Origin of the sequence: Marinoscillum sp. 108 (genome assembly GCF_902506655.1) — a bacterium.
Lineage (GTDB): Bacteria > Bacteroidota > Bacteroidia > Cytophagales > Cyclobacteriaceae > Marinoscillum > Marinoscillum luteum.
Genome location: NZ_LR734819.1, coordinates 115,344 through 173,014, shown reverse-complemented (window position 1 = coordinate 173,014; position 57,671 = coordinate 115,344). Strand labels below are relative to the sequence as shown.

Annotated in this window: 47 protein-coding genes and 1 tRNA gene (2 of these 48 cut by a window edge); 15 read left to right on the top strand and 33 right to left on the bottom strand. The window is 46.1% G+C overall.

Going from position 1 to position 57,671, the window contains the following annotated elements; all coding sequences use genetic code 11:
• From GV030_RS21350 to GV030_RS21320, 7 genes are all read right to left on the bottom strand, one after another.
• On the bottom strand, positions 1 to 533 hold the 5' portion of the coding sequence (locus GV030_RS21350; RefSeq protein ID WP_159585521.1) for a rhomboid family intramembrane serine protease. The gene continues 91 nt to the left of window position 1, outside the view; the window shows 533 of its 624 coding nt (coding positions 1-533); its start codon is at positions 531 to 533; its stop codon lies beyond the left edge, outside the window.
• On the bottom strand, positions 534 to 1,508 hold the full coding sequence (locus GV030_RS21345; RefSeq protein WP_159585519.1) for a polyprenyl synthetase family protein: 975 nt from the start codon (positions 1,506 to 1,508) through the stop codon (positions 534 to 536). It lies immediately after the preceding gene.
• Between the two features lie 126 nt (positions 1,509 to 1,634).
• The gene (gene rnr, locus GV030_RS21340; protein ID WP_159585517.1) at positions 1,635 to 3,797 is read right to left on the bottom strand and encodes a ribonuclease R; all 2,163 of its coding nucleotides are present in this window, start codon (positions 3,795 to 3,797) and stop codon (positions 1,635 to 1,637) included.
• A gap of 7 nt (positions 3,798 to 3,804) precedes the next feature.
• Positions 3,805 to 4,527: a 3'-5' exonuclease gene (locus GV030_RS21335; RefSeq protein ID WP_159585515.1), complete on the bottom strand. Its 723-nt coding sequence runs from the start codon at positions 4,525 to 4,527 to the stop codon at positions 3,805 to 3,807.
• 62 nt (positions 4,528 to 4,589) lie between these two features.
• Complete coding sequence (locus tag GV030_RS21330; RefSeq protein ID WP_159585513.1) at positions 4,590 to 4,985, bottom strand: hypothetical protein; 396 nt, start codon at positions 4,983 to 4,985, stop codon at positions 4,590 to 4,592.
• Positions 4,982 to 5,698, bottom strand: a complete 717-nt coding sequence (gene lipB / locus GV030_RS21325) for a lipoyl(octanoyl) transferase LipB (RefSeq protein ID WP_159585511.1) — start codon at positions 5,696 to 5,698, stop codon at positions 4,982 to 4,984. The genes GV030_RS21330 and lipB overlap by 4 nt, the downstream gene beginning before the upstream one ends.
• Complete coding sequence (locus GV030_RS21320; RefSeq protein WP_159585509.1) at positions 5,699 to 6,679, bottom strand: type I phosphomannose isomerase catalytic subunit; 981 nt, start codon at positions 6,677 to 6,679, stop codon at positions 5,699 to 5,701.
• A 14-nt stretch (positions 6,680 to 6,693) separates the two neighbouring features.
• Here GV030_RS21320 and GV030_RS21315 point away from each other — a divergent pair, with 14 nt between their 5' ends.
• The 3 genes from GV030_RS21315 (at position 6,694) to GV030_RS21305 (ending at position 7,703) form a co-directional block, all read left to right on the top strand.
• Positions 6,694 to 7,035, top strand: a complete 342-nt coding sequence (locus GV030_RS21315) for a YraN family protein (RefSeq protein WP_159585507.1) — start codon at positions 6,694 to 6,696, stop codon at positions 7,033 to 7,035.
• 61 nt (positions 7,036 to 7,096) lie between these two features.
• Positions 7,097 to 7,321: an AbrB/MazE/SpoVT family DNA-binding domain-containing protein gene (locus GV030_RS21310; protein ID WP_159585505.1), complete on the top strand. Its 225-nt coding sequence runs from the start codon at positions 7,097 to 7,099 to the stop codon at positions 7,319 to 7,321.
• The gene (locus tag GV030_RS21305; RefSeq protein ID WP_159585503.1) at positions 7,305 to 7,703 is read left to right on the top strand and encodes a type II toxin-antitoxin system death-on-curing family toxin; all 399 of its coding nucleotides are present in this window, start codon (positions 7,305 to 7,307) and stop codon (positions 7,701 to 7,703) included. The genes GV030_RS21310 and GV030_RS21305 overlap by 17 nt, the downstream gene beginning before the upstream one ends.
• Positions 7,704 to 7,705: 2 nt before the next feature.
• On the opposite strand, the gene GV030_RS21300 is transcribed toward GV030_RS21305, so the two are convergent.
• From GV030_RS21300 to GV030_RS21265, 8 genes are all read right to left on the bottom strand, one after another.
• A complete protein-coding gene (locus GV030_RS21300) occupies positions 7,706 to 8,137 on the bottom strand; it encodes a hypothetical protein (RefSeq protein WP_159585501.1) in 432 nt (143 codons plus the stop codon).
• Positions 8,134 to 8,721 (bottom strand): GNAT family N-acetyltransferase, encoded by a 588-nt coding sequence (locus tag GV030_RS21295; protein ID WP_159585499.1) that lies wholly within the window; start codon positions 8,719 to 8,721, stop codon positions 8,134 to 8,136. The genes GV030_RS21300 and GV030_RS21295 overlap by 4 nt, the downstream gene beginning before the upstream one ends.
• A gap of 11 nt (positions 8,722 to 8,732) precedes the next feature.
• Positions 8,733 to 9,899, bottom strand: a complete 1,167-nt coding sequence (locus GV030_RS21290; RefSeq protein ID WP_159585497.1) for an AIR synthase related protein — start codon at positions 9,897 to 9,899, stop codon at positions 8,733 to 8,735.
• Between the two features lie 28 nt (positions 9,900 to 9,927).
• Complete coding sequence (locus GV030_RS21285; RefSeq protein WP_159585495.1) at positions 9,928 to 11,079, bottom strand: MFS transporter; 1,152 nt, start codon at positions 11,077 to 11,079, stop codon at positions 9,928 to 9,930.
• Positions 11,080 to 11,110: 31 nt separating this feature from the next.
• Complete coding sequence (locus GV030_RS21280; RefSeq protein WP_255465626.1) at positions 11,111 to 13,099, bottom strand: OmpA family protein; 1,989 nt, start codon at positions 13,097 to 13,099, stop codon at positions 11,111 to 11,113.
• An 89-nt stretch (positions 13,100 to 13,188) separates the two neighbouring features.
• On the bottom strand, positions 13,189 to 13,671 hold the full coding sequence (locus GV030_RS21275) for a hypothetical protein (RefSeq protein WP_159585493.1): 483 nt from the start codon (positions 13,669 to 13,671) through the stop codon (positions 13,189 to 13,191).
• A 12-nt stretch (positions 13,672 to 13,683) separates the two neighbouring features.
• Positions 13,684 to 14,484, bottom strand: coding sequence for a (Fe-S)-binding protein (locus GV030_RS21270; protein ID WP_159585491.1), 801 nt, complete (start codon positions 14,482 to 14,484; stop codon positions 13,684 to 13,686).
• A 30-nt stretch (positions 14,485 to 14,514) separates the two neighbouring features.
• On the bottom strand, positions 14,515 to 15,840 hold the full coding sequence (locus GV030_RS21265; protein ID WP_159585489.1) for a (Fe-S)-binding protein: 1,326 nt from the start codon (positions 15,838 to 15,840) through the stop codon (positions 14,515 to 14,517).
• Between the two features lie 81 nt (positions 15,841 to 15,921).
• Here GV030_RS21265 and GV030_RS21260 point away from each other — a divergent pair.
• The 4 genes from GV030_RS21260 (at position 15,922) to GV030_RS21245 (ending at position 24,663) form a co-directional block, all read left to right on the top strand.
• A tRNA-Phe gene (locus GV030_RS21260) sits at positions 15,922 to 15,994 on the top strand.
• A 254-nt stretch (positions 15,995 to 16,248) separates the two neighbouring features.
• Complete coding sequence (locus tag GV030_RS21255) at positions 16,249 to 20,283, top strand: CHAT domain-containing protein (protein ID WP_159585487.1); 4,035 nt, start codon at positions 16,249 to 16,251, stop codon at positions 20,281 to 20,283.
• Positions 20,284 to 20,305: 22 nt separating this feature from the next.
• Positions 20,306 to 22,420 carry an OmpA family protein gene (locus GV030_RS21250; protein WP_159585485.1) on the top strand — a complete coding sequence of 705 codons (2,115 nt, stop codon included), beginning with the start codon at positions 20,306 to 20,308 and terminating at the stop codon, positions 22,418 to 22,420.
• Positions 22,421 to 22,431: 11 nt separating this feature from the next.
• On the top strand, positions 22,432 to 24,663 hold the full coding sequence (locus GV030_RS21245) for a hypothetical protein (RefSeq protein WP_159585483.1): 2,232 nt from the start codon (positions 22,432 to 22,434) through the stop codon (positions 24,661 to 24,663).
• Positions 24,664 to 24,676: 13 nt separating this feature from the next.
• Here the strand turns inward: GV030_RS21245 and GV030_RS21240 are convergent, their stop codons facing one another.
• The 3 genes from GV030_RS21240 to GV030_RS21230 are packed head-to-tail and all read right to left on the bottom strand — an operon-like array spanning position 24,677 to position 26,405.
• Entirely contained in the window at positions 24,677 to 25,465 is a 789-nt protein-coding gene (locus GV030_RS21240) for a pseudouridine synthase (RefSeq protein WP_159585481.1), read from the bottom strand.
• Entirely contained in the window at positions 25,462 to 26,025 is a 564-nt protein-coding gene (gene scpB / locus GV030_RS21235; RefSeq protein WP_159585479.1) for an SMC-Scp complex subunit ScpB, read from the bottom strand. Before scpB ends, GV030_RS21240 begins: the two co-directional genes overlap by 4 nt.
• On the bottom strand, positions 26,025 to 26,405 hold the full coding sequence (locus tag GV030_RS21230) for a TraR/DksA C4-type zinc finger protein (RefSeq protein WP_159585477.1): 381 nt from the start codon (positions 26,403 to 26,405) through the stop codon (positions 26,025 to 26,027). Before GV030_RS21230 ends, scpB begins: the two co-directional genes overlap by 1 nt.
• A 69-nt stretch (positions 26,406 to 26,474) precedes the next feature.
• On the opposite strand from GV030_RS21230, the gene GV030_RS21225 reads away from it, so the two are divergent.
• From GV030_RS21225 to GV030_RS21215, 3 genes are all read left to right on the top strand, one after another.
• Positions 26,475 to 27,485 carry an isoaspartyl peptidase/L-asparaginase family protein gene (locus GV030_RS21225; protein WP_159585475.1) on the top strand — a complete coding sequence of 337 codons (1,011 nt, stop codon included), beginning with the start codon at positions 26,475 to 26,477 and terminating at the stop codon, positions 27,483 to 27,485.
• A gap of 48 nt (positions 27,486 to 27,533) precedes the next feature.
• Positions 27,534 to 29,162: a hypothetical protein gene (locus GV030_RS21220; RefSeq protein ID WP_159585473.1), complete on the top strand. Its 1,629-nt coding sequence runs from the start codon at positions 27,534 to 27,536 to the stop codon at positions 29,160 to 29,162.
• 90 nt (positions 29,163 to 29,252) lie between these two features.
• Positions 29,253 to 30,728 carry a M28 family peptidase gene (locus GV030_RS21215; protein WP_159585471.1) on the top strand — a complete coding sequence of 492 codons (1,476 nt, stop codon included), beginning with the start codon at positions 29,253 to 29,255 and terminating at the stop codon, positions 30,726 to 30,728.
• A 361-nt stretch (positions 30,729 to 31,089) separates the two neighbouring features.
• On the opposite strand, the gene GV030_RS21210 is transcribed toward GV030_RS21215, so the two are convergent.
• Together GV030_RS21210 and GV030_RS21205 are read right to left on the bottom strand one after the other, a co-directional pair.
• A complete protein-coding gene (locus GV030_RS21210) occupies positions 31,090 to 31,386 on the bottom strand; it encodes a GNAT family N-acetyltransferase (protein WP_159585469.1) in 297 nt (98 codons plus the stop codon).
• 82 nt (positions 31,387 to 31,468) lie between these two features.
• Positions 31,469 to 39,928 (bottom strand): lamin tail domain-containing protein, encoded by an 8,460-nt coding sequence (locus GV030_RS21205; protein ID WP_159585467.1) that lies wholly within the window; start codon positions 39,926 to 39,928, stop codon positions 31,469 to 31,471.
• 75 nt (positions 39,929 to 40,003) lie between these two features.
• Between GV030_RS21205 and GV030_RS21200 the strand changes: the two genes are divergently transcribed.
• Together GV030_RS21200 and GV030_RS21195 are read left to right on the top strand one after the other, a co-directional pair.
• On the top strand, positions 40,004 to 40,996 hold the full coding sequence (locus tag GV030_RS21200; RefSeq protein WP_159585465.1) for an aspartate-semialdehyde dehydrogenase: 993 nt from the start codon (positions 40,004 to 40,006) through the stop codon (positions 40,994 to 40,996).
• An 80-nt stretch (positions 40,997 to 41,076) separates the two neighbouring features.
• The gene (locus tag GV030_RS21195; protein WP_159585463.1) at positions 41,077 to 42,261 is read left to right on the top strand and encodes a hypothetical protein; all 1,185 of its coding nucleotides are present in this window, start codon (positions 41,077 to 41,079) and stop codon (positions 42,259 to 42,261) included.
• On the opposite strand, the gene GV030_RS21190 is transcribed toward GV030_RS21195, so the two are convergent.
• From GV030_RS21190 to GV030_RS21135, 12 genes are read right to left on the bottom strand one after another with little or no spacing between them, the layout of a single operon-like run.
• Positions 42,254 to 42,859 carry a class I SAM-dependent methyltransferase gene (locus GV030_RS21190; RefSeq protein WP_159585461.1) on the bottom strand — a complete coding sequence of 202 codons (606 nt, stop codon included), beginning with the start codon at positions 42,857 to 42,859 and terminating at the stop codon, positions 42,254 to 42,256. The genes GV030_RS21195 and GV030_RS21190 overlap by 8 nt on opposite strands.
• The gene (locus GV030_RS21185; RefSeq protein ID WP_159585459.1) at positions 42,856 to 43,659 is read right to left on the bottom strand and encodes a hypothetical protein; all 804 of its coding nucleotides are present in this window, start codon (positions 43,657 to 43,659) and stop codon (positions 42,856 to 42,858) included. The genes GV030_RS21190 and GV030_RS21185 overlap by 4 nt, the downstream gene beginning before the upstream one ends.
• Positions 43,660 to 43,682: 23 nt before the next feature.
• Positions 43,683 to 44,576 carry an ATP synthase F1 subunit gamma gene (gene atpG, locus GV030_RS21180; RefSeq protein ID WP_159585457.1) on the bottom strand — a complete coding sequence of 298 codons (894 nt, stop codon included), beginning with the start codon at positions 44,574 to 44,576 and terminating at the stop codon, positions 43,683 to 43,685.
• A gap of 13 nt (positions 44,577 to 44,589) precedes the next feature.
• On the bottom strand, positions 44,590 to 46,167 hold the full coding sequence (gene atpA, locus GV030_RS21175) for a F0F1 ATP synthase subunit alpha (protein WP_159585455.1): 1,578 nt from the start codon (positions 46,165 to 46,167) through the stop codon (positions 44,590 to 44,592).
• A gap of 37 nt (positions 46,168 to 46,204) precedes the next feature.
• Entirely contained in the window at positions 46,205 to 46,750 is a 546-nt protein-coding gene (atpH, locus tag GV030_RS21170) for an ATP synthase F1 subunit delta (RefSeq protein ID WP_159585453.1), read from the bottom strand.
• A gap of 1 nt (position 46,751) precedes the next feature.
• A complete protein-coding gene (gene atpF / locus GV030_RS21165) occupies positions 46,752 to 47,303 on the bottom strand; it encodes a F0F1 ATP synthase subunit B (RefSeq protein ID WP_370519089.1) in 552 nt (183 codons plus the stop codon).
• A gap of 21 nt (positions 47,304 to 47,324) precedes the next feature.
• Entirely contained in the window at positions 47,325 to 47,525 is a 201-nt protein-coding gene (atpE, locus tag GV030_RS21160) for an ATP synthase F0 subunit C (protein WP_159585451.1), read from the bottom strand.
• Positions 47,526 to 47,558: 33 nt separating this feature from the next.
• Positions 47,559 to 48,599 (bottom strand): F0F1 ATP synthase subunit A, encoded by a 1,041-nt coding sequence (atpB, locus tag GV030_RS21155; RefSeq protein WP_159585449.1) that lies wholly within the window; start codon positions 48,597 to 48,599, stop codon positions 47,559 to 47,561.
• A gap of 19 nt (positions 48,600 to 48,618) precedes the next feature.
• The gene (locus tag GV030_RS21150) at positions 48,619 to 48,987 is read right to left on the bottom strand and encodes a hypothetical protein (RefSeq protein ID WP_159585447.1); all 369 of its coding nucleotides are present in this window, start codon (positions 48,985 to 48,987) and stop codon (positions 48,619 to 48,621) included.
• Positions 48,984 to 49,217, bottom strand: coding sequence for an AtpZ/AtpI family protein (locus GV030_RS21145; RefSeq protein ID WP_159585445.1), 234 nt, complete (start codon positions 49,215 to 49,217; stop codon positions 48,984 to 48,986). Before GV030_RS21145 ends, GV030_RS21150 begins: the two co-directional genes overlap by 4 nt.
• Positions 49,174 to 49,590: a polymer-forming cytoskeletal protein gene (locus GV030_RS21140; protein WP_159585443.1), complete on the bottom strand. Its 417-nt coding sequence runs from the start codon at positions 49,588 to 49,590 to the stop codon at positions 49,174 to 49,176. Before GV030_RS21140 ends, GV030_RS21145 begins: the two co-directional genes overlap by 44 nt.
• Before the next feature lie 19 nt (positions 49,591 to 49,609).
• Entirely contained in the window at positions 49,610 to 50,476 is an 867-nt protein-coding gene (locus GV030_RS21135) for a M23 family metallopeptidase (RefSeq protein WP_255465623.1), read from the bottom strand.
• A 97-nt stretch (positions 50,477 to 50,573) separates the two neighbouring features.
• On the opposite strand from GV030_RS21135, the gene GV030_RS21130 reads away from it, so the two are divergent.
• The 3 genes from GV030_RS21130 to uvrC are packed head-to-tail and all read left to right on the top strand — an operon-like array spanning position 50,574 to position 57,216.
• Entirely contained in the window at positions 50,574 to 53,132 is a 2,559-nt protein-coding gene (locus GV030_RS21130) for a tetratricopeptide repeat protein (RefSeq protein ID WP_159585441.1), read from the top strand.
• Positions 53,129 to 55,408: a transglycosylase domain-containing protein gene (locus tag GV030_RS21125; RefSeq protein WP_159585439.1), complete on the top strand. Its 2,280-nt coding sequence runs from the start codon at positions 53,129 to 53,131 to the stop codon at positions 55,406 to 55,408. Before GV030_RS21130 ends, GV030_RS21125 begins: the two co-directional genes overlap by 4 nt.
• 5 nt (positions 55,409 to 55,413) lie before the next feature.
• Positions 55,414 to 57,216, top strand: coding sequence for an excinuclease ABC subunit UvrC (gene uvrC, locus GV030_RS21120; protein ID WP_159585437.1), 1,803 nt, complete (start codon positions 55,414 to 55,416; stop codon positions 57,214 to 57,216).
• 35 nt (positions 57,217 to 57,251) lie between these two features.
• On the opposite strand, the gene gldN is transcribed toward uvrC, so the two are convergent.
• Positions 57,252 to 57,671, bottom strand: partial view of a gliding motility protein GldN gene (gene gldN / locus GV030_RS21115; RefSeq protein ID WP_159585435.1) — the 3' portion only. 417 nt of this gene lie beyond the right edge of the window; the window shows 420 of its 837 coding nt (coding positions 418-837); its start codon lies beyond the right edge, outside the window — the gene reads right to left on this strand; it ends in the stop codon at positions 57,252 to 57,254.

The window sequence follows — 57,671 nt, the reverse complement described above, 5'->3', positions numbered from 1 at the left end:
CCATACAGGTGCGCCTCGTGGTTGATATTATCACTCATATTGCGCCCCTGGTAGTAAGAATAAACGACATATATAATCCCCAGAATAAATCCGGGAAGGCAAAAAATACCATAAAGGCAGATGTCATTCAGCGGATAGTAAAGAATACTGGCAAAAACCATGGCCGAAACTGCCCCGGAAGCTCCCAGGCTGTTGTAATGAATGTCGTTCTTTCTTTTGAAAGCCACGGGTAGGTCGGAAACCACTATAGCGGAGAGATAAAACAGCACAAAAACAATGGTACTGCTACCTCCGAGCACCTGGCCAAAAACCTGCTCTACAACTCTTCCAAAAAAATAAAAAGTGAACATGTTGAATCCGAGGTGAATGTAGCTTCCATGGATAAAGCCGGAAGCGATCAGTCTCCAGTATTCCTTTTTATGAAACACTAAATAAGGGTTCATGAGCGACTTTTGGAATACCTCTGCTTTGTTGAAAGCTGCCAGACTAACCAGCACCGTCACTATGATAATAAGGGTAGTAAGTGAAATCATTTATTTTTCTCTTTTCATCAGCTGCCCGGCAAAGCCTCGCAAAAGCGATTTTCCCTCGGCATCAGCGGCTAAACTATCCAATAATGTGAAAGATTCATCAAAATACTGATTCATAAGCTGAGTGGTCAATGCCTTTATCCCCAACTCATCATAGATTTTGGTCACAGCAGTCACCTTCTCTGCGGGATCAAACTCCCTCATGGACAGCCAGTTGCTTAGCCGCGCTTTCTGATCACCCACCGCCAATTCCTGAGCCTTGATCAGAAGAAACGTTTTCTTATTAGAAATAATGTCTCCCCCCACCTGCTTGCCAAATTTGGCCTGGTCGGCATATACATCCAGCAGATCGTCCATCAGCTGAAAGCCTATACCCATCTTCACGCCCACATCATATAGTTGCTTGCGTACCTCCACGGGCATACCAGCCATAAGGGCGCCGTACTCCAGACTAAAACCCAGTAACACGGCCGTTTTCAATCGGATCATGCCAATGTATTCTTCCACACTCACACGCTCCTCAGACTCAAAGTTCATATCTATCTGCTGCCCCTCACACACCTCCACAGCGCATTGATTGAACAAGCGCAAGGCCTCCGGCAAAAGCGCCGGATCCAGCTCCAGCAGCAAGTCATAGGCTTTCACCAGCATGGTGTCACCGCTGAGGATCGCCACTGTATTGTTCCATTTTTCGTGCACCGTGGGTTCACCCCTCCGAAGGGGAGCTTCATCCATGATGTCATCATGCATCAGTGTGAAGTTGTGAAAAACCTCTACAGCCAATGCTGGTCTGACGATTCGCTCACAGTCCCCTTTCCCCAGCTGGTAACCCAGCAAAGTCAAAAGCGGACGCATACGCTTCCCCCCCAGAGACATGATGTATGAAATGGGTTCGTAAAGGTTTCTTGGCTCATGGCCAAAGTCTAACCCGGCAATGCCTTTGTCTAGAAGTTCCTGAAGTTCAGGGATTGATTTCATGAGGTGATATTTCTGTAGCAAATAAAAGCAAAACTCCCACAAACAGACGATTGTTGACCAAAGTCAGGCATGGCAAGCTTCGGTTCTCTGAGTGTTCCTCTGTTTGACCAGCGCAATGCGCCTGGATCAGTCCTCCTGAACCAGGTCCAGATCGATGGTCCTTCGATCGATATCAGTTTTCACGACCTTCACCATCAACTTATCACCGAGTGTGATGATCCGTTTGTTTCGCTTACCAATGATGCGGTAATTTTTCTCGTCAAATTCATAGAAATCATCATCCAGATCGGCCAACCTCACCATGCCCTCGCACTTGGTCTCTACTATTTCCACGAAGATTCCCCATTCGGTTACTCCGGAAACAATGCCTTCAAAATCCTCGCCCAGCATGCTCTGCATAAATTCCACCTGCTTGTATTTGATAGAGGCGCGTTCAGCATCCGCAGCATTCTTCTCGCGTTCGGAAGAGTGAACACATTTTTTCTCTTCAGGTTCTACCTCCACGGATTTTCCTCCTTGCAGATAGTGCCACAACAAGCGGTGCACCATCACATCAGGATACCGGCGGATGGGAGAAGTAAAGTGTGTATAATGATCAAAGGCCAGGCCGAAATGACCTTTAGGCTCTGTGGTATACTTGGCTTTGGCCATGGAGCGTATGGCCAACTGCTCCAGCACATTCTGCTCCGGTTTGCCAGTGATCTCATCCATGAGCTTATTAAGGCTTTGGGAGATGTCTCCGGATACATTCATTTTGTGACCAAACTTGGCCGCAAACTTGGAAAAGTTTTCAAGCTTTTCCGGGTCCGGGTTGTCGTGGGTTCTATACACAAAGGTGTACTTCCCATTTTCCCCTTTGCCCCACTTATAGATATAGGTAGCCACCTCTCTGTTGGCCAGGAGCATGAATTCCTCGATCATTTTGTGCGCATCCTTACGCACTTTTGGCACTACTGCCAGGGGCTTTCCTTTTTCGTCCAGCTGGAATTTTACCTCTGTGGTTTCGAAGTTGACAGCACCATTCTTGAATCGCTTGTCTCTTAGTTTGTGAGCAATGCTGTTGAGCAGTTGCAGCTCGGTGGCATAGTCTCCTTCTCCGGTCTCTATCCCTATCTGGGCATCCTCATAGGTAAACCTTCTGTTGGAATGGATAATGGTACGTCCAAACCATTTTTTCTTCACTTTACCCTCTGTATCCATCACGAATGAGGCTGAAAATGTCAGCTTATCCTCATTAGGTCGGAGTGAACAGAGTCCATTGGAAAGCTTTTCTGGAAGCATAGGGATGGTTCGGTCCACCAAATAGACCGACGTAGCCCGCTGTACTGCTTCTTTCTCCAATGCCGATTTGGGTGTGACATAGTGAGACACATCGGCAATGTGAATGCCTATCTCATAGTCACCATTGTCCAGTTTTTCAATCGACAATGCATCATCAAAATCTTTGGCATCCTCCGGGTCCACAGTAAAGGTGGTGATGTTTCTAAAGTCGCGGCGATCCTTGAGATCTTCAGCAGAAATCTCCGTAGGGATTTTAGCTGCTGCATCTTCTATGCTCTCGGGAAATTTGAATGGCAACCCAAACTCCGCCATGATGGAGTGAATTTCGGCTTCATTTTCACCGGCAGCACCCAATACGGCCGTCACCTCACCCATCGGGCTCCGATTTTTGGCGTCATGCCATCGGGTGATTTTCACCATCACCTTATCGTTGTGTTTGGCCTTCATGATTTTCTCAGGGTACACAAACACGTCAAAATGGATGTTTCTACTATCTGGCACCACAAAGGCAAACTTTGGTGATAGCTCAATACGTCCCACAAATTCTTCTTTGGCCCGTGAAACGAGCTCTACCACCTTACCCTCTGGCCTGAATCCATCATTACCGGGTTTGGTTATCTGGACTTTTACAATGTCCTTGTCAATGGCAAACTTGAGATCGTCGGTTTTGACCCAAATGTCATCCTCTGACTGGTCACTAATGATATAGGCAAAGCGGGCATTCACATGATCCACGCGACCTTCTATGGTTTCGGGCTCATACGCACTGATGAAGCGCCCGTCGGGTGCTTTGGCCAGTTGGCCTTTGGATTCCATCCCGAAAAGGATGTCTTTGAGTGATTCTTTGGACTTCTTATCACGCAGACCCAGCTCTTTGATTAGCTGTCTGTAGCTGAAACGCTCACCTATGTGATGAGCAAATACACCTCTTACCTGGTCTTTTATGCGCTTTACATTAGATGATTTCTGCTGGGGTTTTTCTGTTTTGTTCTTTCTTTTCTTACTCATATAGAGCTTATGTAACTATTGTAATGTTTTTGGGATCCACTATGGGAAGTGCATGCATTTTTAAAAATAATTGTGCGGTAGCTATCACATCTCCCTGGCAGTATTTTTCTATTCGTTCCAGGCCTTTTTCTTTAGTGTAATATACTTCATTCACCATGGATCCGTCTATGTCTGTTTTACTTGAGGGGATGTCAAAAATGGTGGTGAGCAGATCCAGAGAGGTGAAATTTTTCCGATCACCAAACTTCCACATTTCCAGGGTGTCCAAAAAATTGACCTCCCATGGCTTCTTACCGGCATTGTCCAGTACGTAGGGCAGCTTGATCCCATTGATCAGCATGCGGCGGCTAAGATACGGAAAATCGAACTCCTTTCCATTATGTGCACATAGACGTAAGTACTCTGGGTCAAATTTTGTTTCCAAAAAGTTTTTTACTTCCGTAAGAAGCTGCCGCTCGTCGTGACCAGATATGGACTTAATCCTGATATTCAGCTCACCCTGGTCTTCATGGAAAATACCAAATGCCACAGTGATCACTTTACCAAACTCGGCATAAATTCCCGCCCGTTTTTCATAAAGTTCTTCGGCGGTAAGCTCTTCCTCATTCCTGAGAAAGTTAGCTTTTTTCTCCCAGAGCCTCTGGAGATCCGTATTAAGCTTGTGATATTCTTTTGAGTTGGCTACTGTTTCGATATCGAGTATCAACAGATTCTTCAGGCGCTGATCCATAGAACGACAAATTGGTGAACTTAAATTACAAAATACGGAGCTATGAATCCAAATATCGGCGCTTACTGATGCAACACGCCCTCTGTCTGTAGTTCGTCTATATAGCTGAGGTTCTCTTTGATGATGGTTTCGGGCACAAAGATGTACTTCTTATCATAGAGCTGGCCATCGATAAAAAAACTCACCCAATACTCGTTGTTCAGGTGAAAGACCTGCTCATCTATAGGCTCTATCAGGGCATATTCGCCAGACTCTATCCTGGGAATCATGTGGCGAAGAACAGAGGTTTTTTGCTCCTCGCCCCCTTTGATGCCATAGCCCTTGCTGGTCACCATCACGGTATCCAGGTGTTTATCGCTTCTGTTGAGCAGATACACTCGCCATTGCTCTGCATCTTTTTCTCTGACCACAGAAACGAATACCTTTTCAATCTGTGGAAATTGGATGTCTTTTTTCATTCTTCCAGTTCCATTTCAAATAAATCAACCAAATGTCCCTTGAGTCTGTGCTCCACTTCGGCCATCTCAGGTTTGTAGCCAAGCTCTTTGTCAAGGGAGGTTACCGCCTTATCGTCAATACCACACGGCACGATGTAGCCAAAATAGTTCAAGTCCGCATGCACATTGAAGGCAAATCCGTGCATAGTCACCCAACGGCTGGACTTTACACCAAGAGCACAAATTTTTCGGGTGTTTGCTTCGTCTTCATGATCTATCCACACACCGGTGAGTCCGGGGATTCTTCCTCCCACCACTCCATAATCCTTCAGGGTGAGAATGATGGCCTCCTCCAGGTATCGCAGATATTTATGAATGTCGGTAAAAAAGTTATCTAAATCCAATATGGGGTAACCCACAATCTGACCCGGGCCGTGATAGGTAATATCCCCACCCCGGTTAATCTTGTAATAGGAGGCTTCTTTCTCGTCCAAACCGTGTTCATCCAGTAACAAATGCTCCGGTTTGCCACTTTTACCGAGGGTAAATACATGCGGATGCTGACAAAAAATAAGGTAATTATCCACCGATCTCTGCTCCGATTCCGGGAGTTGTCGGTTGGCGATTTTCTGATCTACTGATCTCTTAAAAACAGCCTCCTGGTAGTCCCAGGCCTCTTGATAGTCCATGAGCCCCAGGTGAATAAACTTGGTTTTTTTGTTTTGAATAGCCAACTATTTGCGGATATATGACTCCAACATGGTAACGCCCCCAGAAGTTTCAAACTTATATTTTTCCAAAGCAGCAGGCACCAGTATCACTTCCCCCATCTGCAAGTTCTCAACTCCTCCAGGATAGATCAGCTTTGCGTTTCCTTCAAGACATATGTAGATTTTGAAACAATCCAGGCCAGAATGATCCAGCTCAAAATCACCTGTCAGGGTCAACTTGTTAGTAGTAAAATACTCGCAAGACACTATGTCTACGCGAGTGTCCGCCTGATCCTTATACGGCGTTTTGTACTGGTCGTACTTTTTGTAGTCAATGGCATCCAGTGACTCCTCTATGTGCAACTCGCGCAAATTGCCCTCGGCATCCCGGCGGTCAAAATCATAAATGCGATACGTCACATCAGAAGTCTGCTGAATCTCCGCCAGCAACAGTCCCTTACCGATGGTATGCACCCTGCCCGCGGGTAAAAAAAACACATCTCCGGCTTGTGCCTCTTCACGGTTCAAAATTTCGTTGAGTCTGCCTTCATCAAATGCCTTCTGATAAGATGCACGGTCCAGGTCCTGACTAAATCCGCTAATCAGGGTAGCTCCCGGGTCAGCCTGCATGATGTACCACATCTCCGTTTTTCCTTTGGAGTTATGACGCTTTTGAGCCAACTCATTGTCCGGATGCACCTGTATGGACAAGTCATCATTGGCATCTATAAACTTGATCAATAAGGGGAATTCTTCTCCATACTCCCTGCGTATGCGCCTACCGAGCAACGCATCACCTGCCGCAGCTATCACCTCCGTGAGTAACTGGCCTGTGAGTGCCCCGTTGGCCACCTCTGAGATATTTCCCTGTACACCTGAGAGCTCCCAGGTCTCCCCGCAGTTGGGTAGCGGAGAGAAGTCTTTACCCAGTATTGTTTTGATCTTTTGTCCTCCCCAGATCTTATCTTTAAATATGGTCTTGAATTTCAGCGGATATAATTCCAATGTTGTAGCTTTTGATGGATACTAAAAATAAGGGCAAATATGGGGAAGATTTGGCGGTTTCTTACCTCCGCAAGAAGGGATTTGAAATCGTGGAAAGGAACTACCGCTTCCGCAAAGGAGAAATTGACCTGATCACCCTCCTGAATAATGAGGTGCTTGTTTTCGTTGAGGTAAAGCTCAGGAAAGGGGATACCTATGGGGATCCGGAAACCTTTGTGAGTCGCAAGCAAGAGCGACTCATCATTCAGGCCGCAGAGGATTACATTTTTGCCATCAACTGGCAAAAGGATATCCGCTTTGATATCATTTCGATCACTGGAAGCAAAGTGGAACACATAGAGGACGCTTTTTATTAAATCACATTTTAAAAGAACCTCACCTTTCTTATCTTCGTATTATAATCTATATTATAAACATATGGAAAAATCTAAAGTAACTACCGTCGGCTCATCCGTTGGAATAGTTCTCCCAAAGTCTATCCAGGCCAAGCTACATGTGAAAAAAGGCGACACGGTTTCCTTTATTGAAACGGCGCATGGAGTAGAAATAACTGCCTACGATCCTGAGTTTGAAGATCAAATGAACGCGGCAAGGAAAGTAATGGACGACTTCAGAAACTCATTAAATGAGCTCGCCAAGTGAATTTAGATGGGTAAGTGAGCCTGTGGTTCACGCCATCCACAATGAGCAAATTTCAAGACATGGGGGTCTTCCAGGCATCAGAGATAATGCCCTGTTGGAATCTGCTTTGGCGCGTCCGAAAAATGTGTTTGCATATGAAAATGGAAGCATCACTCAATGTGCCGCCAGCTACATGTATGGTATTGTTCGTAATCATCCATTTCTGGACGGAAACAAAAGAACAGGCTTTGTGGTAGGTGTGACCTTCCTGATTTTAAATCAACATTATGTGGAAGTCTCCGAGGCAGATGTAGTCATGGAAATTTTGAACCTGGCAAATGGAAATACCTCAGAGGAAGCCCTTGAGTTATGGTTGAGGAGAATCATAGTCCCCCTCAAGTAACCTCACTTCTTCACCTTTTTCTTCAGGTACTTCACTACTGCATCATATTCTGTATTCTCCCTATTGGAAAGCTTCAGGATCTTCTTTTTTGTATACAGGATTTTTACTTCTCTGAATTCCCCGTTTTTGGTCTTAATCACCTCCTCGCGCCAACCCAAAATGTCCGGCACCTTGATGTCCACTTTCATTCGGGTAATTGGATAAAAAACTACGATCCGATTGTCTCCAATCTTCACAATTTTTATCGCCGCGAGTAACTTTCCCAGCACCAGTAAACCTATGACCAAGGTCAATGGGGCGAGAATCAGCTTGAAAATAAAATAGGAGTCTCCAGACAGCAGGCTATTTAAAAGCATAAAAAATGATCCGAAAATCAGGATCAGGAAAATACTCAGTGCCGTTAACGTTTTGGTAATTGGCTTTGAAACGATCATCGATAAGTAGCTATTCTCTTTTCCAAATTTGCTTTAACCTGCGGCCACTCATCCTTCAAAATGCTGTAATAAATTGTATCTCTTCTTCTCCCTTTGGCCACGATTCTGTTGCTCCGGAGTATTCCGTCCTCCTTTGCTCCCAATTTCTCTATCGCTCTTCGGGAGCGCACGTTGAGCACATCTGTCTTGTATTCCACCCGATAAAAGCCCAAGGTTTCGAAAGCATGTGTCATCATTAGAAGCTTGCAGTTGGGGTTTACCTCAGTAGCATGAAATTCCGATCCATACCAGGTACCTCCCACTTCGATGACCTTGTTGGGTTCATCTATGCTAAGATAACAAGTCAGTCCTGCATATTTTCCGCTTGGCTTGTGATAGACCACATGCGGTAGCCACTTGCCCTCATTCATAAGGGTAATCCTGCTTTCCATCCAGCTTTCAAAGACAGATTCCTCAGCCAGATCATACGGAAAATAGGTCCAAAGTGAAGAGTCAGAAACCAGATGGGTTAATTTCTTCCAGTCTCCACTTTCAAGCGGGCTCAATCGGATTACATCATTTTCAAGGGTCGAAAGGGGTAACATCGATGACAAGTTTAGTGATATGTATAACTTCCTTCCGGGGTTTGGATTAATACTTCTTTCTGCTCAGCAGCCTCTACTCTTCCCACTATTTGTGCGTCCACATGGAAAGACTTAGAGATGTCAATCACTTCCTGAGCATACTCCTGGGGTAGATATACCTCATATCTGTGGCCCATGTTGAAAACCTGGTACATTTCTTTCCAGTCGGTGCCGCTTTCCTCCTGTATCAGTCTGAATAGTGGCGGGATTTCAAAGAGGTTGTCTTTGATGATTTTCAGCCCTTTCACAAAATGAAGCACCTTGGTCTGGGCTCCTCCGCTACAGTGTACCATGCCGTGTACTTTACCCGGTAGTTCGGTCAATATTTTCTTCACGATAGGGGCGTAGGTTCTGGTAGGGCTAAGCACCAGTTTCCCGGCATTCAATGGACTGCCCTCCACAGAATCAGTGAGTTTCTTACTTCCTGAAAATACAAGCGCCTGATCCACAGCGGGATCATATGCCTCACGGTACTTATCTCTGTAAACCTTATCAAAAACATCATGCCTGGCGGAAGTCAGGCCATTACTGCCCATCCCGCCATTGTATTCAGACTCATAGCTCGCCTGACCATAGGACGACAAGCCTACGATCACGTCACCCGGTCGGATACCGTCATTGCTGATGACTGCACTGCGTTTCATCCGGGCCGTAACTGTGCTGTCCACGATGATGGTGCGCACCAAATCTCCTACATCTGCGGTTTCTCCACCGGTAGAAATAATATCGATCCCCTGGTCGCGGAGCATCTGGAGCACCTCCTCGGTACCATTGATGATCGCTGAAATGACCTCTCCGGGAATCAGGTTTTTATTACGCCCGATCGTGGATGAAAGCAGGATATTTTCCACACACCCGATGCAGAGCAGGTCATCGGTATTCATGATCACAGCATCCTGAGCAATCCCCTTCCAAACCGAAAGGTCGCCAGTTTCCTTCCAGTACATATAGGCCAATGAAGATTTAGTACCTGCTCCGTCGGCATGCATGATGGCGCAGTAGTCTTCGTCTTTGGTGAGGAGATCCGGTACTATTTTGCAGAAAGCCTGAGGGAAAAGCCCCTTGTCTACATTTTTGATGGCCGCATGTACATCATCTTTGGTGGCAGAAACTCCCCTTTTAGCGTATCGATCAGACATGAAAATTTTTTTGGCAAAGAAAAACAAATCATCTGAACTTAATGGTAAGTGAAAGCAACGTTACCATCAAAGTACAAAAAAGCACGAACGACATCCCTACAGTAAGACTGTACGCTTCGGCCAGAAGGCCTATCAGCGGGGGGCCTACCAGGAACCCGGCATAACCCAGGGTGGTCACCGCTGCAATACCGGTACCAGCCGTATACCCTGGTTGATTGGCGCCTGAAATGAAGAGGACCGGCACTATGCAGGAGTACCCAAGGCCCGTAATGGAAAACCCGACAATCACCAGATCCTGCGATTCAAAAAAAATCGCAACACAAAGGCCAATCACCGACAGAAGTGAACCATAAAACACTACGGACTTCTTTCCCAACCCGGGAATGATCGAATCCCCCGTTAACCGACCAATGGCCATCAGCATGGAGAATCCGGCATAAGCCATCCCCACGAGGTAAGCATCAGCCAGCACCACATCCCGCATGTATACCGCACTCCAGTCTGCTATGGCGCCTTCACTTAGTAGGATGCAAAACGCCATGAAAGCAAGCATCAAAAGTGGGCCTCTGGGCCAGGCAAACACCTTATCCCCTGCATTCCGGGATTCTTTCATATGGTATAAGGTGTCTGACAACAGCAGGATCATAACGAAAACAATACCTCCCACAAGCCCGAGATGCGGCAGAGTGCTTGTACCAAGCCCTGCAACAATGCTACCCACAGCAGCTCCGGCCATTCCACCCAGGCTCCACATTCCATGACAGGTAGACATAATGGCTCGTTTGTGCTTCCGCTCGATCACAGCTGCCGTTGCATTCATGGAAATATCCATAATGGCATTGCTGAATCCAAAAAAGAACAGTGCAATGGCCAGCCCCCAAAACGAATCCGAAAGGGCCAGTAGTGGCAAAGAAATCACGTGTGCCAAGCCACTGATCACTAAGGTTCTGCCCAGGTCAAATCTGGCAATCACCCATCCGGATATGGGCATAATGCACATTGCCCCAATGGGTGCGCCCAACAACGCAAGCCCAAGCTCACCATCAGTAAGACCAATGGTATCCTTCATGTCAGGAATTCTGGTAATCCAATTACCAAATAGCAGGCTGTTGCAGGTAAAAATCAGTCCCAGATGAAGACTTTCCCGGGTAGCGAAAAAAAATCTGAGATGGCTCGACACAGAGCTAAATTAGAGGTTAAACCTTAAAATATCAGTCTCCTTCAGAATCATCAAAGAACCGATCATACTCATCCTGATTCTCTACAGGTGGCAGGTTGTCCTCATTCTTCTTTGGATTATACCTCAAGACTTTGAACTCGGTCCTACGATTTTGCTGATGCTGCTCTTCTGTGACAGCATTGGGGATGAGTAATTTGCTCTCACCATACCCCTTGGCCACTATCCGATCTGCAGATATTCCCTGCCGAATAATGTATTCCACAGCAGACTTTGCTCGCCTTTGTGACAAGTCCATGTTGTAATCGTCCTCGGCCCTTGCATCCGTATGGGAGCCCAATTCTATGAAAATGTCAGGGTTATCATTCATTATCTGAACCAGGCTATCCAGCACCAGGGCAGCATCCGGTCGTATATTGGCCTTGTCCAGGTCATAGTAGATGTTGTTGAGCACAATGGACTTTTCCAAAACAATTCGATCCATCATGATCTCCGTCTGAAAAGTCACATTGGTGATGAATTCCGTCAGAGAAGCCTTTTCCACCGATTTTCCCACCGTGGAAAATTCCTTCCTTGTGGTGAAATAATCCGTTTTTTCACCCAAAAGATTATAGCGCTCCTCAGCATATACCCGGAATTTGAACTTTCCATCCTCCCCTGTAAAGGCCTCACTGAGAAGCTCTCCATTTTCTGCCTGAAGTGCAACCTTGGTATTTGGAAGTACAATTTTGTGCTTGCCGTCATCATTGGTATAGGTAGTGCCTACGAGAAAATAATTCACGACCTTCAGGTCAGGATCCTCATTGATGAATGTGTAGATATCATCGTCACCTTTTCCGCCCGGCCTGTTGGATGAGAAAAACCCTCTGGTCAGGTCGAACTGGTGGAGGCCAAAGTCATCTGCAGCGGAGTTCATAGGCTCCCCAAGGTTTTCGATGGTAATCTTTCCGCGAACTCTGGTTGCCACAAATAGGTCAAGGTTGCCAAATCCGGGGTGCCCATTGGAAGAAAAGTAAAGTCTACCATCCTCAGACACAAACGGAAACATTTCATCCCCGGGAGTATTGATCGTGGGGCCGAGGTTTTGTACATCCACCCATCTACCGCGCCTGTTGAGCTGTGCCGAGTAGATGTCCGCCCCGCCAAATCCTCCCGGACGGGTACTTGAAAAATACAGTGTGGTGCCATCAGGAGTGAGTGCAGGGGTGGAATCCCAGGCATCCGGATCATTGACACTAATGGGTCTGGGCTCTGACCAGTTTGAGTTTCTGTACCTCGTGAAAAATAAGTTGACCTCCGTGTTCCCGGTGGCCTTGCCAGTATTCCCTTTGGCAAAGATGATGGAGGTTCCGTCTGATGAAATGGCAATGGATCCTTCATTGGTGTCTGAGTGATTGATCACCGGGTCAAGGGCTTTCAAAGTCCTTATGTTAATATTGGCGCCCTTCGACTGTACCCGATAGATGTCCGTAAAAGGAGTGCCTGTGGCCCCATAGATCTTGCCGCCTTCCCTGTTGGAGGTGAAGTATAAAAAGCCATTGTGGTAGACGGGGGAGTACTCTGCAAACTTTGTATTGAGCTCATCCAGGTTTTTAATTCTGAAATAATTGGTCTCAGCTTGTAGGACGTCTATTTTCGTCAGATTATCCAACTCCACCTGCGCCAAGGCCTTGAAATTGGAATCACCTCCTGCTTTGGTCAAAAAATCGCGAAGGATTTTCTCAGCTTCCTCATATTGCTTATTGGCCTTGAGAGACCTGGCCAGATAATAGGGCAATCCGGGCTCCCTGGACCCGGCCCTCCGAGCAGCAGAATAATAAGGCGCTGCTTCCTGAAGTCTGTTGGATTTGCGGTATGACTCACCCAGCATGAAATTTTGATGAGCATCCTGGGGATCAAGGCTCTTCTTGTAAAGCTCTATTGCCCGATCATAATACCCTTTTTCAAAACTCTTTTGAGCCACCCGCTGCGTACAGGACTGCGCCATCATAAGGAGGATCAATGCATAGAAAACTTGCTTCATACGTACACCACTTGGATCATTCGTTAAACTAACGAAAAATTTGCGCAAAATAATCTTTCCCCTCTACAACAAAGTATTTCGCCAAAGCCCTAAGAAAAATATCGACTCAACCATGACGCCTGCGCAGGTACTGCCCACTGAGTCCTCCATTCGCTGGCGTTTTGTACCGTATTATTGAAAACAGTGGTTTCCTTTCGGATCTCGCCAGCCTCTACCGCCGCTTTCAGTTGATTAAAAGGTTTGATTTTTACCTTGCCTTCTTCCAGAAAAGCTACCTTGGTTCGGTCCAGCAGACTCAACCCTGTATGCTGTTCGATCTGCCGGATCACCTGCACTGAAGCATCTATACTACAGCCGCTGGCCTGATTGTAAGACTCATCTACCGCTAGTACGATAAATTGATTGTGTTGTATCCCGTAAGTAGCCATCAGCTTGTTGCCATGGGCTGCCCATTGACCTGTGAAAGCTTCGAAACTCCTGTCAATCAATACCCGCTCTTCTTCACTAAATGGTCTGTCCGCCTGGTATACCCAGATCCTGGCGTGATCTGGCATCTCGTCTATTGCTATCATAATTCCACAAACTTAGCCATTTAAACCCTCTGCCTCTGCAATGAGTTCCGCCAAATCCTGAACTTTCACCTCAGACTCGCGCTCTTTGTTTTTCACCCCATCAGACATCATGGTCATACAAAACGGACAAGCTACGGCGATAGTAGTAGCACCAGTTTCAAGCGCCTCCTCGGTTCGTTCTATATTGATCTCCTTTTTGCCTGGCTCGGCATCTTTAAACATTTGGGCACCCCCGGCTCCACAGCAGAGCCCTTTGGTTTTGCATCGCTTCATTTCTACCAGCTCGGCGTCCAGTGCCTCCAGTACTTTTCTGGGTGCTTCATAGACTTTATTGGCCCGGCCCAGAAAACAAGAATCATGGTAGGTGATTTTGCGGCCTTTAAACTCTCCGCCACCTTTTAGTGTGACCTTCCCACTATTGATCAGCTCCTGTAGGTATTGGGAATGATGAATGACGTCATAGTTTCCACCAAGGTCGGGGTACTCATTTTTAAGGGTATTGAAGCAATGAGGGCAGGCCGTTACTATTTTCTTCACCTCATATCCATCCAGCACCTGAATGTTGGCCATGGCCTGCATCTGAAACAAAAACTCATTCCCGGCACGTCTGGCGGGATCTCCTGTGCAAGTCTCCTCAGCACCTAAAACGGCAAATTTCACCCCTACTTTATTGAGAATCTTCACAAATGCCAGGGTGACGCTTTTGTACCGGTCGTCGAAGGAGCCGGCGCAGCCTACCCAAAAAAGCACTTCAGGAGATTCTCCCTTTGCGACCATTTCGGCCATTGTTGGTATGTTGATTTCTTCAGTCATTGGTCAATGTCAGTTATTCTTTCTGGTCGTTTATTTCTCTTTCAGGTCTTCAGCCCATTTAAACCGATCGGTTGGAGGAAATTTCCATGGCGCAAAATTGGTCTCCACATTTTGAAACATCATATTCCAGGACTGGGGTGCTCCGGATTCTTCCATGGCCACATACCTCCGCAATTGTAAAATGATGTCCAGTGGGTTAATGGTAATAGGACAAGCTTCCACACAGGCATTGCAGTTGGTGCAGGCATTGATCTCCTCTTTAGTGATGTAGTCTCCCAGCAGGGATTTACCATCGTTCAGACCTTCACCTCCCTTTTGCAAAGACAAGCCCACATCCTCCAGACGATCACGGGTATCCATCATGATTTTTCGCGGCGAGAGCTTCTTGCCGGTCAGATTAGCAGGACACTCTGAGGTACATCTGCCGCACTCTGTACAAGCATATGCGTCCATCAGGCTCTTCCAGCTCAGGTCATTTACATCTTTGGCTCCAAATTTCATCCCCTCAGGTGGTGGGGCAGCCTCCGCTCCAGTACTCATGCCCAGCATTATTTTCACCTCGTTGGTGATCTCCTCCATGTTGTTCATCTTACCTTTTGCAGTGAGTTTGCTGTAGTAGGTATTGGGGAAGGCCATGAAAATGTGCAGATGCTTGGAGTAGGTCACATACACAGCAAAAGCCAGTATGCCCACAATATGGAACCACCAGGCTGATCGCTCCACCATGATCAGGCCGCCATCCGACAGTCCGTCAAAAATGGGCATCATCATGCTACTCACTACAAAGGAGCCGGTGACGGTATAATGATCCACTCCCCGGGCCTGCAATACCTGATCGGCTGCATTCATAGATAAAATGGCCACCATAAGGACAACCTCAATGACCAAAATCAGGTTGGCATCCAATGTGGGCCACCCCCTCATTTCTATTTTGTGGAACCGATTGATTTTCAGAATATTTCTCCTGATCAGAAAAACCACACAGGCAAAGATCACGAGTACAGCGAGCACCTCGAAAAACGAAATCAAAAACGTATAAAAATCGCCGACGAACGGCGCAAACAATCGGTGCGTCCCCAGGAGCCCATCTAAAATAATCTCCAGTACTTCAATATTGATAAGAATGAATCCTACATAAATGAGCAGGTGAAAGAATGCAGGAAGCAACCGCTTGAACATTTTTTTCTGGCCAAAGGCCACAAGGAGCAGGGTTTTCAGACGGACGCCTTTTTGATCGTTTATCGTTTCCGGTCTGCCCAGAAGGATGTTTTTCCTGATTCGAGCTATGCGTCGAAACAGGAAAAATCCGAAGAATAAAAGGACAGCCACAAAGGCCAGTTGTGGGATCATTTGCATGGGGTTAAAATCTGTTGCTATTTAAATAAAAATATTTTTGCTCGTTTTAAAAGATTCTCTAGCTTTGCACCTCTTTAAAGCGGTGCTGTAGCTCAGCTGGTAGAGCATCGGACTGAAAATCCGTGAGTCGGTGGTTCGAGCCCACTCAGCACCACTTAAAAAACCCTGGCCTTCAAGTCAGGGTTTTTTTGTTTCCTCGAAGATAATAAAAGGTTCTTAATTTAGTATGCATGCATACTAAATTCTTTGATACTTAGCCTACCGGTATCCTCTTTCACCGGTTTCGCCTTAAAATTCTCTTTTCTGATACCTCAAAGGAGGTATTTCGCTAAATCATCTCCTCGATGACTTACCAGATGACTTAGATTTTTCTATCTTCATACTGAGAATTACCAACCTGACTCTATTTTGAAAAGACTATCCCTTGGCCTGATATTTTTTCTGACCACATCGCTGTGCTTTGCCCAGGACTGGGCAGCATCCTACCAGCAGTCTGTAGACTTCTACAACAACTACCAATCTGCTGAAGCACGTCTGGCTGCCGAAAGAGCTCTCGAGCAAATCAAATCCACCGAAACCAAGGCTTCGAAAAACCAAACCGTCATTCTGCGGCAACTCTCAATCATCTGTTATGATCTGGGAGAAGATGCTGCAGCCCTCTCATACGCCAAAGAAGAAGTGGAGGTGTTGATCGCGTTGGGAGAAAACAGGGACATGAATTATGCCAATGCCCTTCAAAACCTGGCAGTAATCCGCATGGCGCGCAGTGAGTACGGAGCTGCAGACCCACTGCTTTCAGAGGCCCTTGACCTCACCCTCGAATATAACAGCGAAGACAGCTACGAGGTAGCCGCTGCAAAGGGCAATCTGGCCATTGCCAAGTTTCAACTGAAGGAAGATGAAGCGGCAAGAACGCTTTTTGAAAGCTCACAGCGGGTCATGAATACTTATGAAGAAGTGGGGCCGGAGTATTTCAACATCATTTACAACTATGGCTCATTGCTTTCAGAAAACGGAGAGTATGAAAAAGCCCTTGCGCTCTTTGTGGAATTGGTGGACTATTACAATGAAGGCACCCCTAGCTTCGAATATGGCAGTATGTTAATCAAAGTGGGAGATGCTCTGGACCAGCTCGGAAGATTCTCTGAGGCTGTAAGTCAGTATGAGTTGGCCATTGAGAATTTCACCGATCTGGGTGAACAAAATAGCGAGGAATACTCCATCGCACTCAATAACCTCACGATTGACCTTCAGAAAACCGGACAGTTTGGTAGAGCCACAGAACTTATCGAGGAGCTGGTCTTACAAAAAGAGGCGGAGCAGGAAACCAACCCGGCATCCTACGCCAGCACATTGACCAACTACAGCAACCTGCTCATCAGGAACGGCGAACTGGCCACGGCAAAGGAAAAACTCGAATTGGTCATGGAACTTTATACTTCCCGGCTGCCTGGTGACCTCACTTATGTAAATGCCCTGGAAAGCCTGAGTGGTCTTTTGCTCACAGATGGAGACATCACCGGAGCCACCCAAAAAATAGACCTGGCACTGGAAGTAGCTCGCGAAAAGGGAATGAAAAGTCGTCTTTACGCCCTATATAACCAGAAGGCGAAAATCTTAACCTCAGAAGCAAAATATACCGAAGCCCGAAACATCGCCGAAGAGGCTCTCCAGGAGAGCATTACACTTTTCGGGTCGGATGCCTTGCAAACGGCTTTTGTGAAAAACACGCTCGCAGGAGTATATACCCAGCTGGGAGCGTATCAGCAAGCAGGCAAACTCTATCTGGAAGTGCTCCCAATCTTCAGGCAGACCTATGGTGAGAGTCACCCCGAATATGCTACTGTAGCCGCCAACTATTCGTCCCTGCTCCAGCTCGAAGGCAGCTACTACACTGCAGAGTATTATCTGAAAATCGCCGAAGAGATCAAGCGCCAGGCCTATGGCAAGGAAAATAGGGACTATCTCACCACCTATGAAAACCTGGGGCTACTGTACCTCAACACTGCCCGATATACCGAAGCAGGACAGGTACTGAGTGAAATCAAGGCAATCAAAGAAAAAATTCTGCCTACAAGAGATCCTTCGCTGGCCTATACGCTGGCCAATCTGGGCACAGTGAAAAAACAACTGGCCGAATACGGTGACGCTGAAAAATACTTAAAGGAAGCCAGGAGCATTTATGAGACCAGCTACGGTACGCAACATATCTTCTATGCCTCTGTCATTAATAACCTTGCCCTGCTTTACCAGAAAATGGGCAATCTTGACGCGGCTAAGCCACTGTTTGAGCAATCTCTGGAAACCTACCAAACTCAAATAGGAAAGATGAATCCAGAGTATGCTACCGCTCTGGAGAATCTGGCAACCCTCTATCAGATGGAGGAAGACTATGACAGGGCCAAAGCTCTACTGGAAGAAGTACTCGTGATTGATGAAGCCATTTTGGGAACCAATCATCCTTTGTACTCTAAAACCCTGCACAACCTGGCCTCTATTTACAAGGAAAATCAGGAATATGACCAGGCCAAAACACTCTATCAAAAAGCATTGGACATAGATGAGAAGGTTTTCGGGACCAACCATCCGTCTTATGCCAGTACCCTTTATAACCTGGCCACGCTGGAGCAGGAGCTGGAGCATTATGACCAGGCACTCACCTATTATCAGCAGGTAGTGGATATACGCCTGTCGATTCTCGGCCCCAATCATCCCGACTATGCTTACTCACTGTATGGGCTGGCCTCCATAAAGCACAAAACCGGGGACTTTGAGGGTGCTCGGCCGCTCTATCTCCGGGTGACCGAACGGTATCTTGATTTTATCAATCAATACTTCCCCGCACTGAGCGAAAGTGAGAAGAGTGCCTTCTATGGGAAAATAAAGCCTGTATTTGATAGTTATCTGGACTATGCGGTGGAGTTCTGTCTGCTGAACAAAGGGACTCAAAGTGATCAGGACACCCTCATTGGCAGCATGTACAACCTTCAGCTCTCTACCAAAGCACTTCTGCTCAACGCCACCAATAAGGTGCGAAACACCATACTGTCCAGTGGAGATACTGACCTCATCTCCCTCTTCAACGACTGGGTAGGTCTGAAAGAAAATATTGTCAAGGCTTACAGCATGAGTAAGGAAGAGCTTGAACTGAGCAATATCAAAATTGCGGACATGGAGGCGGAATCCAATGAAAAGGAAAAGCAGCTTTCCCTCAAATCCTCCTCATTTGCAGGGGCCTTTGAAACAGAAGCTCCAACATGGAAGCGCATTCAGGAGCAACTATCATCAGACGAAGCAGCCATAGAGATGATCCGAATCAAGAAAAAGATGAAGCAAGACTCTGTGCTATACATCGGGCTGATTCTCCGCAGTGATGAGGGGGCCATCCCCGAGCTGGTGGTGAGTGCCAATGGCCTTCAAATGGAAGACAAAGGCTTCAAAACCTATAAGAATTCGATTATTTATAAAATACTGGATGAACGCTCTTATGCCACTTTCTGGAAACCCTTTGATGACAAAATAGACACCTCCGTAAAAAGAGTCTTCCTCTCTGCCGACGGGGTGATCAATAAAGTAAACATTGCCACCCTGTACAATCCGGAAAAGAAAGAGTATCTCATAGACCGCTACAAGGTGCGCCTGCTCAGCAATACCCGTGAGCTGCTGGAAATGACCTCTCCCGAGGGGACGAAGAATGATGCTGTCATGTTTGGTTTCCCAAAGTATTACATCTCCAGTCAGGCCAAAAACAATAGTGGAGGTCTGCTCAGTCCTAAGGATATGGAGCGTAGCTTTGGATCCACTATCTCTGAACTCCCAGGCACTCTGAAGGAGATAGAGGAGATTGGCCAAATTGTGGAAACCAGCAGCTGGACTTTTGAATCTTTTTTGGCGGAAGCTGCCACCGAGGATCAAATCAAAAAAATATCCAGTCCCAAGATTTTACACATCGCTACGCATGGTTTCTTTCTGGAGGACATTAAGGTGGATGACGAAGCGGGCGGACTTACCAGCAGAAATGCCAAATTCAATCCGCTGCTAAGGTCCGGACTACTCCTGGCTGGAGCTCAAAACACGGTAAAAAATGAAGACCTGCCGGGCGAAGAAGATGGAATCCTGACGGCATATGAAGTGATGAACCTCAACCTGGACAACACCCAGCTAGTGGTAATGTCAGCCTGTGAGACAGGACTGGGCGAAGTGAAAAATGGTGAGGGTGTTTATGGCCTTCAACGGTCATTCATCGTAGCTGGTGCAGATAATCTGGTGATGAGCTTATGGAAAGTGAACGATCAGACTACCCAGCTTCTGATGAGTGCTTTCTATCGAAATTGGTTCGGAGGGCAGACCAAACTGGAGGCCTTCAATGCGGCAATAGCCGAAGTACGAAAAGAATTCAAAGAGCCTTACTATTGGGGCGCTTTTGTCATGTTAGGAAAATAAAAATGAAACAACTATGCTGAAGATGAGGCATTCATTATTTGTGCTGCTTTTGTTAATCACATGGGCTGCTCAGGCTCAAGTCCCTGACACGCTCAAGACCTATGCCGATACCATTAACTACTATAGGAGTACGGCAAAGGCCATTCCGGAACTGAACAGCAATAAAATAGAATACGCTCCCTCCATTTCGGCGGATGGGCGTACCATGATTTTAGAATCTAACCGAAGGGGGAAATATGAACTCTTCGACTCCCGGCTGGTCAATGGCAAATGGTCGGACCCAAAGCCCATAGATCCGATCAATAACTTTGGAGACTCCACTGACCTCATCGGTGGTCCAAGCATCTCGTTTGATGGAAACATGCTTTTCTTCTTTGCTTCATTCAGGGGCGGGTTCGGTAGTGAGGACATCTACTACTCTATTCGTGATGGGGAAACCTGGACCGAGCCAAAAAACATAGGTGAACCGATCAATTCCTCAGGGTATGAAGGTTTCCCCTCCATTTCTGCCGATGGAAAAACCATGTACTTTGTGCGACAAAATTATAATGTCTTACAAGACAAAGACCTGGCTAAGCTCTGGGAAAATAAAGCATGCTTCAGCCTCTACCTTTCCAAGAAAAAGAAGGATGGTACCTGGGGGCAGCCGGAACTCCTTCCTTACCCTATCAACAAAGACTGTGAGAAGGCCCCACGGATTATGGCTGACAACAAGACCCTGATCTTTGCCTCCAACCGACTCGGTGGACGCGGGGATTTTGACCTCTACCAGACTCAGCTCACTCCCATAGGTGACTGGAAACCTCCGGTGGCACTGGAGTTTGTAAATACCAAAGTAGCCGATCAGTTTTCTTCCATTTCAGCCCAGGGGGACCTGTTGTACTATGTGTATGATGCCAGTGAGATCAATTCTGTGGAAATACCACCACAGCTCAGGCAGTTCAAAAACATCATTATCCAGGGCTACATCACAGACGGAAAGAATGGTGCCGGTATAGCCGCGGAAATCGTGGTATCGGATGCATTCACCTCCGGAGAAATCATGACCCTATCCAACAACCCCAATGACGGGCGCTATACCGTAGTACTGGCCGTAGGCAGCAACTATAACATAGAAATCAAAAAGAAAGGCTACACCTCCAAGTCGCTGTTCTTTGACCTGAGCAACGAACACGAATATAAGGAAATCGATCAGGACATACAACTGTACAACACCGCCAACCTGAACCTCAATATTTATGATGGTGATCTTTTTGAACCCATTCAGGCCAACATCAAAGTAAAGGAACCAGGAGCAGCAGACTTCCTGATGCAGCTGGAAAATAACCCTGATGGCCGTATTACGCTGGACCTGCCACTTGGCAAGGTCTATGAAATCATCGTGGACAAGGAGAATTTTGACAGCAAATTTTTTACGCTCGATGTATCCGACCTGGTGGTCTACCCGGAGTTTATCAGAGATGTGGAGATGCTTCCGCATAAACGCAACATAGAAATCAACGTGGCAGACCTGGTCAACAATGGAAAGATACGCTCGAAAGTACGGATCAGAAACCGCAACCGGGATGAAGTGATCGAGGTGAGCGGTAACGAAACCGTGGCTCTCCGTGTGGGAGACAGGTATGAAATAGAGGCCACAAGCGATCAGGGCTATGCGTTCAACAGTACGGTGATAGATGTGAAGCCCAGCGGAACGGAAATCTCCTCTGGAGATGATGCCGTAGGGGGCGTATCGGTGATCGGAGAAGGTGGCTCTGCCAAAATCCAAATGAACCTCCAGCCGCTATTGGTTGGCGCTAACCTCACACTAAAAGAAATACTTTTTGAGTCGAATTCTGATCAGCTCAATGAAGTCTCCTTTGCGGAACTGGAGCGGGTAGTAGAGCTCATGAAGCAAAACCCCGGGATGAAAGTGGAAATAGCCGCACATACCGATGATGTGGGCTCGGCCGCTTATAACGCCGCCTTGTCCAACAGAAGGGCTCAGAGTGCCGTGAAGTTTCTGATAGAAAAGAATATCCCCAGCGATCGGTTTGTTGCCAAGGGCTATGGCGAAAGCCAGCCCATAGTGCCTAACGATACTGAGGAAAACAAAGCTCAAAACAGACGTTTAGTATTGAAAATCCTAGCCATATAATGAGAATGACCATGAAGAAATTAGCATTCATCCTCTTCCTAGCAGGTGCCACCCTTCCGGGGCTTTCACAAAAACTGGAGAAATATGAAGAAGTACTCCCCAGAATACTTGCCCTGCCACCCAGTGGTGCACTGGCTCAGCTAAAAATCTATCTGGCCGAACAACCAGACAACTCAAGTATCTACCTCCAGATGGCTGTGATTTACGAGAAAAGATACAGGGAGAGTGATCCCATCAAGGACTTTGCCTATAAAGTAGGCAATGCCCGGGAGGCACTTAAGGCCTACCAGCGTACGGAACAGTTTATCAGTGAAAAAGAGGTGCGCAAGAATCAGGAGTACTTTTTCAACTTTGGCAAGCTCGATGACAAAGGGAGAGTCACCGTGGGTTTTGACACCATCAGTAACCATATGGCCAGGGTAAAAGTGGAACTTCAGTCCTTTATAGACAATGTGCCACTCATCTATGATAAGTTTACCCGAAGCTTTAGTAGTTATGACCGGGCGCACAAAGCTTTTACCGGAATTTTAGGTAAATATCCCACCTTCAAAGACCTATACCTCCTCTATGATGCTGAGGTAGACAAGACCTTTGGAGATATCAAAAAAGATTACCTCGAGTGTCTACAGTACTGGGAGGAATACAAAGCCGCCACGGCCAGTTTTGATGTGGGGTATAATCAGACCATGACAGCCAAGCCCATCAAGGTCTATCGTCTGGATGGTTTAGAATCCAAAATCAACTTTCTGCAACCAAAAATTCAGGTTTGGGACTATGCCTCGTGGGTAGACACCACACGGGAGATTATTCATGCAGAAATAGACAAGCTCAGAGAAGACCTGATGGCTGAAAACCTCAGACTCAACAAACGAATCGAAGAGGCTAAACCTGACTTTATCAGGGAGGAATTTGAGCCCCTCAAAGTATCCAAAGAAGTGCTTTTTACCCTCAGGAAATACGACCTCTCCTCGGTGATCGAGCCCATCTTTATCTTCAAAGAAAAAAAGCATGACCTCATCTACCAGCAGCTGCTCAGCGAAAAACTCGGGGCGGACACGGAAGTGGATGTAGAGCGCAAGCTCTATCTCTACGGCCAAATGGTGAACAGAATTAAAGAAGCAGATAGTGTGCTCAGCGACATCAGAAGGACCAATACCGCTGCCTCTTTGAGTAAATACTCCGACTTTATCAAGACCAACTACAATGGTCCTTCGGGAATTACTCAGCTCATCACTACCGAGCGCCAAAACAATAAAAATGATGTGAGCAACTATGTGGCCAATATCCAAAACGAGCTCTATACCATACTCAAGACGGATTCGGTGATCAAGAAAGTGAAGTACAAAAAATTGGACATCCCACTTTTCAGAAGCGTCCCGGTGGATAATGATCTTCTTACCGCGGCCCCTATCACCTCTCATCGCATAGAGAACTTTGATGGGTCCGCCTTTATAGCGGGAATCTTCAAGAACACAAAGGAAAATAAAACACAGGCCTTTGTGGCAGGCATCACCAAAGAGCAGACTGTAGGCTGGTACAATGACTATCTGTTAAAAATTGACAGTTCTGCCGGGTTTGATGCCAACACCCGAATAGGAGCCATCCAAAGCGTGCCCGGAGGACTGGCCGTGATCCTGAACGGCGTGGATACCAGCGGCACCCGGATCAACCACTTGCTGATGCTGGATGAGAAGGGAGTGATCACACACAGCCGAAGACTTATTCTCAATCAATTCCCGAGGACTATTTCTTACAATGAGCGTACCAACACCCTTTTTGTAACCTATAAAGGGAATGACTATCTGGACGACCCGTTGGTCGAATCCGAGATGATCATGGCCAACTACAGCATCTATGGAGATCTGCAATGGCAGCAGCGAATGTCCTACAAAGGGGACATCACTGATGTGGTGAGTGTGGATCAGGCCTATATCATCGTGGGCAACTACAACGAGATCAAGGGACTAGATGGACGTGTGAACAGAGCAGGAAAAAACAACACCGACACAAAAGCTTTTGCTGTGAAAATCAATTTGGCGGGAGAGCTATTGGACCTGAAGACCATCGACTATTCGTCATCTTACTTTGCCAACAAAACTTATAAAGTGAGTGATGACTGTATCAACTTCTTTGGGTCAATGGGCGCGTATACCAAAACGGTCATGCTCGATTCGAGACCCGAAAGCGCCGTGCATGTCATCATGAATAAAGATCTGGAAATACTGGCCTCTACCCTGAAATAAGGGTAGAGCCTTTTTATTTTCTTCCTCCGGAGAGGTTTTTGAGCTGAACCACCTCTCTGGGGTCAAGGTGGCGATATTTGCCACGGGTGAGGTTCTTTTTGGTCAATGTACCAAACATTACCCGATCCAGCTTCACCACTTTATAGCCCTTGTGTTCGAAGATTCTCCTCACTATACGGTTTTTGCCAATGTGGATTTCTATACCCAGGACCATGCGATCATCAGTAACCACGGCCATCTCATCCGGCACCGCCAGTCCATCCTCCAGCTTCACACCTTTCAGGATATCATCAAAATCCTGATTGGTGATCGGTTTGTCCAGGGTCACCTGATAAATCTTCTTGATTTTATAAGACGGGTGAGTGAGCTTTTTGGCCAGATCACCGTCATTGGTAAATAGCAGTAACCCTGTAGTGGCCCGGTCGAGCCTTCCTACAGGATAGATTCTCTCATCACAGGCTCCTTTGAGCAGGCTCATCACGGTTTTTCTGTCGTGTGTATCGGTGACAGTGGTGATGTAATCATTAGGCTTATTCAGCAAAATGTACTGGAGTTTTTCTGTCTTCAGGGTTTTGCCTCCGTACACCACCTTGTCTGTAGACAGCACCTTTCGGCCCAGTTCGGTCACTACTTCACCATTCACCTTCACTTTGCCATCGGCTATGAGCTGATCTGCCTCCCGTCGTGAGCATACGCCCGCGTTGGCTATATACTTATTCAGTCGTATCTCCACTGGTGCGGAGCCTAATTCCTTCTTGACTGGCCCTCCTGTCTTTGGCTTAATTGGCTTTTTCCCTTTCATGCTTCTTCTTCCTTCCCTATAGTGTTTTCCTCCTGCACAAAATCCTTCGGTGTGGGCAGGTCCCTGAGTGAGTTAATACCGAAGTAGTCCATAAACTTATTGTTGGTGCCATAGAGCATCGGACGACCTATAGTCTCTGCCTTGCCTTTGATTTCGATGAGCTCCTTTTCCAGCAATTTATTGACCGCATAATCGCAGTTTACTCCACGGATTTGTTCAATTTCCGTCTTGGTGACTGGCTGCTTATACGCAATGATGGCGAGTGTTTCCATGGCTGAGTTGGAGAGTCGCCGCTTCGATTGTTGCTTAAGCAAAATACTGATACTTGCCTGATAGGCCGGTTTGGTCAAAAACTGATATCCACCGCCACTTTGCACCAAACCAAAGGAAAACTGCTCATCTTCATATTTTTCACTAAGTTTTGCGATCCCCCCACTAATGTCCTCCATAGGCACATCCGCCTCGAACATTTCCTTCAGACAAGACTGAATCTCATCTTCTGTGATTGGTTTTGGGGAGCAAAAGACCAGTGCCTCAATATGATTGGCGAGGTAGTCCATTACTTCTTCACATTCAGCTTAGCCTCTATCGAATGCATGGTGTGTGGCACCGCTCTCAATCGCTCTTTGCTGATGAGCTTACCAGTATCCACACAAACCCCGTAGGTGCCGTTTTTGATTCTGATCAACGCATTTTCAAGGTTATTAATAAACTTCTGCTGCCGTCCGGCCAATGTACTCAATTGCTCTTTCTCTGCAGTATCCGCCCCATCCTCCAGGGTCTTCACAGCACCGTGGGTCGCATCCGTACCCTCATCGGTATCTCGTGTCAAAGAACCCTTCAAAATGTTCAGTTCTTCTCTCGCTTTTGCCAGCTTCTGATGAATCAACTCTTCGAATTCCTTTAATTCGTCCTCTGAATATTTCGTCTTCTCAGCCATATCTTCAATTCTGTTTATTTTACCTAAAAATAAGCGCTAAAGTAACACAACCCAAGTAGATAAAAAATTATGAACTCCCTCGTGAATCGCAAACTGAACTTATTTCTACTGATCGTAGTAGCCTGTCTTTCTGGATGTAACACCACACCTGCTGAAAACACTCCCAATGAGCCCGTTGAACGTAAAATTGCAGTTGTCATTCATGGAGGTGCTGGCACTGTGAGTAGAGAAAACATGGATTCTGTAACAGAAGTGGCCTATCGGGCCAAGCTCGACGAGGCGCTTCAGGCCGCCTATACCATTCTGGAAGATGGAGGATCAAGTTGTGACGCCATTCAGGCCGCCATTGTGATGATGGAAAATTCTCCACTCTTCAATGCCGGCGTAGGAGCAGTCTTCACCGCCACCGGAGAAAATGAACTTGATGCAAGTATCATGCGTGGGGAAGACCTGAATGCCGGTGCTGTAGCCGGTGTAAAAACCGTCAAAAACCCCATTCTAGCGGCCTATCAGGTCATGATCAATTCACCTCACGTGATGCTGGCCCGCGAAGGAGCGGAACAGTTTGCCAAAGAGCGTGGATTGGAACTGGTGGATCCCAGCTATTTCAGTACAGATCCACGCAAGGCACAACTGGAAAAGGCTATCAAAAAAGTAGAAAAGGAGTATGGAACTGTTGGTGCCGTGGCTGTAGACCGGCAGGGAAATATCTGCGCGGCAACATCCACCGGCGGTATGACCAACAAAAAATGGGGCCGCATTGGGGACTCTCCCGTCATAGGAGCCGGCACCTATGCCAATAACAACACCTGCGGATTTTCCGGCACAGGACATGGAGAATATTATATCCGCACTGCCGCAGCGCACGACGTGTCGGCACTGATGGAATATAAAAACTTATCTGTGGAGGAAGCCGCTCAAACGGTGATGGACAAGATCACCAAAATGGACGCTCTGGGTGGCATGATCGCTATGGACAGGTTTGGTAATGTAGCCATGCCCTTCAACACCAGCGGCATGTACAGAGGATACCGAAAAGAAGGGGAAATGGCCGTGATCAAAATATTCCAGGGGGAGTAGTCCCTATCCTTAAATCTAACCAGACGGGCCGATTTCAGTTATACACTTATGCCTAAAATCATTTCGTTTAATGCAAAAAGAATTCTCATTATTTTAGGCATTCTGGTGCTCCTGAGTGGCATTGCTTTTTTAGTGGAGGCTATCGCCAAAAGGGAACTCCCTAAGCTACTGGGCGAGCAGGTTACTTATGAAAGTGTAACGCTGAGCATCCTGAACGGAGAGATCACCTTCACAAAACCCAGGGTGCAGGTAGACAGTGCGGAGAATCACGCTAACCTCAACATTCGGTCTGAGGCCCGTCAAATCTCAATTCATGGATTTAGTCTTTGGAACCTTCTACTCAGTCAAAAAATCAAAGTCAAAAAATTAAACATAGACAGTCTTTTACTCGGGATCGTGCTGCCCACCCTCCAGGCTTCCAAGACGGAGAAAAAGGAAATCAACCTCTTTGTGCGAGACCTTTTTAACCGGATAGAGGTGGAGCATTTCGAGATCAGCTCGGGTACTTTGGTGGTCCAGAAAAAAGGGAGCTATGATACCCTTTTGGCTATGAAAAAGATACATCTGTCAGCGTTTGGCGTTTTTGTAGACACTAGCACCGTCCATAATATCTTCCCGCTTGATTTTGATCAGTCTGAAACGAAAGTGAGCAAGCTCTATGTCAAGGCTGGTGAGGACTATACCCTGTCAGCGGATAATCTTCATATCCTTGACACCTCATTTTCTATTGAAAATATCCACCTAAAGCCTGTAGACTCCAGGTCCTCTTTTGTGCAGAAGCACCCCTATGAGAAAGTTCGGGTTGAGCTGCTTGCTCAAAAACTGTCGGCAGAAAAACTACTTTGGGACTTTATGGAAGACAGAACACTCAAGGTGCGTGCTGAAAGCACCCTGCTTGAGGCCCTTCAAATCAATGTCTTTAAGGACAAAACCCCACCGGCACCACAGCCAGAGACCAAACCCCTGCTGGCCGGATTACTAAGAGACCTCCCGTTCATTTTCACCCTGGATACTCTCCGCCTCAGAAACAGCTATATTCAATATGAGCAACTCCCAGTAGTATTCCCCCGTGCCGGAAAACTCTACTTTGATAAGGTTTATATGTCGGGATATCACCTGACCAATGACCCTGAAGAAATCCAAAAGGAGCCCATCACCATTCTGGATATTCAATCTGATTTTATGGGCAAAGGCGCACTCAAAACAACCATCTTATTGGATATGGGTTCAAACCGTCAGGAGTTTTCTGTCTCGGGAACACTCGGTGCCATGCCCATCACTTTTATCAATCAGACACTTGCCCCTCTCACAGGGGTGGAGGCTTCGGGGCAGCTCCATGGCATGGCTTTCGATTTTCGAGGTGACGAGTATTCGGCCAAGGGAAAGATGATCATGGAGTATTCAGACCTCAAGGTCAAAGTCTATGACCAAAACAGGGACAAGGTTTGGTTGAAAAGCATCTTTGGCAACATGATCCTTAACAGCAACAACCACCCGGACGACACCATGGGCTATCAGGAGGGTGAAATCTATTTTGTCAGGTATCAAAACAAAGGATTCTTCAATATGCTCTGGAATAGCCTCAGGGTAGCCCTAATGGACGTAACCATGCCATTCTATACCAATCCCGATTATTCAACCACAACTGCGGCCCCCAAATATCTACTTGATGACTAAAGAAGAACCACTGACATAAAAACTCCTTGCGGGAGAAAGAGTGTTCTTCTAAATTGGGCGTTCATTATTTAAATCATAAAGCATTCATCTATGAGAAAAGTTTTATACCTGATCGTACTCTTGTCTTGCACCATGGCTTTTGGTCAAAAAGACAAAAAAATCACCGAGAAAACCGTGAGCAAAGCCAGCATCCAGGCACATCTCAAATTTATGTCTTCGGATGCCCTGAAAGGAAGAGACACCCCTTCCCCTGAATTGGACATTGCGGCAGAGTACCTCAGAACACAGCTGGAGCTTTATGGTGTAAAACCGTTCGCAGAATTTCCAGATTACTTTCAGCCTGTGTCTATGAAGAAAATCAAAAAGCCTCAGACCGGTACCATCACGCTGGATTCAGCTACCTACACCATTGGCGTGGACTATCTTCTGATCAGTGGTGGGAATTTGGAATGGAATGGAGAGATTGCTTTTCTTGATTATGCCACCTCAGAAGAGCTTGAAAAAGCTGATGTAAAAGGAAAGATAGTCGTTGCCAACACAGGCGATGGGGAAGAGCAAAGCCCACGTGCCTGGTTTGCTATGTCCAGAGAGAAGAGAGCCAACGCCAAAGAAGCCGGTGCTTTGGGGCTCATAGAGCTATACAATTCTCCCCAAATTCCCTGGCAGCTACTGGTCAATTATCTGAGCCGCGACCAGGTCATTCTGGATGATGGCATAGAGGATGAGCGCGATGAATTTGCAGGTATCTGGCTGAATAATGCCAACAGGGAGGCTTCTCCTTCATTTGCCAATACCTCGAAACTAGATATCAAAATGGCTGGTGCTGGAGTGGAGCGCTTTGTGTCACAAAATGTGGTGGGGTATGTAGAAGGCACGGACCCTGTGCTGAAAAAGGATTATGTCACTTTCAGTGCACATTACGATCACGTGGGTGTAGGTAGAGCGGATAGCACCGGGGACGACATCTACAATGGCACCCGTGATAATGCTGTGGGTACTGTAACTGTGCTGGAAGCTGCCAAAAACCTAGCCATGTATCCGACCAAACGATCCTCGCTCTTTGTGATGTTTTGTGGCGAAGAGAAAGGGTTGCTCGGAAGTCAGTGGTTTGTAGACCACAGCCCACTACCACTCAGCGACATTGTTTTTTGCTTCAACAGTGACAATGGTGGATACAATAACACCTCCATGGCCACAGTGATCGGGCTGGACAGAACCACCGCCCAGGGACTGCTGGTAACGGCCATAGAGTCCTACGGACTCACAGCAGGAGATGATGCCAACTACAAAGAACAAGGGCTTTTTGACCGCTCTGATAACGTCAGCTTTGCTAAAAAAGGGATTCCTGCGCCAAGCTTTGGTATGGGAGTGGATGCTTTCGATGAGCAGGTGCTAAGAACTTATCATCAGCCTTCAGACGAATTTGACACCATCGACATGGATTACCTCTATACTTTCTACAGGGCTTATGTTTTTGCAGGCAGGAGCATCGGCAATATGAAAGAAACCCCGCTTTGGGTAGAGGGTGATAAATATTATGAAGTGGGTAAGGAGCTATACAAATAAATCCCTGCACTCGTCGAAAAGGTCATTCTACTCAAGTGGGATGACCTTTTTTATTGACCGAAACCCAATGTGAGGGTTGTGATGTTCAGAAAAAACCGAGGGCTTTGAAACATAATGCTGAATATACAGACTCCCTCGGCTTTAGCAGGCACGCCTTGTGCCGTCAGGAGTTAAAACAGCAATGATCCTCATATCCCTTATTGATCAAGGAGACTGGAAAGAGGTCAGACCAAAGGGCATAGAAAAAGCCGAGGGGTTTGAAACATAATGCGGTTAAACATAGTGACCCTCGGCTTTAAATCCTCAAGTGCCAAATCTAATGTTCTGTTTGGGAATTAAAAGCACTTTCTAAAAAAGAATTTTAAATAATTAAATCCTTGTACTCCGGATGTCTTTTCACATAGTCTGCGGCATATGAACAAGTGGTTTTCACCTTCATGTTTTGCTCACGTGCGAATATCAATCCAGCCTCCACGAGCTGACCAGCAATCCCCAGGTTTCTAAACTCTCTGGGTACTGAGGTGGCCGTAAAGTCAAGGTATTGATCGGCATGACGCACATACCTTAGTTCGGCGTTACTATTTCTTAATTTGATATAGAAAAGTTTATGAAAAAGATCGTGGACGATTCTTAAATGACTTGCTGTTAATGTACTCATAGTAGGACAACAACGAAACCACGGGTTTATTGTTCACAAATGGGTCATTTAAAACAAGTTAAGGATGTAAGAATCAGTAGATCTACCTACCTACGACCACCGTTTCCTTGAGTATTTGCTTGCTCCCACTGCCATCATACAATTCGAAAAAGACCACATAATAACCCATCCGCACACGGTCCCCGGCACCGGTGGTACCATCCCATCGCACAAAACCGGAGGTACCCAACGAAGTGCCTCTGGCCAGCTCCGCTACCGGCTGGCCCATTTGATTATAAACAGTGATGTTAGCAAACTGACCTCCTTTATCAAACTGATAATTGATGGTGGTGAAGGACTGATACGCGGGATTTGCACTCCCCGGCACAAATACCTTGGGATCTATCGTCACCCTGGCATTGGATGTCCGTGCCTCGAAGGCCTGAGAGTTGATATAGCCAGGAGTGGCATAGCCGGCGGCTGATGACGCAGAGGTCCAGTTGTTGGCATCCTGAGAAAGACCATCCGCTGAGATCCGCTCCAGTGACACCCCATCCACACTCTCTAAAAAACTCAGGTGAAAATCGTCCTCGTATGAAAACTGATCCACAATTTCTCCAGTCGGGCTCGATAATACCACCGTGCCCGCATCATTCGGTAGAGTAGGCAAGGAGCTAATCTGCAGGAATTGCTTATTTACGCCTTGCGGATACTGATTTTTCACAATCACTGAATCTGTAGTAATCGCCACAAATCCTCCCGGCTTCAAAATATATCGTTGACTTATCCATCTAGTCTGCAGATCTTCGGTTAATCTTCCAATGCCCCAGCCCTGCAGGTCGATGTACTTTTCTGAACGATTATGCACTTCCACAAAATCAACCCCCTCTGGCCTTGGATCAAATAAAATTTCGTTCAAAATCAACTCATCGGCGACAGCCTCATCTGGCAAAACCAGGCTGGCAGTGTTTTTCCTGATCTCATTTCCATTACAGTCGGTCACACCCATGACGGTCAGGCCATAGGACTGATTCACCTTGAGCTCCCCATTCAAAGCCACCTTCACCTCGGTCCTGTCTGCATTGAGGATGGAAGTGTGATAGGAGAGTTCCGGATCAAACGAGAGCTCAATGGACGCTGTAACATCCGGATCCAACCCCTCATCAAAAATCAAAAGCACAGTGTCAGCTGCAATGGCGAATGCACCGGTCAGATTAGGCCCAAAATTATCCGGTACCCTCTCCTTGTTTGAATTCTCCTGCCCCGGAGTACCTCCGGCAGAGGCCATGCTACTTCCCCAATTGAGCGAACCGCCACATGGATTGGAAAGATCTTTCATTTCCAGACTATAGCCACCACCTGACTTCTCATCGCTATCATGCCAGTCGTCACTGTAGGTAATCTGAAAAACAAGTTGACTACCATACCAGAGTGACAATGACTCCCCTGTATTATTGAGGGTGGCCCAGCCACTGACCGCAGACTGATTGGTCACCTCCCCATAGAGGCCCAGAGAAGACGAAGGAGTGAAGAACCAATAACCTCCGGGTGGGATCACCACAGCGGGTAATGTCACTGTATTGGTCGCATCGTGAAGCTCCACATCTTTTAGCGTAAGCAACCTGTCAGAGGCGTTATACAATTCAAAATATTCGGAATTGGGTAACCCCGCCACCGGCTCCGGATCTGCCATGATCTCGGTGATCAAAAGATCGTTAAACCCGGGAATATCACCCAGTCCTACGACGAAAGTTCGGGCGGTCATAGGATTTCCTGAACAATCAGAGGGGCCTGATAGCCCAACCTCTACGCTCACTCCTTTCGGCAAAGGGCTACTGAGGAGTACTTCCAGTATAGTGAAATCTTGATCTACCAGCCGTGTCTCTGAAACCGATAAGCCGGTGATATCTGCTCCAAGTAACGACTCGCCATCCATTGATTCACTGAATGTGAAGCGGATGGTCGTCTCATCCAGCACCTCCAATGAAATCACTATTGGAGCCTCACTGTCAGGCTCCAGGCTATAGACGGAGTTTTGCCGACCAGGTGTTCCGCCGCTGGGATCATTGGTCTCTGACCAATTGGCTCCTCCAGGGCAAACCCCGAAAGGGTTAATGAGCTCCAAAGAGTAACCACCATCTGATTTCTCTGAATTTTGATACCAGTCATTGGAATAGGTCACTGCCGCTATAGTGACATCTTTAAAAAGAGAAAGCGCTTCTCCAGTGTTATTCAGTGATGGCCAGCTGGTCACCCCCACAGTAAGACCATAAGAAGAAAAGGCCGCCACCTGCGTAGACGGACAAAGAATAAAATAAGTACCCCCCGGCACATTCACATCCGGCAGGGTAGTAGAACTTGTGGCATCCCGCAAGCGAACTCCGCTCAGACTGATCAGTTCGTCAGTGGCATTGTAGACTTCTATAAACTCGCTATTCGGCAAGCCTACCACCGGGTCGGGATCGGCCATGATCTCGGTAATGATCAAGTCTCCAGATACTGGCGCCCTGCCAAAACCAACGGATATCGTCTCAGGCTCCATTAGGTTGCCGCTGCAATCTGACGCACCTGAGATCGTGATCTCCACCAGTGAGCCCTTTGGCAGAGGATCCGACAAGGTGATTTGTAGCTCATCGAAATCAGCTGTGGTCACCACTCTCGAGGAGAGGGTCACCCCTTCGACGGTTGCTCCCATCAGGGAGGCACTATCCATAGGCTCACTGAAGGTGAAGCGGATCGTGAGCTCATCAGGAGTACTATAAGACTTCAACACTGGCACTTCACTATCCGGCTCCAAACTATACACAGAGTTTTGGCGACCAGGTGTTCCTCCGCTCGGATCAGTGGTCTCTGACCAATTGGCACCCCCAGGGCAAACCCCGAAAGGGTTAATGAGCTCCAAAGAGTAGCCACCATCTGATTTCTCTGAATTTTCATACCAGTCATTGGAATAGGTCACTGCCGCGATAGTCACATCTTTAAAAAGAGAAAGCGCTTCTCCGGTGTTGTTAAGTGATGGCCAGCTAGTCACCCCCACAGTAAGACCATAAGGAGAAAAGGCCGCCACCTGCGTAGACGGGCAAAGAATAAAATAAGCACCCCCCGGCACATTCACATCCGGCAGGGTAGTAGAACTTGTGGCATCCCGCAAGCGAACTCCGCTCAGGCTGATCAGTTCGTCAGTGGCATTGTAGACTTCAATAAACTCGCTATTCGGCAGGCCTACCACCGGGTCGGGATCGGACATGATCTCTGTAATGATCAGGTCCCCTGGTACTGGCGCCCTACCAAAACCAACGGTTATCGTCTCAGGCTCCATTAGATTACCACTGCAATCAGATGCGCCACTTACCTCCAGCTCATAGGTTTCACCTAAAGCGACAGGCGTAGATAATGAGAACGTCAGTTCGGTGAAGTAGTCACCCCCTACAGTTCTTTCTTCGATTTCAAACCCGGTCATGGTGATGATCATGGTGAGAAGGGATGAGCTATCCATGGGCTCATCGAAACTGATCTGAAACTGGCTGGTAGAAAGGGCCATAAAGCCCTCGATCATTGGCAAATCTGCATCCGATCCGGTCCGATACCCGGAATTTTCCTCCCCCGGGCTTCCTCCCAGCGAGTGGGTAGAGGCCTGCCAGTTGATGGCCTCCGGGCACATTCCCCAGGGATCAATACGCTCCAGGCTAAACCCTCCATCATCTTTCAATGGATCTCCATACCAGCTGGTTTCATAATTCACGTCATCCACCAGGTCTCCAAAAATGGTTTTTAGTAAAACATGGTCCCCGGTATTTCCCAAAGATGGAAAACCCGATATCCCCAAAATGTTAGACCCTGAAAATAATGACTTACTGGAAGTCGCCACTATTAGCACATAACTTTCGGGATCAAGGACATATGCGGGGAGAATGGTTTCTACAGATGGATCTCCAATTTTCAGCCCTCTAAGGTCATAGGCTTGACTACTGGCATTGAAAAGTTCAATATACTCCACCTCAGGAAGACCGACCGCCGGGCTGGGATCAATCATCAGCTCATTGATCACAATATCGCCATATGCCGGAAACGCCGGAGGTTGGTAAGAAAAGGCAACCGTATCCTGCACACTGTAATTACCCGCAACATCCGAAATCGGAAGAATCAAAAGATCGTAACCTACCCCTACCTCCAGGCCATTGTCGAAATCAAGTAAGGCGCTATGATCATCGACCACTGTGATGGCCGCAGGATGACCTTTGCCCAACAACCGATAATTGCTGATGGCCTTGAGAGAAGACTCATCCATGGGCTCGGTAAAAGTCAGTGTCAATTTTCCCAGATACTCACTTTCCAAATCACTGACTTCCGGTTTTTGTGTATCCCTCTCTACAGACAATCGATAATCAGGCAAACGCCGACCAAACTTATCTGAAATCCCGGCCCATTCAAGCATCAATGGCACATTGGGTTCCAGGGGTGTCGACAATAATACCCGTACAGAACCTGGCTCCTCAGGATCAATATTCACCAAACTGATGCTATTCCCTTCTATGGTAAAGACTGTCTTACTCATAGAAGAAAACTCCGTATCAAATCTTACCCAAAGGGTTTGCTCATCCAGTAAATCATAGCCCTCAAAATAACTGGTGAACCGGGTGGAAACGAACGGACTCAGCACTAATTCATTGTTAGCTCCCTCGATCACATCACCGGTGAGCTTCAGACTATCTCCCTCTGTAAATTTCTCATCCACGGTAAATACCGCGCTATAGTCATCTCGTTGACTTACTTCGGCAATGGTAAATCCATCCAGGGAATAGCTGCTCTTTTCAAAGGCAACAGGATTCATAGAGTGGCTATAGGTCAACACAAAAGAAGAATCCGTTTCAGGCACAAGACTCACCATGTTGGGATTCTGAGTATTGACCAAAATAGTGTCAGCATCAGAAATGTTCCCCACCTGATCTGATAGGCCAATAGCGATCAACTGTCCCTCTGGTTTACTCTCAATAGAAGAAAAAGTCAGGACCACCTTCGCTGAATCCGGACCTAAGAGTTCCGCGGCCAGAGGGTTTTCTCCTTCCATGGTATAGTTCGTTAGTGAGGTCGCAGAGCCTAAAGACACCTTTTCAGAAAAAGAAATTTTCAATCTCTCAGGATCAATGAGTCTCACCATATTGATAGAAGGAGGGCGTGGGTCATAGGTAAAATCCACATTCCGGGTGGTAGTAACTTCCACTCCGTAGCGGTCTTTCATGCCTTTTGCTGAAAGGCGCTTTTGTCCTTCAATTTCAAAGTGATTGGCAAAAGTGAGCTCATACTCCGTATCGCTCAGTTGGAGGATTTCAATGGGCTGCTCATCATCTTCCAATTCATAATACGATGAGGTAGTGGCGGTTTGCACCTCCATCGGCTCACTCCAGGTGATGATCAATTGGGAGTCATTTTTCACCAACAGGGAAGCGATGGTTGCGGCTCTGGTGTCATATTTAAAAGTATATGCTGGAGTGACTAAAGAACTATTGTCTATCGACTTTTTAATGTTTGAAATAAAAATTCTCAGGTCCTTATTCTCAGAGAAATTGGCTCCAAAGGCCAAATGGACCAACTTCGGGTCCGACTCACTCAGGGCAATTTCCACAGGTCGACTTTTGGCATCCTCCAGCCAGTAATTGACAAAACTAGTGGCCGAAGTGCTTTCCAAAGCTTCAGTAAACCTTAATGCCAGCAGGTTGGGAGCTACCACATAGGCCGTGTCAATTTGATCCTGGTATTCAAAAAAGGCGTTAGCGGAAACCAGAGCATTTCCAAGTGTATCCTCAAGCTGGCTATAAGTCAGTGAATAGTTCGCTTCTAGCTCAAACTCCTCATTGAAACTAACATGGACGCGGTGAGTCGCAGAGTCTTGCAACAATGCCTGATCCACTGTATAGCCAGTAATCGAATAGTTGGCTTCATCTTCAGCTATGGCTTCATTGAGTGGTTCAGAAAAAATCAAAGCAACCGTCTGGGAGGTCAATACCTGTACCCGACTGAACTGGGGCGGCCGAGTATCATGATAAAAGGAGATATTCTGATCAGTCAGAATGTTTCCACGGCAATCCGAGACATTGGAAACGGTCAGTGTATACGAACGCTCAGAAATCAGATCTGCGGAGAGCTGTAGTGAAAAGGTGGTGTAACTAACTGCCGATACCGAAGTGAAAGCATATCCTTCCAGGTCAAACGATTCAGTAGTCACACTTGAAGCCTCCATGGGCTCAGAAAACACCAAAGTCAATTGATCATCGCTAAGGGCAGTCACCGAAAGAAGCTGTGGAGCGCTGGTGTCCTGGTCATCAAAAACAGAATTTTGCACCCCAGGTGTGCCACCATTCGAGTGCACAGAGGCTATCCAGTTTTGGGAGTCGGAGCAGGGTTGTAACGGGTCAATAAGCTCCAAGGCATATCCACCGTCATCTTTTGCGTCACTCCTATACCAACTCAAAGCATATGTGACACTGTCCAGAAGGTTGCCAAACTGGTCCCGCAAGTACACCGTCTCACCAGAATTGGTCAGGGCATCAAAACTTGTAATGGCTATTCCATTGGTCACACCAAAAGTCGCGAGGTTGGAGTCATCCGTAAGCAAAGCATAGGCCCCCGGCTGAAGGATAAAAGAATCCAGAGGTTCGTCGTTCAACTCAAATCCCTCCAAATTGATACTAAAAGAACCGGGGTTATAAATTTCCACATACTCCGCATCGGGCAGACCAACAACAGGAGTGGGATCGGCCATGATTTCTGTAATGAGCAGTTGACGATAGTCTGATGCTTTGGAGATGGCCAACTGAGCAGACAATTCTGATGGTTCGGAATTCTGAATCAGGTTTGAAATGCCTGTGATGGAAAGGGTGTAGACACTGTTATAGAGTTCATCCCATGTGAGAGTGACTTCTGACAGGTCTTCGGAGGAGCGAGATGCAAGAGTAGGACTCCCCATTTCAGACAAAGAATAATTTCCAACCATCTCAGCTGTGGCCTGGTCCACCTCCTGGTTAAATGTGATTCGCACAGATTCATCTCCAATCTGCACCACAGAAACTATGTCCAAATGAAGATACGAGAAACTGATGGTGCTGTTTTCCGCAATGATATTTCCATCCAAATCCTCCACATCATTGATCGTCAACACGTAATTATCATCCGCCAAATTCTCAGAAAAAGTTAATTCCACGGACTGGCTCCCATCCTGCAATGTGGCGCTTATCGGGTTTCCTAAACCACCACTCAGCGAATAATTAAGAACATCCTCTGCAATGGTCTCATTCAAAGGTTTATTAAACATAACCAGGACAGTGCTTTGACTCTGTGCAGCAGCACTATCTATCACAACAGGGATTACAAATGTGAAATCCTCCGTCCCGGCAAAAACGCTGTTCCCGGTTTCATTTTGGATACCGGACAGTGTAAGCTCAAAAGTGGTCCCTTCGTATAATGAATTACTCAAAGTGAGTGTCACCTGAGAACGATCTTCATTCAAACTGACACCCGCTGGCTGCCCGATACCATTGTCAATGGTATAGTTGGTCAGGGTTTCTGCTGAAGTCTCCTCCAGATCATCATTAAAGGTGAGGAGCATCTCCGTCTCCGATAGGGTAAGTGCAGACTGTAACTGGAGCTGTGTATAAGAAAAGTCATATGTCGCATCACTATTCCTTGTCAGCGCAGAGGTTACGGTAAGTGTGTAATCTCCTGTGACCAATGGAGTACCACCATCGAGAGTGAGTGTGACAACCGAATCGCTTACTGAAGATTGGGTGGCTGAAGATACGGTATAGCCCGGCAACGTGTAGCTTCCAGTGGTCTCCGCATCCGTTTGGTCTATCGGCTGATTAAAATATACCACCACTTCCGTAGCAGAAAGAACCTCCACTGTGTCCATTTCCAATTGTGAAATCACCAGGTCATCAAACCCAAAATCATCATACCTTGAAGTGGTACTGTATTGAAAATAAACCCCAAAATAATTGGTTGAGGTATATGTGTTGTCCAAAACGGAGGCTTCGAGCTGGAAGTCCTGAGCTCCATTTGGGTCCGCATAGATTGTCCAGTTGCCCAATACGTCCCGAATCACCCTTATTCTCACTTCGCCTATAATGGAGCTGGAAAACCCCGTGGTTCCCTGAGCAATCTCCTGGACAGTGCCGGCATCATTCCGGAATAATTTGATATAATCGGCGCTGGTTTGTCCCATTTGAATAAAATAGCCCGTGGGATTGTCCTCCAGATCAAGCTTATCAGAAGTGAGATAAATCCTGAAAAAATTAGAGGTGGTACCATTGAAATTTAAATCCAAAAGAAACTCCCAGATAGTATAGTCCATTACCGAGCTGACCGTGGAAAGGTGGAGCACACTTGCCGCGTCACTGGGCCCGTTACTATTCAGTCTGTTTTCCTCCGTAACTACAAAATAGGAGTCATCTCCACTCCAGGTCGGGTCATTGGTGAAGTCGCCATCAGAAAAATTATCCGTCACCTGAGTATATCCGTACACACTATTAATGAGGATAATAAGTAAAAGAGTGGTTCTTAATGCCATCTTATATTAAATTCGCCGTTTGTTAAAAATAGGGAAATAAAAACCTGAAATAGTTCAATATAATATAAAATCATTATGAAGATTGCTGTAGTGGGAGCCACTGGCCTGGTGGGTCAGGAGATGCTGAGGGTCATTGAACAGCGCGAGTTGCCGTTCGATGAATTGTTGTTAGTTGCTTCGGAGCGTTCCGTAGGTAAAGAGATGACCTTCAAGGGCAAAACCTACAAGGTAATTTCAATGCAGGATGCGGTGGATCAAAAACCAGATGTAGCCCTGTTCTCTGCTGGTGGTAGTACGTCCATCACCTGGGCACCCAAGTTTGCAGAAAATGGCACCATCGTGATCGATAATTCTTCGGCCTGGAGAATGGATCCTACCAAAAAACTTATTGTTCCGGAAATTAATGGAGGTGTATTAAGGATCGACGACCGGATCATCGCCAACCCTAACTGCTCCACCATTCAGATGGTACTGGCCCTCGGGCCGCTGCACGAACGTTATACCATCAAGCGTATCGTAGTGTCTACCTATCAGTCTGTGACTGGCACCGGAAAAGCCGCTGTAGATCAAATGATGAATGAGCGTGCGGGCAAGGAAGGCGATATGGTCTATCCATATAAAATTGACATGAATGTGCTTCCTCACATCGATGTGTTTTTGGACAACGACTACACCAAGGAAGAAATGAAAATGGTGAATGAGACCAAAAAGATTTTTGGTGATGACACTGTACAGGTGACCGCCACGTGCGTGCGTATCCCTACCATGGGAGGTCACTCAGAGTCTGTAAATGTGGAATTTGAGGAGGAGTTTGATGTTGCTGAAGTAAAAGCACTTCTGAGCAAAGCTCCCGGTGTAGTACTGGAGGATGATCCTAAAAACAATATCTACCCCATGCCAATCAATTCGCATGGAAAGGATGAAGTGTTTGTAGGAAGAATCCGAAGAGACGAGACTCAGGAAAAAACCCTGAACATGTGGATAGTAGCAGATAACCTGAGAAAAGGTGCGGCGACTAATGCTGTTCAGATTGCGGAATTCATGCTGGAAAACAGCCTGGTGTTCTAATTAAAAGAATAGCCTATAAATTAGCGGTCTGAGGGATTAACCTTCAGGCCGCTTTTGTTTTGTACAATGGGGAGAAGTCTATGAATAATCTGGAATTTCTTGGTTCGGAAGATGTGCAGCAGTTTATGCTGGAAAATCAGCATTCAGATTTACAAAAGCTACTCCTCAACCCACCCCCACAGTTCAAAGATCAGGTGAAGCTGATAGTGGATCAAATACTCAGTCGACGAAAGGCCAAGGGTAAGCTTCCAGATTGGCTTGATCAACCTGGAGTCATTTTCCCACCTCCATTGTCTTTAGAACAATGCTCCAGTCCGGAAACTGCCGAATACAAGAGCCAATTGATGAGTGGGAAAATGCTGGTGGATCTCACGGGGGGTATGGGAGTAGATACCCTTGCCATGTCTCGGGAGTTTGACCATACCACCTATGTAGAGCATTCCGAATGGCTCTGTGACGTTTTCCAGCACAACCACCCTCTGCTGGGCAATGGGGCAATTGAAGTGGTTAATGCCAGTGCAGAAGACTATCTCAGTCGTTTTGAAAGTAGAGGCCACTTTTTCATAGACCCTGCCCGACGGGATGTCTCCAAAAAGCAGGTTTTTCATTTTGAAAACTGTTCGCCAAACGTTTTGGAGCTACTCCCTCTCTTTCAGTCTAAAGCCGACCTCCTGCTCATCAAAGCTGCACCGATGATTGATATCACATTGGGCCTGAAACAACTGCAGCATGTTCATCAAATACATGTGGTGAGTGTAAAGAATGAAGTCAAGGAAGTACTTTTTCTTTTAAACTTTAAGGAAATTTCTGAGCCTCTCATTAAATGCGTCAACCTCAGAAGTGAACACCCGGCATTGAGCTTTACACTCAGTGGAGAAAAGGACCTGGAAGTCACATTTTCATCCGTAAAAAGATACCTCTACGATCCCAATAGCGCGATCCTCAAAGCCGGCGCATTCAAGTCCCTAACGAGTATATACGACGTGGACAAACTCGCTCCCAATACGCACCTCTATACCTCAGACCAGTTGATCGAGGGCTTTCCAGGAAGAGTCTTTGAGGTAGTAGCGTCAGATGTCGGTAAAAAAGAACTCGGCAGACACTTGCCCGAATTGAAAGCCAATGTGGTCAATAAGAATTATCCCATTAAACCAGAGGAGCTCAAAAAGAAACTCCGACTGAAGGACGGTGGTGATTGGTTTGTGATGGGCTACCGCGACCTCCATGAGGTTCCGAGGATAGCGCTTTCCAAAAGAATCAGGTGATCCGGTTGGGTTGGTACACGCTGTAAAAAATCCATTTGTCACACAAAAAAGATTCTGACTTCTGCCCGAATTGTGCATTTCGAATGGCGCCATCTATGTTCAATAACGTCTTCCCTTCAAGGCTCGAAAACAGTCTAAAAAACAGGTACATCACGTGGATCAGGGAATTCTTCCACCATGAAGCTGATTGAAAATCGATGACATGCAATTCTCCGTTCTCCGTCAAATGCGTCCGGGCTTTGAAGATGGCACCTTCCAACTTCTCTGTACCAAAACAATCAAGAAAAAAGGGCATCACTATGGCATCGAACTTCTCGCTGGTTTCCCATTGAAAGAAATCAGCATGTACATAATCAACCCGTGGGTGTGAGCCTCTATTTCTACTTCTGGCAATCATTTTCTCCGAAAGCTCTAAAAAGACAATTTTCTCAACATCCTGAAGTGCATCGAGCAAAAGACCCGTGCCTCCCCCTACAATTAACACCCGGCTCTTGCCTGCAAGATTACCGACTGGCGCCTGTTGCACCTGATCCCATTGCGAACCAAACACCAAGCCGGCCAGTTGATCATAAATCCACGCCACCCGATCAAAACTCATAGCAGGAGGAATAAACCGGCGAGATAGAAAACACCATCGCCCACTACCCGGAATCGCTCAAACCTGGAGAAATAAGCCGGTGATGAATGAACCCACAGGAGCAAAACAATCATGGACATAAATAAAAGCTGAATGGGATTTCCAGTATAAAAGTAAATGCCTCCACAACTCAGGATCAAACTCAGCACAGTTACCCAAACCACGACTTGCACCTTTTGATCCCCCAGTCGAATCACCAGCGAATTGAACCCATCCCGGCGATCGGCACTTTCATCATACGCTGAGAATACTACTAGATTCAAAAAGGCTATGCCGGCAAGTTGGAGACACAAAATGAAATCGAGTAGCTCAATCTCCGTCATCGACAAGGGTGCCAAAAAAATTCCAGCCGCATAAGCTAATGCCACCAAAATTTCCTTCACCCATAGCGCTTTGAAAAAATACACGAGCATCAAATAAAGGATGCAGACCGCAGATAGCAGGGCACCATTTCTAATGATCACTACTTCCAGAAAGTGAATATTCACCAACGAAAGCGAAAGAACAAATCCGCCAACAAGCACCAGAGTGGAAAAGTGCTTCTTATGAAACCGGTGACGTTCACTTGAGGGGGTTGAGACTTTCCAGGCGTCTATCAGGTGATCTGTGGTATAGATCAACCAAATGGCCGAGCCAAGAGCAAGATAAACGTGCACCGAAAACTGAAGCGCATAGTATCGCTCCAGGTATAACAAAAAAAAGATGGCTCCCAGAACAATGTCCAACGAGAGCCATCTAAAATATTTATAGAGATGATCCATTTAACAGATCATTTGGTGTTCAATTATCCTCCCTGCGCGAGGGCTTCTGCTCCACCAACGATCTCCAAAATTTCTTTTGTAATCGCTGCCTGGCGGGTTCTGTTATAAGTCAACTTCAGCTCCTTAAGCAGCTCACCGGCATTGTCTGTTGCCTGACCCATAGCAGTCATACGAGCGCCCTGCTCCGAGGCATTTGACTCCAGTAAAGTCTTATAAAACTGGATTTTCAATGACTTGGGAATGATTTCAGAAAAGATAAATTTCTGATTCGGCTCATAGATATAGTCAATTGTCTCAGCCGGAGCATCATCTTCAGCAGATACATTTTGTACTGGCAAGAACTGCTCATTTCTGACAATCTGAGTGGCTACATTTTTGAACTCATTGTAGATAATCTCCACTTTGTCAAATTCACCTTCCAGAAATTCACTCATTACAAACTCTGCAGCTTCCAATGCATGTGCAAAATCCAGGTTTGAAAAAAGATGATGATAATCCTCTATGACGTTATATCCACGCTTTTTGAAATGATCGTAAGCCTTTTTGCCAATAGGCATGAGCATCAGATTACCTGCCGCTTCCACATCAGCATACTCCCTGGCCACCAAAGCTTTGGTGTGCTTGAAGATACTACTGTTGAAACCACCGCAAAGTCCTCTGTCAGAAGTCACGACTACCAACAACACCTTTCCGACTTCCTTTGCCTCAGCATATGGATTGTCCACCTGATCACTATCCACTCCGGCAGATACATTCTGAATGATGGCAGATAGCTTTTGAGAATAGGGGCGCATCTGAGTGATCCGATCCTGAGCTCTTCTCAGCTTTGCTGCTGCCACCATCTTCATAGCTTTGGTTATCTGCTGTGTCGATGTGACCGACTGAATTCTTCCTTTTACTTCCTTAAGGTTCGCCATTTCGGTTTATTGCTTAGATATATCGTGCTGCCAGATCCTTAGCCACCTGAGCCAGCACATCTGTAGATGAATCTTCCCACTTACCTGCTTTCAAGGCATCCAATACAGGTCTGTGTGCGTTGTTCAATATCGTCAGGAACTCCTTCTCAAAAGCTTTCACTTTATCCTCAGGCACTTTATCCAGGAATCCTTTGGTAGAAGCATAAATGATGGCTATCTGCTCCTCTACTGGAGATGGAGAGTACTGAGCCTGCTTCAAAATTTCCTGGTTTCTTCTTCCTCTGTCGATCGTTCGCTTAGTAGAAGCATCCAGGTCTGAACCAAACTTGGCGAAAGCCTCCAACTCACGGAACTGAGCCTGATCCAGTTTCAGGGTACCTGCCACCTTCTTCATGGATTTGATCTGGGCATTACCTCCCACTCGTGATACCGAAATACCTACGTTGATCGCAGGACGGATACCTGAGTTGAAAAGATTGGTCTCAAGGAAGATCTGACCATCTGTAATGGAAATCACGTTGGTCGGAATATAGGCCGAAACGTCTCCAGCCTGAGTTTCAATGATCGGAAGGGCAGTAAGTGACCCACCACCTTTTACTTTTCCTTTCAAGGATTCAGGAAGGTCATTCATTTGAGCAGCGATGGCGTCATTGTTGATCACCTTAGCCGCACGCTCCAAAAGTCTTGAGTGAAGATAGAATACATCTCCAGGGTATGCTTCACGTCCCGGAGGTCTTCTTAGCAACAGAGAAACCTCACGGTAAGAAACAGCCTGCTTAGAAAGGTCATCATATACCACAAGCGCCGGACGGCCAGTATCTCTGAAATACTCACCTATGGCCGCTCCTGCGAAAGGTGCGAAGAACTGCATAGGAGCAGGGTCAGAAGCCGCTGCACTTACGATGGTAGTATAGGCCATAGCGCCTGCCTTTTCCAAAGCCGCCTGAATACCTGCCACTGTAGAAGCCTTCTGTCCGATGGCCACATAGATACAATAAACCGTTTCTCCTCTATCGTAAAATTCTTTTTGATTGATGATGGTATCGATAGCCACAGCAGTTTTTCCTGTCTGGCGATCACCAATGATCAACTCACGCTGACCTCTACCCACAGGGATCATCGCGTCAATGGCCTTAATACCCGTCTGAAGAGGCTCACTAACAGGCTCCCGGTAGATTACACCAGGTGCCTTTCTTTCCAATGGCATCTCGAAAAGCTCGCCCTGTATAGCTCCTTTTCCATCAATTGGATTTCCAAGGGTATCCACTACACGACCACTCATGCCGTCGCCCACCTGGATAGAAGCAATTCTACCGGTTCTTTTCACGGTATCTCCTTCTTTCACACCACTTGATTCACCAAGAAGTACCGCTCCCACGTTATCCGCTTCCAGGTTCAATACCATCGCCCGCAGGCCATTGTTGAACTCCAAAAGCTCTCCGGCCTGGGCCTTCGTTAATCCATAGATACGAGCTACACCATCTCCTACTTGAAGCACGGTTCCGATTTCTTCCAGTTCAGCTTCTGTTTTTGAATGAGAGAGCTGTTCTCTTAAGATCGCTGAAACTTCATCAGGTCGAACATCTGCCATAATCTTATCCTTTTGTTGTCCTCTCGGACGGGTTTAATTAAATCGTTTCTTTTTGAAATTTAAGCTTCAGATCAGCCAGGTGGCCGCTCAAGCTTTCATCTATTTGCTGATCCCCCATTTGCAGGATATATCCTCCTACCAATTCTGGATTTACTTTTTCACTTAATAGAGGCTTCTTACCTGAAAGCTCTGTAACAAGCTTCTCAAAAGCCTTCTTCATATCCGCATCCAACTTCACGGTGGTAGTCACTGTAGCATTCTGATATCCCATTTTGAGATTATAGAGTACCATGAATTCCCTAGCAATCTCAGGGAGATATTTCTCTCTGTTCTTGCGAGTGACTATATCAAAAAAAGCAGCCGTTAGCGGGTTTACTTTTTTATCGAAAATCTGCTTCAAAATCTCAGCCTTTTTGAAGTTGGTGATGATGGGGCTCTTTAGCATGAGCACAAAGTCTCTATTGGACGCGCAGATGTCTGAAAAATTGACCAGGTCATTTTTCACTGCTTCCGTTACCTTCTTCTCATCGGCTAGCTCCAGTAGGGGCTTAGCGTATCTGGCTGCTATTCTGGTAATAGACATCTTAGTTTACTTTTACTTCTTTCAAAAATTTGTCGATGAGCGCTTTTTGCGACTTGTCATCAGACAATTTCTCCCTGAGCAATTTCTCAGCAATCTCAACAGACAGACCTGCTACCAGGTTTTTCACCTCCGCAAGGGCAGCTCTCTTTTCTGTTTCAATACTGGCTTTTGCTTCAGCAATCAGCTTTTCGGCGATCGCAGAAGTTTCACTCTTGGCTTGCTCTTTGATTTGAATTGCAGTATCAGTAGCCTCCTTTAGTATCTTATCACGCTCAGCTCTCGCCTCCTGCAGAAGGTACTCATTGTCAGATTTGATCTGCTCCATCTCTTCTTTTGCAAGATCTGCAGCTTTCAAGGCATCGTCTATCTGGCTTTCTCTTGCCTTCAGCGCTCCTGCTATTGGTTTCCATACGAAAACAGCAAGAATGAGAAAGACAATGAGGAAAACGACCGTTTGCCAAAATATTAATCCTATACCCGGGGTTACTAGTTCCACGTCAGTTTCGTTAAATGTCTGAAATAAAAATCTGGTCTTGATGCCTAATGCAAACAAGACCAGATCAATTTTGATTAATTAGCTTCCGATAGACATAAATCCAATTACAGCTGCGAAAAGTGCAACACCTTCAATCAAGGCTGCTGCAATGATCATCGCAGTTTGGATTTTTCCAGCGGCTTCTGGTTGTCTAGCGATACCGTCTGTTGCTCCTTTACCGATCATACCGATACCAAGACCAGCACCTAGTACTGCTAAACCTGCTCCAATTGCTCCCATTACTTTGTTATTTATATGGTTTAAAAAAAATTCTTAATGATGATGTTCTTCTACTGCCTGACCAAAATACATGGAAGATAGTAGGGTAAATACATAAGCCTGCAACAGTGCCACAAACAACTCCAGCAGGTTCATAACTGCCGCGAAAAGTGTGGCCGCTACTCCCACTGCAAAACTCTGTGCAATGAACGTCAAGCTTAATATGCTCAATATGATGATGTGACCCGCCGTGATGTTGGCAAAAAGTCGAACCATCAATGAAAATGGTTTCGTGAAAATTCCGATAATCTCTATAGGCCACAAGATGAGGTAGAGTGGAAACTTTGCCAACCAACCCATGCTATTGCCCAAAGGATCCAGGATGTGCATCCAATAAGTTTTTCTTCCTGACGCCAGTGTAATCACCAAACTGGCTACCGCCAGTATCAACGTTACCGCAATGTTGCCCGTAAGGTTGGCGGCTGCTGGCAAAAGACCCAGAAGGTTACCAAACCAAATAAAGAAAAACAGGGTAAGCAGGTAAGGCAGGTATCGTTCATACTTTGGCCCAATGTTAGGCTTCACTATCTCGTCCCTTACATATATAATGATGGGCTCAAAAAAGGACTGAATCCCTCTAGGTGCTCTGCCGGCATTCTTCTTATATCCCCTGGCCACTGCCATGAAGATCATGATCATTACCAATGCATTGATGAATAAGAAGAAAACATTTTTAGTAATGGAGAAATCCAAAACATGTGCTCCACTTTCCAGTGCAATGTGCTCATGCTCCATCACATACCCGTTGAACGGAACCACTTCGTGTTCTTCGTTGTAGAAGTTGCTGGAAGAAAAGATATCAAGTCCCTTCTCTTCACTGTAGATGATCACCGGAAGGTGCAAACTAAGGCCATGAAAAATCTCCCAGGAATGCGAATCCATGATGTGATGATTGATCATCTCACTGGGATCAAATGCTTCCCCTTCTACCGGATCTTTAGCATATCCAGTTTGGATTATTAAGAGTCCGAAAACGACTAGTAATAAACTGGATTTCAAAAACTTAGGAAAGGATGCGGTTTTCTCTTGACTCATTAGTAAAAGGGTTATCTCCTCAATTCCGCCGCAAGTTAGGTAATGCAGCAAATAATTCAAAGATTAAATAAACCAAATAGAGGACGATAAACTGAATCATGAGCGGCCGGATATTTTCCATTTTCATGATAAAAAGAATGGCCAAAAAGAAAAGACCTGTGAGAAACCTGAAAGTGATCCCGCCCAGCACATAAATTGGGGATTCCCAATTGGACTTTTCGCCCAATCGCAACATCCACCATACTGCCAGTGACTGTAGGTAAAAAAACAGAATCAGGGCAGGAAACTGCTGATGCAGGTAGGATTGAAACAGGGAATCGTTGAGAAAATAATAGATGAGAAGAAACGTCAGGGAGATCCCCGTTGAGATGATCAGGTATTTCTTCACGAGCTAAACTTTTTGATCAGGTAGACTATGGTTGCTGCTACTGAGAGAAATACTCCCAACAACAAAATCCATGGAAATACCGGGTCGGCCTTTTCATTGAGGTAATAACCACCCAGTATAAATCCCAGATTGATCGCCAGAAGCTCAAAGGTAATCCCTGAAATCCTGGCGTAGGTGTTGTCTACTTTAGGATTGTGCTTTGAGGAGGGATCCTTCTTCTGCTTTGCCAATTTTTATCTCTTTACTCTTCACACCCATCTTGCAACCACCGTTGAATACCGCGCCTGACTCTACGATCAGCTTATTGGTAATGATGTCTCCATCAATCACCGCAGTGGGTTTCAACACCAATACCTCTGTCACCTCTACTGTACCGGTAATATGTCCGGCTACTTCAGCGTTTTGTGCCAGCACACTTCCATCAACCTGAGAAGATTGACCAAAAGCTGCCTTCGACTTGGTTTTGATGTTCCCGATTACCTTCCCTTCTATTCTGATGTTCCCAAAAGTTTCAAGGCTTCCCTCGAGAATAGTCCCTTTGCCAATAATATTGCTCGAATTGCTCATTTCTTCCGCTACTTTCTGTTCCTGCTTGTTAAACATGGGTCTATGTTTTAGTTTTTTAAAAGGCCACGTATTCCTGGGGGTTCACCGGATTACCATTGTGCCACAGTTCAAAGTGTAAATGAGGCCCCGAAGTAAGTTCACCAGTATTGCCAATAATTGCAATAATTTCACCACCGCTGACAAAATTACCAACGTTTTTCAATAATTCCGAATTGTGCTTGTAAACAGAGATCAAATTGCCCCTGTGCTGAATTCCCAAAACGTAGCCACTATCCAGTGTCCATGAGGAAAAAATGACTACTCCGTCAGCCGCGCATTTTACCGGTTCGTTTTCTCTGGCTACTATATCTACCCCATAATGATCCTTTTTAGGGTTGAATCCATCGGTAATAATCCCCTCCATCGGAGTGAAAAGAAATAGCTCCCGAAACTCCTCCGAGCTGCTTGTTTCATAGGTCAGTACCCCAAGGTCCTGTTGCTCAAACTCCGCCCTAAATTGAGAGTCAATGGGAGGAATACTTTCCTGAAACCCAAGCTCACCTGGATTCATGGTGCTGTTTTCAGGGTCTTCCCCCATGGCCTGTAGGATATCTACGTCCCCGCCAATAATCATCCTGATGTTTTTCAGGTACTGATCCTTCACTGCCATTTCGTACTCCATGGAGTCTATCTTCATCGTGAGGTCCACCAGCTGTCTGTTAGATTGCATCATGGCATACCTGGGATCCAGCCATTGCTCCAGTACCACCGTGACCATATACATCGACACCACCAGGGTGATGATGAAAGCCACCGTTAAAATCAGGATCACCCTGGCGTAGTTGAAACTGATGGTCTTTTTCTCCGCGAAGTTCTCTTCATTTCTAATGATCAGAAGGTACCTGTTGGTAAGCCAGTTGGATAAAGTCTTTTTAGGAGCCAAATCAGCGAAATTTATGAAGTGTCAAATATATTGAAACCCTACTGTTTTATCTTTACAAGATTCTCTAGGGATATACGTTAATTTGCAAATATCTATTGTGCGCATTAATCTCATAACTTATTTCATTTTAATTACCCTGTTGGTAGCCGGCTGCTCCTACAGCAGCGGGCCTGTGAGCACAGCTTATCAAAATGTAACTGCGCATTACAATGCCTACTTCATCGCCAACGAACTGATGAATGAAATAGAGCAAAGTGTCTATGACAACTATCAGTGGAATTATAACAAGGTACTCCCAATCTACGTACCCATTGACTCTAATGATGCCAAGAGCCTGGAAGCACAGATAGAAGACTGCATAGAAAAAGCCTCTATTGCCATTCAAAGGCACCCCAATTCCCGCTGGGAGGACGACTCCTACATATTGGTGGGCAAAGCGAGGTACTACTCCCTGGAATTTGCCGATGCCATTGAGACCTTCAAGTTTGTAAATAAGCATAGTGAAAATGACGATGCCCGACATGCTGCGCTGATCGAGCTCATTAAATCCTTTGTAGACTTCAACGAAATTAATAATGCCATTGCTGTCTCTGATTATTTAAAAAAGGAGAAGCTCAACAATAAAAACAAGAAGGAACTGAGCATGGTACGAGCCTACTTGTTTCAGAAGCGCAAAGATTTGGATCAAATGGTACAGCACCTGGTGGCAGCTGAAGAGCTCATGACCAAATACTCGGATAAAGCCAGAATTGATTTTATCATCGGACAGGTATACCAGCAACTAGGGTTTGAGGCCGAGGCCTATAATTATTATGAAAGCTGTCTGAAAAATAATCCAGTATACGAACTGGCCTTTTATACCAAGCTGAATATGGCACAGGTGACCCAGGTCACGAGTTCTGGAGACATCAAAAGGACCCAGAAATATTTCAAAAAACTCCTAAAAGACACTAAAAACACGGAGTATAAAGACAAAATCTACTACGAGATGGCCAATTTTGAAGTAAAGCAAGGCAATCTCGATCAGGCCATCGCTTATTACAAAGAATCGGTAAAATCCTCAGTAAAAAATAAACGCCAGAAGGCTTACTCGTATTTGAAACTTGGCCAGATCTACTATGACAGTCTCAAAAACTTTGTGTTGGCACAGAATTATTACGACAGCACAGTCTCTACCATGCCCAGAGATGAGGAAAACTTCGAAAAAATCAAGCAACGACAGGAGATCCTCAATGATTTTGTCAAGCAAATTGTAACCATCCAAACCAACGACAGTCTGGTGAGTCTTTCTCAACTTCCTCAAGATTCTCTTTTGGCACTTGCTACTGCAGTGGCTACAGAACAGCATGAAAAGGAAGCAGCAAAAAGGAAAAAAGAGGCTAAACGCGCCAGCCAGCAAAGCACTGTATTTGACCAACAAGGGGGAGACCTGATAGGGGCAAACCTGGCACCTGGCGCCACCTGGTATTTCTACAATACCACAGCTGTAGGCAAAGGTGTTACGGAATTCAAACGCATCTGGGGTAGTCGACCTCTCGAAGATAACTGGAGGCGAAGCCTCAAGGCTGGTGGTGAGATTGCCACTGTAGCAGAGGGAGAAGCATTAGCCAAAAAGGAGGCAAGTGCAGAAACTGAAGGCGATGATGCCATACAGACAATGGTGGACGAAATGCTCGCCTCCGTGCCTTCCAGTCAGGAAGAAATCAACAAACTCCTGGCTCAGGTAGAAGAGGCCCATTACAACCTCGGGAATATCTATAATTTCAAACTGGATGAAAATGCCAATGCCATTGAAACCTTTGAAACACTTATAGCGCGGTTCCCGCAAACTGAATATAAGGCAGAAGTCCTGTACCAGCTTTACCTCCTTTATAAGGGCTCCAACATTGAGCTGGCCACACTCAAGTCTGATGAACTCAAACGAGACTTCCCGGAGTCCATATATGCCAAACTTGTGGATAACCCCAACTACCGAGAAGAGAGCAAGGCCGCAACCGAGCAGCTCAAAATGGTGTACACCAAAGCTTACAAGCTCTACAAAAGCAAGGATTACCAGAAAAGTAAATACCTACTGGACAGTGCTTTCAACCTCTATCCTGAAAACTCATTCAGTGATAACATTGCACTACTCAATGTTCTGAACATGGGAGAGCTGGAGGGACAATTCAAATATCAGTATGAACTCAATAACTTCATTAAAACATATCCGGAAAGCGAATTAATCCCTTACGCGCAAAAACTGGTAAAGACCAGTGAAGACTATCAAATCAACCTCTACAACAGTGCTAAGGCCCGTTTTGTAGAATACTTTAAGCAGAAGCATTATTTGGTGGTCGTATATCCAAACAATGACCAACTCACCCAACAAATACCTTTGGAGGTAGAAGAATTCATTAAAGCCAAGAATTTTGGCCTGACCACCGGCAACCTCATTCTCAACCAGGATCATGCGCTCGTGCTAATCAATGAGTTTCCCGCTAAGGGAAGTGCCGAGAAGTTTCTCACCATGCTCAATGCCGAGCTTTCCCTTAAAGACTTACATAAAGGAGAAAAAATATACAGCTTTGTAATTACGGAGGATAATTTCGATATCTTCTATCAGACCAAAGACGTCAACGCTTATTTGAATTTCTTTGAAAAACACTATCCCCAATGAATAAACGAACGCTCAGAATCATCGTCATCGTACTGTGGGTTCTCTTTTTAGGAGCGGCCATCACCATACCATCCCTTTTCTACATGGTCAAACATGACACCAATGGATGGTTTGGTGACCTGCCAAGTCTGCAGGATCTTGAAAAGCCAGATCCGGACCTCTCCTCTGAACTGATCAGTGCAGATGGTGTTTCCCTGGGAAAATATTACAGGAAAAATAGAACCCCAGTAACCTATGAAGAGCTGTCTCCTGCATTGGTCAACACCCTCCTGGTAACAGAGGATATTCGCTTCAAAAAACACTCCGGGATCGATCTCAAAGGCTTGTTGAGAGCCGTCATCGGGAAACTAACATTTCAATTCAACGGTGGTGGCTCTACCATCACCATGCAGCTGGCCGAAAACCTCTACAGTACCTCTTCAGCCAATCGAGGCTCCCTTTACAAATACTCATCTGTTGGTCAAATCATAACTAAACTTAAGGAATGGATTATCTCCGTTCAACTGGAGCAGTCGTATACCAAGGAGGAAATACTTGCGATGTACCTGAACACCGTAGAATACGGAAGCAACTCTTTCGGAATTAAAGTTGCTGCCAAAACTTTTTTTAACAAACTCCCATCACAGCTCAATTACAGTGAATCAGCACTGCTTGTTGGGGCAATCAATGCGCCTACCCGGTACAGCCCCATCATGAATCCTGACAATGCGATGGCCAAAAGGACAGAGGTACTTTATAACCTTCATAAATATGGACTATTAACAAGAGATACCTTCGACAGTCTCAAAACGACAGATTTCGGCCTCACTTATTTAGTAGATAATCACAACGAAGGTCTGGCCACCTACTTCCGGTTTGTCATTAGAAATTTTCTGCTCTCCTGGACGAAAGAGCATGGCTATGACCTCTTTGAGGATGGGCTCAAAATCTATACTACCATTGACAGTCGTATGCAGGAATACGCCGAGCAAGCCATGAAAGAGCACATGGATACTTTACAATCCATCTTTGATGATCATTGGGCCACTCTTAAAAGTAACCCCTGGATCGACGATAACGGAAATGAAATCGAGGGGTTCATTGAAAACGCAATGAAAAGGACACCACAGTATCGCGCGCTGGTTAGTAACTATGGAAAAGAATCAGACTCTGTAGAGATACTCCTGAATAAAAAGAAACCAATGACAGTTTTTAGTTGGGATGGTGAGATAGATACGGTGTTTAGTGCCTATGATTCCCTACGATATTACAAAAAGTTCCTGCAGGCAGGCTTCATGGCCATGGACCCCAAAAATGGCAACATTAAAGCTTGGGTAGGCGGTATCAATCACAAATACTTTAAATATGATCATGTAAGCCAAGGGAAAAGACAACCGGGGTCTACCTTCAAGCCTTTTGTTTACACAGTGGCCATAGACAACGACTACTCTCCATGCTACCCGGTAGTGGATGCCCCGGTAACATTTGCCATGCCCGGACAAGATCCACCTACCTATACTCCTGACAATGCCAATGGCAAGTTTAGTGGAGAAGTCATGACCATCAGGCAAGCCATGGCTCGATCTGTCAACAGTATAACCGCTTTCGTGATGAAGCAGGTAAAACCTGAAACCGTCATAGAATACGCCCGAAGACTGGGAATAGAGAGTCCACTTGCTCCTGTTCCTGCTCTGGCATTAGGTGCCGGTGGAGATGTTTCACTTCAGGAAATGCTCGCTGCGTACTCTACCTTTGTCAACAAAGGCATCTATACCAAACCCTTTTTCATTTCTCGAATAGAAGATGAAAATGGCAATGTGATACAGCAATTCGTTCCGGAAACGAGAGAGGCCCTCAATGAAGAAACAGCTTACCTGATGCTTCACATGCTTAAAGGAACCACCGAAGAGACCGGAGGTACAGGTCTCTCTATCGATCGGGAACTCAGGATGGATAACGAAATAGCGGCCAAAACAGGTACCACTCAGAATGCATCGGATGGTTGGTTTATGGGGGTCACTAAGGACCTGGCAGCTGGCGCATGGGTAGGTGGAGACGATCGCTCCATTCACTTCAAATACTGGGCGATGGGACAAGGCGCCAGAACAGCCATGCCCATTTGGGAAAAATTCATGTTGAAAATATACGCGGATCCAACGCTAGGGTATCAGAAGGGTCCGTTTGACAAACCTTTGAAACCAATCAGTGTGGAATTGGATTGTGATAAATACAATGATGTTCTCCAGCCTACAGATTCTCTTCGTTTCGACCTGATAGACGAAGACGATATCATGTAACCTACATGGAATCTCACAAATTTTCTACCCAAGAATACGGAAAGCTCCCGCACCAGCCGGGTGTATATAAGTTCTACGACCGCACCAATACCATTATATATGTTGGTAAAGCCAAGGATCTTCTCAAGCGTGTGTCGAGCTATTTCAACAAATCAAACCAGGCCAGCAGAAAAACGGTCAAACTGGTTCGAGAAATTGAAAGCATTGAAGTCATCATTGTAAACAGTGAATTCGATGCGTTGCTATTAGAAAACAGCCTCATCAAGGAGAATCAGCCAAAGTACAACATTCTTTTAAAAGATGACAAGACCTTCCCAAGCATCTGTGTCACCAATGAGCGTTTTCCCAGAATATACTCCACCCGAAGCATAGACCCCTCCAAGGGCACGTATTATGGCCCCTATACAAGCGTAAAAGCCATGAATGGAGTGTTGGATTTGCTTAGAAAACTCTACAAAATCAGAACGTGCAATTTCAACCTTTCGGAGCGAAACGTTAGCCAGGGAAAATTCAAAGTTTGCTTAGAATATCACATCGGCAATTGTCTGGGTCCTTGTGAAGGCCTGCAGGACGAATCCGACTACATGGAGGACATCCAGAGCGCCCATCACATTCTGAAAGGCAACATATCCACGGTGAAAGCGGGTTATAAAGAGCTTATGCAAAATGCTGCCGAAGAGTTAAAATTTGAATCAGCTCAGGATTTCAAACAAAAACTGGATCACCTGGACAATTTCCAGTCGAAATCCCTCATTGTGAATCCTAAAATCAGTGACCTGGACATCTTTGGAGTAATAGGTGATGGTAGCAAATACTACCTCAACTACATGAAAATCGAGCACGGTAGCATCAGAATGTCAGAGACCGTGGAGTCTAAAAGAAAACTGGACGAGCCAGAAGAAGAGCTGCTCCAGCTGATCTTATTTAGCCTCAGAAATAAGTACAACAGTACAAGTACAGAAATCATTAGTAACCGCCCCATCAATGGCTGGGATGAAATAGAAATCACCCAACCCAAAATCGGTGATAAGAAAAAACTCCTGGATCTCTCACTCAAAAACGCGCTCTTCTTCAAGAATGATCGGTTGGTGAGGAGCGAGGGAAAGAAAACCAGCGGTGAAAAAATTCTTGAACAGTTGCAATCTGATTTGGGATTAAAGAGTTTACCCAGACACATCGAATGTTTTGACAACAGCAATATCCAGGGCACCAACCCCGTCTCTTCAATGGTTTGCTTCAAAAACGGTAAACCATCCAAGAAAGACTATCGCAAATACAACATCAAGACGGTGGTGGGTCCGGATGATTTTGCCAGCATGAGAGAGGTAGTAGGCAGAAGGTATAAGTACCTCACAGAAGAGAATCTCCCACTACCGGATTTGGTCATCATAGATGGGGGAAAAGGGCAGCTGAGCGCCGCCTGTGAACCCCTCAAAGAGCTTGGTCTATATGGTAAGCTTCCGATTGTCGGAATTGCCAAGAGACTTGAGGAAATTTACTACCCGGAAGATTCAATCCCTTTGCACATAAGCAAGAAATCCCCAGCCTTGAAACTCCTCCAGCATTTAAGAGATGAGGCCCATCGGTTTGCCATCACTTTTCACAGATCCAAAAGGAGCAAAGCCAGCATCCAATCCGAGCTCGATCATATCAAAGGTCTGGGGAGCATTACAAAGGAGAAATTGCTCCGTCATTTCAAAAGTATCAAACGCATTGAAATGGCGCAGGAGGAAGAACTCGCTGAAATAGTTGGCAAGTCGAAAGCCAACATACTGACAACCTACTTCCAACAAAAAAAGGGATCGTAAACGATCCCTTTCCCTCATATTATTTCAAGAAGTAATTAGTACTCCCACAACTCACTTTCATATTCCATCAGATCATATTCATATTTCTGCTGAAGCATTACAGCATCAAATGGATCTGAGGTAAGCTGCCTGATATCAAGGTTTTGTGCATTGGACATCTTAATGATTGGTGCAGAAAACAATCTCAGCTCAAGAGCGTCCCCATAGTTTCTATGTGCTGCCTGGTTCTGGTTGTTATACCATATGGCTTTGTCTGCATAAGGCCCTCTGAACAACGCCACAACATCCTCATACTTAAAATGACAAACCTGGTTTTCAAACCCTGCAGGATTCCATGTAGAACCTGCTCTTCCCGGTAGGGCAATTGTCAAGGCTCTGATGTACCAATACATCCTGGATCTGTTACGATCAAACATCACTTCCTCTCTAATGTACATTACATCAAATACATCCTT

Coding starts and splice junctions, on each gene's coding strand:
- GV030_RS21345 (WP_159585519.1), bottom strand. CDS start 1,508: ATGAAATCAATCCCTGAACTTCAGGAACTTCTAGACAAAGGCATTGCC.
- rnr (WP_159585517.1), bottom strand. CDS start 3,797: ATGAGTAAGAAAAGAAAGAACAAAACAGAAAAACCCCAGCAGAAATCA.
- GV030_RS21335 (WP_159585515.1), bottom strand. CDS start 4,527: ATGGATCAGCGCCTGAAGAATCTGTTGATACTCGATATCGAAACAGTA.
- GV030_RS21330 (WP_159585513.1), bottom strand. CDS start 4,985: ATGAAAAAAGACATCCAATTTCCACAGATTGAAAAGGTATTCGTTTCT.
- GV030_RS21315 (WP_159585507.1), top strand. CDS start 6,694: ATGGATACTAAAAATAAGGGCAAATATGGGGAAGATTTGGCGGTTTCT.
- GV030_RS21310 (WP_159585505.1), top strand. CDS start 7,097: ATGGAAAAATCTAAAGTAACTACCGTCGGCTCATCCGTTGGAATAGTT.
- GV030_RS21305 (WP_159585503.1), top strand. CDS start 7,305: ATGAGCTCGCCAAGTGAATTTAGATGGGTAAGTGAGCCTGTGGTTCAC.
- GV030_RS21300 (WP_159585501.1), bottom strand. CDS start 8,137: ATGATCGTTTCAAAGCCAATTACCAAAACGTTAACGGCACTGAGTATT.
- GV030_RS21295 (WP_159585499.1), bottom strand. CDS start 8,721: ATGTTACCCCTTTCGACCCTTGAAAATGATGTAATCCGATTGAGCCCG.
- GV030_RS21290 (WP_159585497.1), bottom strand. CDS start 9,899: ATGTCTGATCGATACGCTAAAAGGGGAGTTTCTGCCACCAAAGATGAT.
- GV030_RS21280 (WP_255465626.1), bottom strand. CDS start 13,099: ATGAAGCAAGTTTTCTATGCATTGATCCTCCTTATGATGGCGCAGTCC.
- GV030_RS21275 (WP_159585493.1), bottom strand. CDS start 13,671: ATGATAGCAATAGACGAGATGCCAGATCACGCCAGGATCTGGGTATAC.
- GV030_RS21270 (WP_159585491.1), bottom strand. CDS start 14,484: ATGACTGAAGAAATCAACATACCAACAATGGCCGAAATGGTCGCAAAG.
- GV030_RS21265 (WP_159585489.1), bottom strand. CDS start 15,840: ATGCAAATGATCCCACAACTGGCCTTTGTGGCTGTCCTTTTATTCTTC.
- GV030_RS21250 (WP_159585485.1), top strand. CDS start 20,306: ATGAGGCATTCATTATTTGTGCTGCTTTTGTTAATCACATGGGCTGCT.
- GV030_RS21245 (WP_159585483.1), top strand. CDS start 22,432: ATGAAGAAATTAGCATTCATCCTCTTCCTAGCAGGTGCCACCCTTCCG.
- GV030_RS21240 (WP_159585481.1), bottom strand. CDS start 25,465: ATGAAAGGGAAAAAGCCAATTAAGCCAAAGACAGGAGGGCCAGTCAAG.
- scpB (WP_159585479.1), bottom strand. CDS start 26,025: ATGGACTACCTCGCCAATCATATTGAGGCACTGGTCTTTTGCTCCCCA.
- GV030_RS21230 (WP_159585477.1), bottom strand. CDS start 26,405: ATGGCTGAGAAGACGAAATATTCAGAGGACGAATTAAAGGAATTCGAA.
- GV030_RS21225 (WP_159585475.1), top strand. CDS start 26,475: ATGAACTCCCTCGTGAATCGCAAACTGAACTTATTTCTACTGATCGTA.
- GV030_RS21220 (WP_159585473.1), top strand. CDS start 27,534: ATGCCTAAAATCATTTCGTTTAATGCAAAAAGAATTCTCATTATTTTA.
- GV030_RS21215 (WP_159585471.1), top strand. CDS start 29,253: ATGAGAAAAGTTTTATACCTGATCGTACTCTTGTCTTGCACCATGGCT.
- GV030_RS21210 (WP_159585469.1), bottom strand. CDS start 31,386: ATGAGTACATTAACAGCAAGTCATTTAAGAATCGTCCACGATCTTTTT.
- GV030_RS21205 (WP_159585467.1), bottom strand. CDS start 39,928: ATGGCATTAAGAACCACTCTTTTACTTATTATCCTCATTAATAGTGTG.
- GV030_RS21200 (WP_159585465.1), top strand. CDS start 40,004: ATGAAGATTGCTGTAGTGGGAGCCACTGGCCTGGTGGGTCAGGAGATG.
- GV030_RS21195 (WP_159585463.1), top strand. CDS start 41,077: ATGAATAATCTGGAATTTCTTGGTTCGGAAGATGTGCAGCAGTTTATG.
- GV030_RS21190 (WP_159585461.1), bottom strand. CDS start 42,859: ATGAGTTTTGATCGGGTGGCGTGGATTTATGATCAACTGGCCGGCTTG.
- GV030_RS21185 (WP_159585459.1), bottom strand. CDS start 43,659: ATGGATCATCTCTATAAATATTTTAGATGGCTCTCGTTGGACATTGTT.
- atpG (WP_159585457.1), bottom strand. CDS start 44,576: ATGGCGAACCTTAAGGAAGTAAAAGGAAGAATTCAGTCGGTCACATCG.
- atpA (WP_159585455.1), bottom strand. CDS start 46,167: ATGGCAGATGTTCGACCTGATGAAGTTTCAGCGATCTTAAGAGAACAG.
- atpH (WP_159585453.1), bottom strand. CDS start 46,750: ATGTCTATTACCAGAATAGCAGCCAGATACGCTAAGCCCCTACTGGAG.
- atpE (WP_159585451.1), bottom strand. CDS start 47,525: ATGGGAGCAATTGGAGCAGGTTTAGCAGTACTAGGTGCTGGTCTTGGT.
- atpB (WP_159585449.1), bottom strand. CDS start 48,599: ATGAGTCAAGAGAAAACCGCATCCTTTCCTAAGTTTTTGAAATCCAGT.
- GV030_RS21140 (WP_159585443.1), bottom strand. CDS start 49,590: ATGTTTAACAAGCAGGAACAGAAAGTAGCGGAAGAAATGAGCAATTCG.
- GV030_RS21125 (WP_159585439.1), top strand. CDS start 53,129: ATGAATAAACGAACGCTCAGAATCATCGTCATCGTACTGTGGGTTCTC.
- uvrC (WP_159585437.1), top strand. CDS start 55,414: ATGGAATCTCACAAATTTTCTACCCAAGAATACGGAAAGCTCCCGCAC.